General features: G+C 60.8%; 48 protein-coding genes (2 of these 48 cut by a window edge). 26 read left to right on the top strand and 22 right to left on the bottom strand.

Annotated features, from left to right (window positions below; genetic code table 11):
• From ACA047_RS24240 to lpxC, 13 genes are all read left to right on the top strand, one after another.
• A protein-coding gene (locus ACA047_RS24240) for a peptidoglycan D,D-transpeptidase FtsI family protein (RefSeq protein ID WP_497360524.1) crosses the window boundary here: on the top strand, nucleotides 1-302 show its final stretch. It extends 1,438 nt beyond the left edge of the window; only the last 302 of its 1,740 coding nucleotides appear in the window; its start codon lies beyond the left edge, outside the window; it ends in the stop codon at nucleotides 300-302.
• Nucleotides 302-1,765: a UDP-N-acetylmuramoyl-L-alanyl-D-glutamate--2,6-diaminopimelate ligase gene (locus ACA047_RS24235; RefSeq protein ID WP_497353698.1), complete on the top strand. Its 1,464-nt coding sequence runs from the start codon at nucleotides 302-304 to the stop codon at nucleotides 1,763-1,765. Before ACA047_RS24240 ends, ACA047_RS24235 begins: the two co-directional genes overlap by 1 nt.
• Nucleotides 1,758-3,125, top strand: coding sequence for a UDP-N-acetylmuramoyl-tripeptide--D-alanyl-D-alanine ligase (locus ACA047_RS24230; RefSeq protein ID WP_497353696.1), 1,368 nt, complete (start codon nucleotides 1,758-1,760; stop codon nucleotides 3,123-3,125). Before ACA047_RS24235 ends, ACA047_RS24230 begins: the two co-directional genes overlap by 8 nt.
• Nucleotides 3,125-4,207 (top strand): phospho-N-acetylmuramoyl-pentapeptide-transferase, encoded by a 1,083-nt coding sequence (mraY, locus tag ACA047_RS24225; protein WP_497353694.1) that lies wholly within the window; start codon nucleotides 3,125-3,127, stop codon nucleotides 4,205-4,207. Before ACA047_RS24230 ends, mraY begins: the two co-directional genes overlap by 1 nt.
• Nucleotides 4,208-4,212: 5 nt before the next feature.
• Nucleotides 4,213-5,559, top strand: a complete 1,347-nt coding sequence (murD, locus tag ACA047_RS24220) for a UDP-N-acetylmuramoyl-L-alanine--D-glutamate ligase (protein WP_497353692.1) — start codon at nucleotides 4,213-4,215, stop codon at nucleotides 5,557-5,559.
• Nucleotides 5,556-6,773, top strand: a complete 1,218-nt coding sequence (gene ftsW, locus ACA047_RS24215; protein ID WP_497353690.1) for a putative lipid II flippase FtsW — start codon at nucleotides 5,556-5,558, stop codon at nucleotides 6,771-6,773. Before murD ends, ftsW begins: the two co-directional genes overlap by 4 nt.
• On the top strand, nucleotides 6,763-7,833 hold the full coding sequence (gene murG, locus ACA047_RS24210) for an undecaprenyldiphospho-muramoylpentapeptide beta-N-acetylglucosaminyltransferase (RefSeq protein ID WP_497353688.1): 1,071 nt from the start codon (nucleotides 6,763-6,765) through the stop codon (nucleotides 7,831-7,833). The genes ftsW and murG overlap by 11 nt, the downstream gene beginning before the upstream one ends.
• Entirely contained in the window at nucleotides 7,826-9,286 is a 1,461-nt protein-coding gene (gene murC, locus ACA047_RS24205; protein ID WP_497353686.1) for a UDP-N-acetylmuramate--L-alanine ligase, read from the top strand. Before murG ends, murC begins: the two co-directional genes overlap by 8 nt.
• Nucleotides 9,283-10,248 carry a D-alanine--D-alanine ligase gene (locus ACA047_RS24200; protein ID WP_497353684.1) on the top strand — a complete coding sequence of 322 codons (966 nt, stop codon included), beginning with the start codon at nucleotides 9,283-9,285 and terminating at the stop codon, nucleotides 10,246-10,248. The genes murC and ACA047_RS24200 overlap by 4 nt, the downstream gene beginning before the upstream one ends.
• A gap of 3 nt (nucleotides 10,249-10,251) precedes the next feature.
• Nucleotides 10,252-11,118, top strand: coding sequence for a cell division protein FtsQ/DivIB (locus tag ACA047_RS24195; protein ID WP_497353682.1), 867 nt, complete (start codon nucleotides 10,252-10,254; stop codon nucleotides 11,116-11,118).
• Nucleotides 11,119-11,133: 15 nt separating this feature from the next.
• On the top strand, nucleotides 11,134-12,393 hold the full coding sequence (gene ftsA, locus ACA047_RS24190; protein ID WP_186638354.1) for a cell division protein FtsA: 1,260 nt from the start codon (nucleotides 11,134-11,136) through the stop codon (nucleotides 12,391-12,393).
• A 99-nt stretch (nucleotides 12,394-12,492) separates the two neighbouring features.
• Nucleotides 12,493-13,686 (top strand): cell division protein FtsZ, encoded by a 1,194-nt coding sequence (gene ftsZ / locus ACA047_RS24185; protein ID WP_497353679.1) that lies wholly within the window; start codon nucleotides 12,493-12,495, stop codon nucleotides 13,684-13,686.
• A 112-nt stretch (nucleotides 13,687-13,798) separates the two neighbouring features.
• Nucleotides 13,799-14,710 carry a UDP-3-O-acyl-N-acetylglucosamine deacetylase gene (gene lpxC, locus ACA047_RS24180; protein WP_497353677.1) on the top strand — a complete coding sequence of 304 codons (912 nt, stop codon included), beginning with the start codon at nucleotides 13,799-13,801 and terminating at the stop codon, nucleotides 14,708-14,710.
• Between the two features lie 215 nt (nucleotides 14,711-14,925).
• On the opposite strand, the gene ACA047_RS24175 is transcribed toward lpxC, so the two are convergent.
• The 5 genes from ACA047_RS24175 to ACA047_RS24155 form a co-directional block, all read right to left on the bottom strand.
• On the bottom strand, nucleotides 14,926-16,422 hold the full coding sequence (locus ACA047_RS24175; RefSeq protein ID WP_497353675.1) for a sensor domain-containing diguanylate cyclase: 1,497 nt from the start codon (nucleotides 16,420-16,422) through the stop codon (nucleotides 14,926-14,928).
• 282 nt (nucleotides 16,423-16,704) lie between these two features.
• Nucleotides 16,705-18,066, bottom strand: a complete 1,362-nt coding sequence (locus ACA047_RS24170; protein ID WP_497353673.1) for a heavy metal sensor histidine kinase — start codon at nucleotides 18,064-18,066, stop codon at nucleotides 16,705-16,707.
• On the bottom strand, nucleotides 18,059-18,733 hold the full coding sequence (locus tag ACA047_RS24165; RefSeq protein ID WP_497353671.1) for a heavy metal response regulator transcription factor: 675 nt from the start codon (nucleotides 18,731-18,733) through the stop codon (nucleotides 18,059-18,061). The genes ACA047_RS24170 and ACA047_RS24165 overlap by 8 nt, the downstream gene beginning before the upstream one ends.
• 9 nt (nucleotides 18,734-18,742) lie before the next feature.
• A complete protein-coding gene (locus ACA047_RS24160) occupies nucleotides 18,743-21,856 on the bottom strand; it encodes a multidrug efflux RND transporter permease subunit (RefSeq protein ID WP_497353669.1) in 3,114 nt (1,037 codons plus the stop codon).
• Complete coding sequence (locus tag ACA047_RS24155) at nucleotides 21,853-23,010, bottom strand: efflux RND transporter periplasmic adaptor subunit (protein ID WP_497353667.1); 1,158 nt, start codon at nucleotides 23,008-23,010, stop codon at nucleotides 21,853-21,855. Before ACA047_RS24155 ends, ACA047_RS24160 begins: the two co-directional genes overlap by 4 nt.
• A gap of 237 nt (nucleotides 23,011-23,247) precedes the next feature.
• Between ACA047_RS24155 and ACA047_RS24150 the strand changes: the two genes are divergently transcribed.
• Complete coding sequence (locus ACA047_RS24150; RefSeq protein WP_497353665.1) at nucleotides 23,248-23,505, top strand: hypothetical protein; 258 nt, start codon at nucleotides 23,248-23,250, stop codon at nucleotides 23,503-23,505.
• A 27-nt stretch (nucleotides 23,506-23,532) separates the two neighbouring features.
• On the opposite strand, the gene ACA047_RS24145 is transcribed toward ACA047_RS24150, so the two are convergent.
• A complete protein-coding gene (locus tag ACA047_RS24145) occupies nucleotides 23,533-24,501 on the bottom strand; it encodes a LysR family transcriptional regulator (RefSeq protein ID WP_497353663.1) in 969 nt (322 codons plus the stop codon).
• 235 nt (nucleotides 24,502-24,736) lie between these two features.
• On the opposite strand from ACA047_RS24145, the gene ACA047_RS24140 reads away from it, so the two are divergent.
• From ACA047_RS24140 to ACA047_RS24125, 4 genes are read left to right on the top strand one after another with little or no spacing between them, the layout of a single operon-like run.
• Complete coding sequence (locus ACA047_RS24140) at nucleotides 24,737-26,209, top strand: efflux transporter outer membrane subunit (RefSeq protein WP_497353661.1); 1,473 nt, start codon at nucleotides 24,737-24,739, stop codon at nucleotides 26,207-26,209.
• 2 nt (nucleotides 26,210-26,211) lie between these two features.
• Nucleotides 26,212-28,392, top strand: coding sequence for an FUSC family protein (locus ACA047_RS24135; RefSeq protein ID WP_497360522.1), 2,181 nt, complete (start codon nucleotides 26,212-26,214; stop codon nucleotides 28,390-28,392).
• Nucleotides 28,393-28,394: 2 nt separating this feature from the next.
• A complete protein-coding gene (locus ACA047_RS24130) occupies nucleotides 28,395-28,595 on the top strand; it encodes a DUF1656 domain-containing protein (RefSeq protein ID WP_024617598.1) in 201 nt (66 codons plus the stop codon).
• A gap of 10 nt (nucleotides 28,596-28,605) precedes the next feature.
• Nucleotides 28,606-29,469, top strand: coding sequence for an efflux RND transporter periplasmic adaptor subunit (locus ACA047_RS24125; protein WP_497353659.1), 864 nt, complete (start codon nucleotides 28,606-28,608; stop codon nucleotides 29,467-29,469).
• 133 nt (nucleotides 29,470-29,602) lie between these two features.
• Here the strand turns inward: ACA047_RS24125 and ACA047_RS24120 are convergent, their stop codons facing one another.
• Together ACA047_RS24120 and ACA047_RS24115 are read right to left on the bottom strand one after the other, a co-directional pair.
• Complete coding sequence (locus ACA047_RS24120) at nucleotides 29,603-30,427, bottom strand: SDR family oxidoreductase (protein WP_497353657.1); 825 nt, start codon at nucleotides 30,425-30,427, stop codon at nucleotides 29,603-29,605.
• Nucleotides 30,428-30,463: 36 nt separating this feature from the next.
• On the bottom strand, nucleotides 30,464-30,928 hold the full coding sequence (locus tag ACA047_RS24115) for a multidrug transporter (protein WP_497353655.1): 465 nt from the start codon (nucleotides 30,926-30,928) through the stop codon (nucleotides 30,464-30,466).
• A 172-nt stretch (nucleotides 30,929-31,100) separates the two neighbouring features.
• On the opposite strand from ACA047_RS24115, the gene ACA047_RS24110 reads away from it, so the two are divergent.
• Nucleotides 31,101-33,836, top strand: a complete 2,736-nt coding sequence (locus ACA047_RS24110) for an RHS repeat domain-containing protein (protein ID WP_497353653.1) — start codon at nucleotides 31,101-31,103, stop codon at nucleotides 33,834-33,836.
• Between the two features lie 82 nt (nucleotides 33,837-33,918).
• Here the strand turns inward: ACA047_RS24110 and ACA047_RS24105 are convergent, their stop codons facing one another.
• From ACA047_RS24105 to ACA047_RS24050, 12 genes are all read right to left on the bottom strand, one after another.
• Nucleotides 33,919-35,370, bottom strand: coding sequence for a mannose-1-phosphate guanylyltransferase/mannose-6-phosphate isomerase (locus ACA047_RS24105; protein ID WP_497353651.1), 1,452 nt, complete (start codon nucleotides 35,368-35,370; stop codon nucleotides 33,919-33,921).
• Between the two features lie 233 nt (nucleotides 35,371-35,603).
• Nucleotides 35,604-36,269 (bottom strand): alginate O-acetyltransferase AlgF, encoded by a 666-nt coding sequence (locus ACA047_RS24100; RefSeq protein WP_497353649.1) that lies wholly within the window; start codon nucleotides 36,267-36,269, stop codon nucleotides 35,604-35,606.
• Between the two features lie 14 nt (nucleotides 36,270-36,283).
• Nucleotides 36,284-37,459, bottom strand: coding sequence for an alginate O-acetyltransferase (locus ACA047_RS24095; RefSeq protein ID WP_497353647.1), 1,176 nt, complete (start codon nucleotides 37,457-37,459; stop codon nucleotides 36,284-36,286).
• A gap of 11 nt (nucleotides 37,460-37,470) precedes the next feature.
• Nucleotides 37,471-39,036, bottom strand: a complete 1,566-nt coding sequence (locus ACA047_RS24090) for an MBOAT family O-acyltransferase (protein WP_497353645.1) — start codon at nucleotides 39,034-39,036, stop codon at nucleotides 37,471-37,473.
• A gap of 124 nt (nucleotides 39,037-39,160) precedes the next feature.
• On the bottom strand, nucleotides 39,161-40,285 hold the full coding sequence (locus ACA047_RS24085; RefSeq protein ID WP_497360520.1) for a mannuronate-specific alginate lyase: 1,125 nt from the start codon (nucleotides 40,283-40,285) through the stop codon (nucleotides 39,161-39,163).
• A gap of 23 nt (nucleotides 40,286-40,308) precedes the next feature.
• Nucleotides 40,309-41,760 carry an alginate O-acetyltransferase gene (locus tag ACA047_RS24080; RefSeq protein WP_497353643.1) on the bottom strand — a complete coding sequence of 484 codons (1,452 nt, stop codon included), beginning with the start codon at nucleotides 41,758-41,760 and terminating at the stop codon, nucleotides 40,309-40,311.
• An 11-nt stretch (nucleotides 41,761-41,771) separates the two neighbouring features.
• The gene (gene algG, locus ACA047_RS24075) at nucleotides 41,772-43,364 is read right to left on the bottom strand and encodes a mannuronan 5-epimerase AlgG (RefSeq protein WP_497353641.1); all 1,593 of its coding nucleotides are present in this window, start codon (nucleotides 43,362-43,364) and stop codon (nucleotides 41,772-41,774) included.
• A 26-nt stretch (nucleotides 43,365-43,390) separates the two neighbouring features.
• Nucleotides 43,391-44,875, bottom strand: a complete 1,485-nt coding sequence (locus ACA047_RS24070; RefSeq protein WP_497360518.1) for an alginate export family protein — start codon at nucleotides 44,873-44,875, stop codon at nucleotides 43,391-43,393.
• A gap of 5 nt (nucleotides 44,876-44,880) precedes the next feature.
• Entirely contained in the window at nucleotides 44,881-46,383 is a 1,503-nt protein-coding gene (gene algK / locus ACA047_RS24065; RefSeq protein WP_497353639.1) for an alginate biosynthesis TPR repeat lipoprotein AlgK, read from the bottom strand.
• Between the two features lie 9 nt (nucleotides 46,384-46,392).
• The gene (locus tag ACA047_RS24060; protein ID WP_497353637.1) at nucleotides 46,393-47,562 is read right to left on the bottom strand and encodes a PilZ domain-containing protein; all 1,170 of its coding nucleotides are present in this window, start codon (nucleotides 47,560-47,562) and stop codon (nucleotides 46,393-46,395) included.
• A 35-nt stretch (nucleotides 47,563-47,597) separates the two neighbouring features.
• Nucleotides 47,598-49,079 carry a mannuronan synthase gene (alg8, locus tag ACA047_RS24055; protein ID WP_497353635.1) on the bottom strand — a complete coding sequence of 494 codons (1,482 nt, stop codon included), beginning with the start codon at nucleotides 49,077-49,079 and terminating at the stop codon, nucleotides 47,598-47,600.
• Between the two features lie 101 nt (nucleotides 49,080-49,180).
• Nucleotides 49,181-50,497 carry a nucleotide sugar dehydrogenase gene (locus ACA047_RS24050; protein WP_497353633.1) on the bottom strand — a complete coding sequence of 439 codons (1,317 nt, stop codon included), beginning with the start codon at nucleotides 50,495-50,497 and terminating at the stop codon, nucleotides 49,181-49,183.
• A gap of 472 nt (nucleotides 50,498-50,969) precedes the next feature.
• Between ACA047_RS24050 and ACA047_RS24045 the strand changes: the two genes are divergently transcribed.
• Nucleotides 50,970-51,224, top strand: a complete 255-nt coding sequence (locus ACA047_RS24045) for a hypothetical protein (RefSeq protein WP_497353632.1) — start codon at nucleotides 50,970-50,972, stop codon at nucleotides 51,222-51,224.
• An 85-nt stretch (nucleotides 51,225-51,309) separates the two neighbouring features.
• On the opposite strand, the gene yaaA is transcribed toward ACA047_RS24045, so the two are convergent.
• Nucleotides 51,310-52,089 carry a peroxide stress protein YaaA gene (yaaA, locus tag ACA047_RS24040; RefSeq protein WP_497353630.1) on the bottom strand — a complete coding sequence of 260 codons (780 nt, stop codon included), beginning with the start codon at nucleotides 52,087-52,089 and terminating at the stop codon, nucleotides 51,310-51,312.
• A 175-nt stretch (nucleotides 52,090-52,264) separates the two neighbouring features.
• Here yaaA and ACA047_RS24035 point away from each other — a divergent pair, with 175 nt between their 5' ends.
• From ACA047_RS24035 to ACA047_RS24010, 6 genes are all read left to right on the top strand, one after another.
• On the top strand, nucleotides 52,265-53,389 hold the full coding sequence (locus tag ACA047_RS24035; protein WP_497353628.1) for a polysaccharide deacetylase family protein: 1,125 nt from the start codon (nucleotides 52,265-52,267) through the stop codon (nucleotides 53,387-53,389).
• 336 nt (nucleotides 53,390-53,725) lie between these two features.
• Nucleotides 53,726-55,120 carry a PhoH family protein gene (locus tag ACA047_RS24030; RefSeq protein ID WP_497353626.1) on the top strand — a complete coding sequence of 465 codons (1,395 nt, stop codon included), beginning with the start codon at nucleotides 53,726-53,728 and terminating at the stop codon, nucleotides 55,118-55,120.
• Between the two features lie 172 nt (nucleotides 55,121-55,292).
• On the top strand, nucleotides 55,293-55,766 hold the full coding sequence (gene moaC / locus ACA047_RS24025; protein ID WP_030139643.1) for a cyclic pyranopterin monophosphate synthase MoaC: 474 nt from the start codon (nucleotides 55,293-55,295) through the stop codon (nucleotides 55,764-55,766).
• Nucleotides 55,763-56,005 carry a MoaD/ThiS family protein gene (locus tag ACA047_RS24020; protein ID WP_497353624.1) on the top strand — a complete coding sequence of 81 codons (243 nt, stop codon included), beginning with the start codon at nucleotides 55,763-55,765 and terminating at the stop codon, nucleotides 56,003-56,005. Before moaC ends, ACA047_RS24020 begins: the two co-directional genes overlap by 4 nt.
• A gap of 3 nt (nucleotides 56,006-56,008) precedes the next feature.
• Complete coding sequence (gene moaE / locus ACA047_RS24015; RefSeq protein ID WP_497353622.1) at nucleotides 56,009-56,461, top strand: molybdopterin synthase catalytic subunit MoaE; 453 nt, start codon at nucleotides 56,009-56,011, stop codon at nucleotides 56,459-56,461.
• A 274-nt stretch (nucleotides 56,462-56,735) separates the two neighbouring features.
• Complete coding sequence (locus ACA047_RS24010; protein WP_497353620.1) at nucleotides 56,736-57,512, top strand: ABC transporter substrate-binding protein; 777 nt, start codon at nucleotides 56,736-56,738, stop codon at nucleotides 57,510-57,512.
• Between the two features lie 129 nt (nucleotides 57,513-57,641).
• Here ACA047_RS24010 and ACA047_RS24005 read toward each other — a convergent pair whose 3' ends face one another.
• A protein-coding gene (locus tag ACA047_RS24005; protein ID WP_497353618.1) for a helix-turn-helix transcriptional regulator crosses the window boundary here: on the bottom strand, nucleotides 57,642-57,671 show its end. The gene runs 597 nt beyond the window's last position; only the last 30 of its 627 coding nucleotides appear in the window; its start codon lies beyond the right edge, outside the window; its stop codon occupies nucleotides 57,642-57,644.

The raw sequence follows: 57,671 nt of genomic DNA, 5'->3' as shown, positions 1-57,671 counted from the left end.
CAGGCAAATCGGGTACGGCCCGTAAAACCTCCGTGGGCACCAAAGGCTATGCCGAGAATTCCTACCGTTCGCTGTTTGCCGGTTTCGGTCCGATGAGTGATCCGCGCTACGCCATCGTGGTGGTCATCGACGAACCGAGCAAGGCCGGCTATTTCGGTGGCCTGGTTTCGGCGCCGGTGTTCAGCAAAGTGATGTCCGGCACCCTGCGCCTGATGAACGTCACCCCGGATAACCTGCCGCCGACCCAGCAGGCGAGTACCGTGCCGGCCGTTCCCTTGAAAGCCGATGGAGGGCGTGGCTGATGTCCCTGAGCCTGAACAAGATTTTTGCCCACGCCGGTCACGATCTGCTGATTCGCGAATTGGCCCTGGATAGCCGCAATGTGCGTGCCGGAGACCTGTTCCTGGCTGTGCCGGGCGCTCGGTTCGATGGCCGTGCCCACATCGCTGACGCCCTGAAGCGTGGCGCGTCTGCCGTGGCTTATGAAGTGGAAGGCGCGACCGTTCTGCCGCTCACGGACGTTCCACTGATTCCCGTCAAGGGGCTGGTGGCACAGCTGTCGGACATTGCCGGACGTTTTTATGGTGACCCGAGCCGCCACCTGAACCTGGTCGGTGTGACCGGCACCAACGGCAAGACCAGCGTTACCCAACTGGTGGCGCAGGCCTTGGACCTGCTCGGCCAGCATTGTGGCATTGTCGGGACCTTGGGCAACGGTTTTCATGGCGCACTGGAAAGTGGCCTGCACACCACGCCGAACCCGATCGCCGTGCAAGCGACCTTGGCGGACCTGAAGAAGGCCGGTGCCAAGGCCGTTGCCATGGAAGTCTCCTCTCATGGCCTGGATCAGGGGCGTGTGACCGCGCTGGCGTTTGATGTCGCCGTGTTGACCAACCTGTCCCGCGATCACCTGGATTACCACGGCACCATGCAGGCTTACGGTGAAGCCAAGGCCAAGTTGTTTGCCTGGAATGACCTGAAGTGCCGGGTCATTAACATTGACGACGAGTTCGGTCGGCAATTGGCCGTTGATAAGCGCGAGTCCCGGCTGATCACCTACAGCCTGGAAGATGCCAGCGCCTACCTTTATGTACGCCAGGCGCAATTCAATGACGAAGGCGTGCGCGCCACGCTGGTTACGCCCCAAGGCGAACACCATCTGCGCAGCACCTTGCTGGGTCGCTTCAACCTGAGCAACGTATTGGCCGCTATCGGCGCCTTGCTCGGTTTGGATTACGCCCTGGACGAAATCCTCAAGGTTCTGCCGAAACTCGAAGGCCCGGCAGGCCGCATGCAACGACTGGGCGGCGGTACGCAACCGCTGGTGGTGGTCGACTACGCCCACACCCCCGATGCCTTGGAAAAGGTCTTGATGGCCCTGCGGCCCCACGCCAAAGGCAAGTTGCTGTGCCTGTTCGGCTGCGGTGGTGATCGTGATCGCGGCAAGCGTCCGCTGATGGCCGAAGTGGTAGAGCGTCTGGCCGACGGCGTGCTGGTCACCGATGACAACCCGCGCACCGAAGACCCGTTGCAGATTTTCGATGACATCCGGGCCGGCTTCTCGGCGGCGGATAACGTCACGTTCGTGGCCGGTCGTGGCCAGGCGATTGCCCAGTTGATCGCCAGTGCTTCGGCGGACGATGTCATTGTCCTGGCCGGCAAGGGCCACGAGGATTATCAGGAAATCAATGGCGAACGCCATGCTTTCTCCGATCTGGTGGAAGCCGATCACGCCCTGACTGCGTGGGAGGTGGCCCATGCTTAAGGCCTTGAAGCTCAGCGAGCTGACCAACGTCCTGAACGCGCGCCTTATCGCTGCGGACGCCAGTTTCGACGGCGTGAGCATCGACAGCCGGGCCATTGCGCCGGGGCAATTGTTTGTCGCCCTGACCGGGCCACGCTTCGACGGCCACGATTACCTGAACGAGGTTGCGGCCAAAGGTGCGGTCGCTGCACTGGTCGAGCGGGAAGTGACCAACAGCACATTGCCGCAATTGCTGGTCAACGACACGCGCCTGGCGCTGGGCCAGTTCGGTGCGCTGAACCGTGCGGCGTATGGCAACCCTGTCGCGGCCATTACCGGCTCCAGCGGCAAGACCACGGTCAAGGAAATGCTCGCGAGCATCCTGCGCACGCGCGGTACGGTGCTGGCGACCCGCGGCAACCTGAACAACGACCTCGGCGTGCCGCTGACCTTGCTGGAGCTGGCGCCGGAACACAGCGCCGCCGTCATCGAACTCGGTGCTTCGCGGCTCGGCGAGATTGCCTACACCGTTGGCATGACCAAGCCCCATGTGGCTGTGCTCAACAACGCCGGGACCGCCCACGTCGGTGAGTTCGGCGGGCCGGAAAAAATCGTTGAGGCCAAGGGCGAGATTCTCGAAGGGCTGGATGCCGATGGCGTCGCCGTGCTGAATCTCGACGACAAGGCTTTCGAAATCTGGAAGACCCGGGCTGCCGAACGCAAGGTCCTGACCTTTGCCCTGAGCAACCTCGCCGCGAATTTCTATGCCAGCGACCTGGACCGCGATGCCCGTGGGTGCCCGGCCTTCAACCTGCACAGCCCTGACGGCGCGGAACGGGTCCAACTGAACCTGCTCGGCACCCATAACGTTGCCAACGCCCTGGCCGCGGCGGCTGCCGCCCATGCGCTGGGTGTGTCGCTGCCGGGTATCGTCGCCGGGCTGAACGCAGTGCAACCGGTCAAGGGGCGCAGCGTCGCGCAGTTGGCCAGCAATGGCATGCGCGTGATCGATGACACCTACAACGCCAACCCGACCTCCATGTGCGCGGCGGTGGATATCCTGGCCGGTTTCTCCGGCCGTACCGTGCTGGTACTGGGGGATATCGGCGAGCTGGGCGATTGGGCCCAACAGGGGCATCACGACGTCGGTGCCTATGCGCGCGGCAAGGTCGATGCGCTGTACGCCGTCGGCCCGATGATGGCCCATGCGGTCGCCGCGTTTGGCGAACACGCACAGCATTTTGCTACTCAGGCCGAGCTGATCCTGGCCCTCGGCGCTGAGCAGGACCCGAACACCACCTTATTGATCAAGGGCTCACGCAGCGCAGCGATGGAAAACATCGTCGCGGCTTTGTGCGGCACCTGTATGGAGAAACATTAATGCTGCTGCTGCTAGCGGAGTACCTGCAACAGTTCCACAAAGGCTTCGCGGTCTTCCAGTACCTGACCCTGCGCGGGATCCTGGGTGTGCTGACCGCGCTGTCGTTGTCGCTGTTCCTGGGCCCGTGGATGATTCGTACTTTGCAGAACCTGCAAATCGGCCAGTCGGTCCGTAACGACGGCCCGCAATCGCACCTGGCCAAATCCGGCACCCCGACCATGGGTGGCGCGCTGATCCTGTCGTCCATTGGCATCAGCACCTTGCTCTGGGCCGACCTGGCGAACCGTTACGTCTGGGTTGTGCTGCTGGTGACCCTGTTGTTCGGCGCCATCGGCTGGGTCGACGATTACCGCAAAGTCATCGAAAAGAACTCTCGTGGGCTGCCGAGCCGCTGGAAATATTTCTGGCAGTCGGTGTTTGGCCTCGGCGCGGCGATCTTCCTTTATATGACCGCCGCCTCGCCGGTGGAGACCACCCTGATCCTGCCGATGCTCAAGGACTACAGCATCCCGCTGGGCGTAGGTTTCATCGTGCTGACCTACCTGGTGATCGTCGGCTCGAGCAACGCGGTCAACCTCACCGACGGCCTCGACGGCCTGGCGATCATGCCGACGGTCATGGTGGGCGGCGCGCTGGGGATCTTCTGCTACCTGTCGGGTAACGTGAAATTCGCTGAATACCTGCTGATCCCTTATGTGCCAGGCGCGGGCGAGCTGATCGTGTTCTGCGGCGCGCTGATCGGTGCCGGCCTGGGTTTCCTGTGGTTCAACACCTACCCGGCGCAAGTCTTCATGGGCGACGTCGGCGCACTGGCGCTGGGCGCGGCCCTGGGCACCATCGCTGTCATCGTCCGTCAGGAAATCGTCTTGTTCATCATGGGCGGTGTGTTCGTGATGGAGACCCTATCAGTGGTCATTCAGGTTGCTTCCTTTAAATTGACCGGCCGCCGCGTATTCCGCATGGCGCCGATTCACCACCACTTTGAACTCAAGGGCTGGCCCGAGCCGCGTGTGATCGTCCGTTTCTGGATCATCACCGTGATTCTGGTACTGGTCGGCCTTGCCACCCTGAAGCTGAGGTAGAACGAGTGTCCCTGATCGCTTCTGACCACTTCCGCATCGTTGTCGGCCTCGGCAAGAGCGGCATGTCCCTGGTTCGCTTCCTGGCGAACCGGGGCGTGTCGTTTGCCGTCGCCGATACGCGGGAAAATCCGCCTGAGCTGGCCACGCTGCGTCGTGACTATCCGCAGGTGGACGTGCGTTGTGGCGAGCTGGACGTCGAGTTCCTGTGCCGTGCCGATGAGCTCTACGTGAGCCCTGGCCTGGCCCTGGCGACCCCGGCCCTGCAGGCTGCCGCCGCCCGTGGCGTGAAATTGTCCGGTGACATCGAGCTGTTTGCGCGTAACGCCAAGGCGCCGATCATCGCCATCAGCGGCTCCAATGCGAAAAGCACCGTTACCACCCTGGTAGGCGAGATGGCCGCAGCGGCCGGCAAGCGAGTCGCCGTTGGCGGCAACCTCGGTACCCCGGCGCTGGACCTGCTCAGTGATGACGTCGAGCTATACGTGATGGAGCTGTCGAGCTTCCAGCTTGAAACCACCGACCACCTGGGCGCCGAAGTGGCGACCGTGCTCAATGTCAGCGAAGACCACATGGACCGCTACAGCGGCCTGCCGGCGTATCACCTGGCCAAGCACCGGATCTTCCGTGGCGCCCGGCAAGTGGTGTTCAACCGCCAGGACGCCCTGACCCGTCCGTTGCTGGGTGAGGGCCTGCCATGCTGGTCGTTCGGCCTGGGCGTACCCGATTTCAAAGGCTTCGGTTTGCGCGAAGAGAATGGCGAGAAATACCTGGCCTTCGAATTCCAGAACCTGATGCCGGTGCGCGAGCTGAAGATTCGCGGTGCCCACAACCAGGCCAATGCCCTGGCCGCTTTGGCCCTGGGGCATGCAGTCGGCCTGCCGTTCGACGCCATGCTCTGTGCCCTGCGCACCTTCGCCGGCCTCGAACACCGCTGCCAGTGGGTTCGCGACCTTGATGGCGTGGCTTGGTACAACGATTCCAAAGCCACCAACGTGGGCGCCGCATTGGCCGCCATCGAAGGGCTGGGCGCGGACATCGAAGGCAAACTCGTGCTGATCGCCGGCGGCGACGGCAAAGGTGCCGACTTCAAGGACCTGCGCGACCCGGTGGCGGCCAACTGCCGTGCCGTGGTGCTGATGGGCCGCGACCGTGAATTGATCGCCCAGGCCCTCGGCGATGCCGTGCCGCTGATTCGCGTCGGTTCGCTGGACGAAGCGGTGCAGCAATGCCGCACCCTTGCGCAACCGGGCGATGCGGTCCTGTTGTCGCCGGCCTGCGCCAGTTTCGACATGTTCAAGAACTATGAAGAGCGCGGGCAGTTGTTCGCCCGGGCCGCGGAGGACTTGGCATGAGTCTGATGAACATCATCAAGCCGTACCCGTCGCCGCTGATCACCGGGCGCGGCATTGACCTGGACTTCCCGATGCTCGCCGGTTGCCTGGCGCTGCTGGGCCTGGGCCTGGTAATGATCACTTCCGCGTCGTCGGAAGTGGCGGCCGTGCAGTCGGGCAACACGCTTTATCACATGATCCGCCACCTGATTTATCTGGTGATTGGCTTGGGGGTGTGCATCGTTACCATGATGGTGCCGATCGCCACCTGGCAGCGTCTGGGCTGGATGATGCTGCTCGGTGCCTTCGGCCTGTTGGTGATGGTGCTGTTGCCGGGCATTGGCCGCGAGGTCAACGGCTCGATGCGCTGGATCGGTTTCAGCTTCTTCAACGTTCAGCCCTCGGAAATCGCCAAGGTCTTCGTGGTGATCTACCTCGCCGGTTATCTGGTGCGTCGCCAGAAAGAAGTGCGCGAGAGCTGGATGGGCTTTTTCAAACCGTTCATCGTGTTGTTGCCGATGGCGGGCCTGCTGTTGATGGAGCCGGACTTCGGGGCCACGGTCGTGATGATGGGCGCGGCGGCGGCGATGCTGTTCCTTGGCGGTGTCGGGCTGTTTCGCTTCACCCTGATGGTGGTGCTGGCGGTTGCGGCAGTGACGGTGCTGGTACAGGCGCAACCCTACCGGATGGCGCGTCTGATCACCTTTACCGACCCATGGGCCGACCAGTTCGGTTCCGGCTATCAATTGACCCAGGCGCTGATCGCCTTCGGTCGTGGCGAATGGCTCGGCGTGGGCCTGGGCAACAGTGTGCAGAAGCAGTTCTACCTGCCCGAAGCCCACACCGACTTCGTGTTCTCGGTCCTGGCCGAAGAGCTGGGTGTCGTGGGTTCTTTGTGCACCGTCGCCCTGTTCGTTTTCGTCTGCGTACGTGGCATGTACATCGGCTTGTGGGCCGAGAAGGCCAAGCAGTTTTTCGCCGCGTATGTGGCGTATGGCCTGTCGTTCCTGTGGATCGGTCAGTTCCTGATCAACATCGGTGTGAACGTCGGCCTGTTGCCGACCAAGGGCCTGACGCTGCCGTTCCTCAGTTATGGCGGCAGCTCCCTGGTGATCTGCTGTGCCTGTCTCGGCTTGTTGCTGCGCATCGAGTGGGAAAGTCGAACCCACTTGGGCAGCGAAGAGATGGAATTCCAAGAGAGCGACTTCGCCGAGGAGCCGACTCATGGGCGCTAACGTGCTGATCATGGCGGGCGGTACCGGCGGGCACGTGTTCCCGGCGCTGGCCTGCGCGCGGGAATTCCAGGCGCGCGGCTACACGGTGCATTGGCTGGGTACGCCACGGGGCATCGAGAACGAACTGGTGCCCGGCGCCGGCCTTACGCTGCACCGGATCAATGCCAGCGGCCTGCGGGGCAAGGGCAAGTTGTCGTTGCTCAAGGCGCCGCTGATGCTGCTCAAGTCGATCTGGCAGGCACGGGCAATCATCCGCCGGTTGCGGCCGGTGTGCGTGGTGGGGTTCGGAGGTTACGTGACCGGTCCTGGCGGCGTTGCGGCGAAACTGGCCGGTGTGCCGGTGATCGTTCACGAACAGAATGCCGTGGCCGGTACCGCCAATCGGTTACTGGTGCCGTTGGCCGCTCGGGTCTGTGAAGCCTTTCCCGACACCTTTACCCTGTCGGGCAGCCGTCGCACCACCGGTAATCCGGTGCGTACCGAGCTGTTCCTCGATACACCGCGCCCGGCCCTGGCCGGACGCAAGGCGCGTTTGCTGATCCTGGGCGGAAGCCTGGGGGCAGAACCGTTGAACAAATTGCTGCCCGAAGCCTTGTCGCAGGTTGCCCCTGAACTGCGGCCGGAAGTGTTTCACCAGGCCGGCAAAAACCACGATGAAGTGACTGCCGAGCGCTACCGCGCCGCAGGCGTCGAGGCGCAAGTGCAGCCTTTCATCAAAGACATGGCCCAAGCCTATGGCTGGGCCGACCTGGTGGTCTGTCGCGCAGGCGCGCTGACCATCAGTGAACTGGCTGCCGCCGGTCTGCCCTCGATGCTGGTGCCTTTGCCCCACGCCATTGACGATCACCAGACCCGCAACGCCGATTATTTGGCCCGCGAAGGCGCTGCCTTCCTGATGCCGCAAAGAACGACTGGCGCCGCGGATCTCGCCGCCCGCCTGACAGAGGTTTTGATGCAGCCGCAACGACTTGAAGACATGGCCCGCGCCGCTCGCCGCCTGGCCAAACCCAATGCCACGGCCCAAGTGGTCGATACCTGCCTGGAGGTGGCCCATGGTTGAGAATCGCAAAGCCATGCCACAACCGGAAATGCGCCGTATCCGCCGCATCCACTTCGTCGGTATCGGCGGCGTGGGCATGTGCGGGATCGCCGAAGTGCTGCTGAACCTGGGCTATGAAGTGTCCGGTTCCGACCTGAAAGCGTCCCCGGTGACCGAGCGCCTGGAATCCTTCGGTGCTCACATCTTTATCGGCCACCGTGCCGAGAACGCGGCCAACGCCGACGTGCTGGTGGTTTCCAGCGCCGTGAACACGTCCAACCCGGAAGTCGCCACCGCCCTGGAACGCCGCATTCCCGTGGTGCCGCGGGCCGAGATGCTCGCCGAGCTGATGCGCTATCGCCACGGCATCGCCGTCGCCGGTACCCACGGCAAGACCACCACCACCAGCCTGATCGCCTCGGTGTTCGCTGCCGGTGGCTTGGATCCGACCTTCGTGATCGGTGGGCGCCTGAATGCCGCGGGCACCAATGCCCAGCTTGGCACCAGCCGCTACCTGATCGCCGAAGCCGACGAGAGTGATGCGAGCTTCCTGCACCTGCAACCGCTGGTGGCCGTGGTGACCAACATCGACGCCGACCACATGGCGACCTACGACGGTGACTTCAACAAACTGAAGAAAACCTTCGTCGAGTTCCTGCACAACCTGCCGTTCTACGGTTTGGCGGTGGTGTGCCTGGACGACCCGGTGGTGCGCGAGATTCTGCCGCTGATCAAGCGTCCGACCGTGACCTACGGTTTCGGCGAAGAAGCCGACGTGCGCGCCATCAACGTGCGCCAGCAGGGCATGCAGACGTTCTTCACCGTGCTGCGCCCTGATCGCGAGCCACTGGACGTTTCGGTGAACATGCCGGGCAACCACAACGTGCTCAACTCCCTGGCCACCATTTGCATCGCCACCGACGAAGGCGTCAGCGATGAAGCCATCGTCCAGGGCCTGTCCGGGTTCCAGGGCGTGGGTCGACGCTTCCAGGTCTACGGTGAACTGCCGGTGGACGGTGGCAACGTGATGCTGGTGGACGACTACGGCCATCACCCGACCGAAGTCGCGGCGGTGATCAAGGCCGTGCGCGGTGGTTGGCCTGAGCGGCGCCTGGTGATGGTCTACCAGCCGCACCGCTACAGCCGCACCCGCGACCTGTACGACGATTTCGTCCAGGTGCTGGCCGACGCCAACGTGCTGCTGTTGATGGAAGTCTATCCGGCCGGCGAAGAGCCGATCCCGGGTGCCGACAGCCGCCAGCTGTGCCACAGCATTCGTCAGCGCGGTCAGTTGGATCCGATCTACATCGAGCGCGGCGTGGACCTCGCGCCGCTGGTCAAGCCGCTGCTGCGCGCTGGCGACATCCTGCTATGCCAGGGTGCCGGTGACATCGGTGGCCTGGCCCCGAAACTGTTGAAAAGTCCGTTATTCGCCGGGGCAATCGTGGCATCCAGCGAGGGGAAACTGAAATGACTGCTGCCTACGCCAACCTGGTCTCGACCCTTGACCCGAAAGCCTTCGGCCGCGTCGCCGTGCTGTTCGGCGGCAAGAGCGCCGAGCGTGAGGTGTCCCTCAAGTCCGGTAACGCCGTACTGCAAGCCCTGCAAAGTGCCGGTGTCGACGCATTCGGCATCGACGTGGGCGACGACTTCCTGCAGCGTCTGCTGAACGAAAAGATCGACCGCGCGTTCATCATTCTCCACGGCCGTGGCGGTGAAGACGGCAGCATGCAAGGGCTGCTCGAATGCCTGGGCATTCCTTACACCGGCAGTGGCATCCTGGCTTCGGCCCTGGCGATGGACAAACTGCGTACCAAGCAGGTTTGGCACAGCCTCGGCATTCCGACGCCACGTCACGCCGTGCTGGCTTCTGAGGCCGATTGTATTTCGGCGGCCGCGGAACTGGGCTTCCCTTTGATCGTCAAACCGGCCCATGAAGGTTCAAGTATCGGCATGGCGAAAGTGAATTCGCTGCCTGAGTTAACCGCGGCATGGAAAGACGCCAGTTCCTACGATTCGCAAGTGTTGGTCGAGCAGTGGATCACCGGTCCCGAGTTCACCATCGCCACCCTGCGTGACCAGGTGTTGCCCCCGATTGCGCTGGGCACGCCCCACACGTTCTACGACTACGACGCCAAGTACGTGGCCAACGATACCCAGTACCGCATTCCCTGCGGGCTGGACAGCGCCAAGGAAAAAGAACTGATGGACCTCACGGCCAAGGCCTGTGAGGCGCTGGGTATCGCCGGTTGGGGCCGGGCGGACGTGATGCAGGACGCCGACGGGCAATTCTGGTTCCTGGAAGTCAACACCGCCCCAGGCATGACCGATCACAGCCTGGTTCCGATGGCAGCCCGTGCCGCCGGTCTGGATTTCCAGCAACTGGTGGTGTCGATCCTGGCCGCCAGTGTCGGCAACCAAGAGCCAAGAGGTTAAGCCATGCAAGGCGCATCGCTTCGTCATCAGCCATCCGCACCCGGTCGCAAGCCGGTGCCGCGGGGTGCCAGCCGAATGGTGGCCAAAGAGCCGATGTCGGCGCGCCTGCCGAAAGCCAATTTTGGTTTTCTCAAAAGCCTGTTCTGGCCGGTGCTGCTGGTGGTGTTGGGGTTCGGTACGTATGAAGGCGCCCAGCGCTTGCTGCCTTACGCCGACCGGCCGATCGCCCGGATCAACGTCCAGGGCGACTTGAGCTACATCAGCCAGCAAGCGGTGCAGCAGCGGATTGCCCCATTCGTGGGGTCGAGCTTCTTCACCATCGACCTGGCGGGCATGCGCACGGAGCTGGAGCAGATGCCCTGGATCGCCCATGCCGAAGTCCGGCGGGTCTGGCCTGACCAGGTGTCGATCCGCCTGGAAGAGCAACTGCCGGTGGCCCGTTGGGGCGACGAGTCGCTGTTGAACAACCAGGGCCAGGCGTTCACGCCGCGGGAACTGGCCAACTATGAACATTTGCCACAACTGTTCGGTCCTCAGCGGGCCCAGCAGCAAGTGATGCAGCAATACCAGGTGTTGAGTCAGATGTTGCGGCCACTGGGCTTCTCCATCGCGCGCCTGGAATTGCGTGAGCGCGGCAGCTGGTTTCTGACCACTGGCGCGGGTAGCTCGGGCCCGGGCATCGAGCTGTTGCTCGGTCGCGGCAACCTGGTGGAAAAGATGCGCCGTTTCATTGCCATCTATGACAAGACGCTCAAAGAAAAGATTACGAACATTGCGCGCATCGATCTGCGCTACGCCAACGGCCTGGCTGTTGGCTGGCGGGAACCTGTAGCGCCCACGACGGCCGAACCCGCCGTCGCGAAGAATTAAGAAGAGGCAGGACCCATGGCAAACGTGCAAAGCGGAAAAATGATCGTCGGTCTGGATATCGGCACTTCCAAGGTGGTAGCGCTGGTAGGTGAGGTCGCGGACGACGGCACGCTGGTCATCGTCGGGATCGGTACTCATCCGTCCCGTGGCTTGAAAAAAGGCGTGGTGGTGAACATCGAGTCCACCGTGCAATCGATCCAGCGCGCCATCGAAGAAGCGCAGCTGATGGCCGGTTGCCGGATCCACTCGGCGTTCGTTGGTGTGGCGGGCAATCACATCCGCAGCCTGAACTCCCACGGCATCGTGGCGATTCGTGATCGCGAAGTCAGCTCCGCCGACCTCGAGCGCGTGCTCGACGCGGCCCAGGCCGTGGCGATCCCGGCCGACCAACGTGTGCTGCACACCCTGCCGCAGGATTACGTGATTGATAACCAGGAAGGCGTGCGTGAGCCTTTGGGCATGTCCGGCGTGCGTCTGGAAGCCAAGGTCCACGTGGTCACCTGTGCGGTGAACGCCGCTCAGAACATCGAAAAATGCGTGCGCCGCTGTGGCCTGGAAATCGACGACATCATCCTCGAACAACTGGCCTCGGCCTATTCGGTGCTGACCGACGACGAGAAAGAGCTGGGCGTGTGCCTGGTGGACATCGGCGGCGGCACCACCGACATCGCGATCTTCACCGAAGGCGCCATCCGCCATACGGCGGTGATCCCGATTGCCGGTGACCAGGTGACCAACGACATCGCCATGGCGTTGCGTACCCCGACCCAGTACGCCGAGGAAATCAAGATTCGCTACGCCTGTGCCCTGGCCAAACTGGCCGGTGCCGGTGAAACCATCAAGGTGCCAAGCGTCGGCGACCGTCCTCCGCGCGAGCTGTCCCGCCAGGCTTTGGCCGAAGTGGTCGAGCCGCGTTATGACGAGCTGTTCACGCTGATCCAGGCCGAGCTGCGTCGCAGCGGCTACGAAGACCTGATCCCGGCCGGCATCGTGCTGACCGGCGGTACTTCGAAGATGGAAGGCGCGGTCGAACTGGCCGAAGAAATTTTCCACATGCCGGTGCGCCTGGGCGTGCCTCATGGCGTCAAGGGCCTGGATGACGTGGTCCGCAACCCGATTTATTCCACTGGCGTGGGCCTGTTGATGTACGGCCTGCAGAAGCAGTCCGACGGGATCTCGTTCTCAGGGATAGGCAGCCGCGACAGCTACAGCACCGACGAGCCGAAGGCGCCGCTTTTCGAGCGGCTCCAGGCTTGGGTCAAGGGTAATTTTTAGCAGCAAGTTTCAAGCTTCAAGCGGCAAGCTCAGGCTTGGCGCCGGAAGACGCAACAAACGCAGTAGGCGAAAAAACTAGAGAATGAAAGGAGAGGGAAAATGTTCGAACTCGTAGACAACATCCCCGCTAGCCCGGTTATTAAAGTAATCGGTGTCGGCGGTGGCGGCGGCAACGCTGTCAACCACATGGTCAAGAGCAACATCGAAGGCGTCGAATTCATCTGCGCCAACACCGATGCTCAAGCGCTGAAAAACATTGGCGCGCGGACCATTCTTCAACTGGGTACTGGTGTGACCAAGGGTCTGGGTGCCGGCGCGAATCCCGAGGTTGGCCGTCAGGCTGCCCTGGAAGACCGCGAGCGCATTGCTGAAGTCCTGGCCGGCACCAACATGGTGTTCATCACCACTGGCATGGGCGGCGGTACCGGTACCGGTGCTGCGCCGATCATTGCCGAAGTGGCCAAGGAAATGGGCATCCTCACCGTTGCGGTGGTGACCCGTCCGTTCCCGTTCGAAGGCCGCAAGCGCATGCAGATCGCCGATGAAGGCATCCGCGCGCTGAGCGAAAGCGTCGACTCGTTGATCACCATCCCCAACGAGAAGCTGCTGACCATCCTTGGTAAAGACGCCAGCCTCTTGTCGGCTTTCGCCAAGGCCGATGACGTACTGGCCGGTGCCGTTCGCGGTATCTCTGACATCATCAAGCGTCCTGGCATGATCAACGTCGACTTTGCCGACGTACGCACCGTGATGTCCGAAATGGGCATGGCGATGATGGGCACTGGCTGCGCCAGCGGTCCGAACCGTGCTCGCGAAGCCACCGAAGCGGCCATCCGCAACCCGTTGCTCGAAGACGTCAACCTGCAGGGCGCTCGCGGCATCCTGGTGAACATCACCGCCGGTCCCGACCTGTCCCTGGGCGAGTACTCCGACGTGGGTAGCATCATCGAAGCGTTCGCTTCCGACCACGCTATGGTCAAGGTCGGCACCGTGATCGATCCGGACATGCGTGACGAGCTGCACGTGACCGTGGTTGCCACCGGTCTGGGCGCGAAAATCGAGAAGCCGATGAAGGTGATCGATAACACCGTTCAAACCACCATGGCATCGCAGCCACAGCAGCAAGCCTCCGCTCGTCAGGAACAGCCTGCGGTGAACTACCGTGACCTGGACCGTCCGACCGTCATGCGCAACCAGGCTCAGGCCGGTGCTGCGACTGCCGCGAAGATGAATCCGCAAGACGATCTGGATTACCTGGACATCCCGGCATTCCTGCGTCGTCAGGCCGATTGATGAAATGTATCAGGGGGATACGGGTGATTGGTGTTCAGCAAAGGTCTGGTCTGCTATCATCGCCAGCCTTTGTTGATACCAGTTCGCAATTTGCGCTGAAGCGGCCCATGCCATGATTAAACAACGCACCCTGAAGAATATTATCCGTGCCACAGGTGTAGGCTTGCACTCCGGCGAGAAGGTCTACCTGACCCTCAAGCCCGCGCCTATCGATACCGGCATTGTGTTTTGTCGTGCCGACCTCGACCCTGTGGTGCAGATTCCTGCTCGCGCGGAAAACGTTGGTGAAACCACTATGTCGACCACACTGGTCAACGGTGACACCAAAGTGGACACGGTGGAGCATTTGCTCTCGGCCATGGCTGGCCTGGGCATCGATAACGCCTACGTCGAGCTCTCCGCGTCCGAAGTCCCGATCATGGATGGCAGTGCCGGACCCTTCGTATTCCTGATTCAATCGGCTGGCCTGGAAGAGCAGGACGCGGCCAAGAAGTTCATCCGCATCCTGCGGGAAGTGACAGTGGAAGATGGCGACAAGCGCGCCACTTTCGTCCCTTTCGAAGGTTTCAAGGTGAGCTTCGAGATCGATTTCGATCACCCGGTTTTCCGTGACCGTACCCAGAGTGCAAGCGTGGATTTTTCCAGCACTTCGTTCGTTAAAGAAGTCAGCCGCGCCCGTACCTTTGGTTTCATGAGTGACATCGAGTACCTGCGCAAGCACAACCTCGCACTCGGCGGCAGTGTTGAAAACGCGATCGTGGTCGATTCCGATGGTGTATTGAACGAAGACGGCCTTCGTTATGAAGACGAATTCGTCAAGCACAAAATCCTCGATGCAATCGGCGACCTCTACCTGCTGGGCAATAGCCTGATTGGTGAGTTCAGGGGCTTCAAGTCCGGCCACGCACTGAACAACCAGCTGCTGCGCAAGTTGATTGAGCAGAAAGATGCTTGGGAAGTCGTGACGTTCGAAGACGCCAGTACCGCACCAATCTCTTACATGCGCCCTGTTGCGGCGGTGTAAGCAAAAAACCTCTCTAGTTTTTTAAGGGCTGCCTTCGGGTGGCCTTTTTTTATGGCTGCTTCTTGGGAAGTTGGTAGCCACAGGGTTTTTTGGGGCTGGGTTGGGGGACATATCCGTTACCGCAGCAACGGATATACACACCTATACCCTAAGTCGGTCAGCACTGAAGATTCACAGTCTTAAGTGAGCAGCATCAGCCACAGGGGCGGGGAACGTTACATCGCGCAAACCACGCGATTGCGCCCACTGGCCTTGGCCTGGTACAGCGCCTTGTCGGCGGCGAACATGAGTTGTTCGAGTTCGCTATAGGGCCCGTGGGCCCAAGTGGCTATGCCAATACTGACAGTCATGGGTGCATCACCGGGGATGGCGGGCGGCAATTGTTCCACTGCCTCGCGAATATTTTGGGCCATGGTGAATGCTCCGGCGGTGGTGGTCTCTGGCAGCACTACCGAGAACTCCTCACCTCCGTAGCGTGCCGCCAGGTCGGCGGGGCGACGGACATGCCGGCTGATCAACTGCGCCAAGGTTTGCAGGGCCTCGTCACCGCGTTGATGGCCAAGGCGGTCATTGAACGCCTTGAAGTGATCGGCATCGATCATCATGAGTGACAGCGGTTGGCCCGAACGCTGGGCGCGCAGCCATTCCTGTTGCAGCGTTTCGTCCAGGGTTCGTCGGTTGGCCAGGCCCGTCAGCGAGTCAATGGATGCCCGTTGGGCCAGTTCCCGCTCAGCGGCGTGTCGGCGCCTCAGTTCGCTGCGCAGCAGCCAGGTGAGCCAGAGCAAGCCGATGCACAGTGCGCCCGTAGCGCCGCTGACCAGCAGCGCAGTGCGCTGCCACGAAGCAAAAACTTCCTGGGCGGAGAGCGCCACCACGACGATCAACGGCAAGTCGCCCACCTGGGAGAAGGTGTATAGGCGAAGCTTTTGATCCATGCTGGACACGCTGGTGAAACTGCCGTTGCCTTCGCGCAGAATGCGAATGAAGTTTGGCCGGTTACTGAAATCCTTGCCGGTCAGGTCTTCGGCCAGGGGCGGCTCCTGTGCCAACAGAATACCGTCGCTGCTGACCAGGTTGACCGTACCGCCATGGCCGATGTTCAGGCTTTTGAACAGTTGGTTGAAGTAGTTCAAGCGCATCGCTGCTTCAGCTACACCCAAGAATTCGCCCCGTTCGTCGCTTATCCGATAGCTGAAACTAATGCGCCAGTCCTGTGCGACGCTCCTGGATCGGAACGGGCGGCTGATCATCATGCTCAGGCTTGGGTCCTGGACATGGGACTGGAAATATTCACGATCGGCATAATTGCCTTTGCGCGGCTCGATCGAGGCGGAGTCAGCAATCACATCGCCACGGGTGTCGAGCAGCAGTATGTCGCCTTTATAGGGCGCGGCGGTGGCGCGGTCGAACAGGGCCAGATGGCGGATTGGCGGTGAAATATCCTTCAGATCGTCGCGTTTTGCAGCGGCGATCAGGCCTTGCAGCGACAGATCGTAGAGTTCGACGTTGCGCAGTACGTCGGCATCAATCAACTGCACGATATTGGTGGCTGCACGTGTCGCTGCCCGTTGGGCACTGGCGTGTTCACGGATCAGCAGGAAGGTCACGATACTCAGGATGGCAATGACAACCAGCGAGCTGGCAAGTACAAGTACCCGTTCCGAACGTATCGAAGGCGGGGTGTTGCCGGGTGTCGCACTGCTCGCGCTCATGGTTCCGATGTCTGCGTTGTTATGTGGCTGGGATCCGTCCCATAGACGCTGGGCACTGAGAACGAGGCTGCTCGTACCGGTCGCGTATGTTTAATTCCGGACAAGAAAAGATCAGTCCAGATGGTCAGTCTTCATTCCAGTTTAGGAACAATTGGCCAAACGCTCATGGGCGCGGAGCAGGCTCGCTTTCACGGAATTTGTGTCGTGCCCGATCCAAATGCTGGCTTTTTGCTGGATTGTGCTTGGGACACTGAAATTGGGCAATCCACATTGCGGCTTATTTCAAGCCGGCAAGCGGATTCCGAACGTATTCACGCCCCGGTCGCTGCGTACGAACACGTCTCCGCCGTGCATCAGCGCAATCGCCTTGACGATGGCCAGCCCCAACCCGTGATTGGCGCCGCTGTTGCTGCGGGAGGCATCGACCCGATAAAAGCGTTCGAACAGGCGTGGCAGGTGTTCGCCGGCGATGGGCTCACCGGGGTTGGTGACGCCGAGGGTGATCTGGTCGCCAAGGGCTTCGATGCGCACCTCGATCACCTGCCCTGGCGCGGTGTGTTGCACGGCGTTGCTCAGCAGGTTGATCAGCGCCCGGCGCAGGTGGGCGATCTCTATGTTGGCCTGGGCGTCGCCGCTGACCCGGACCTGGACCTGGGCGTCTTCCAGGATGAAGTCCAGGTAGTCGAGGGTGGTTGCCACTTCGGCGGCCAGTGAGGTGCTGGTCAGTTTGGTGGCCTTGCTGCCCTGGTCTGCGCTGGCCAGAAACAGCATGTCGTTGATGATCGAGCGCAACCGCTCCAGCTCTTCGAGGTTCGATTGCAGCACTTCGAAATAATGTTCGGCCGAACGCCCACGGGTCAGCGCCACCTGGGTCTGGCCAATCAGGTTGGTCAGTGGCGAGCGCAGCTCATGGGCGACATCGGCGTTGAACGACTCCAGTCTTGAGTACGCCTGTTCGACCCGGTCGAGGGTGGCGTTGAAGGAACTGACGAATTGACTGAGCTCCGGCGGTAACGGTGACAGCTGCAAGCGCCCGGACAGCCGGGGAGGGGTCAGGCGCCGGGCTTCATCGGACAGTTTGATCAATGGCTTGAGGCCGATGTGCGCGACCCAGTAGCCCAGCAATGAAGCCAGCAGCACACCGACAATCGCCAGGCTCACCAGCGCCACCAGCAGACGATGCTGGGTCTGATAGAAGGTCTGGGTATCGATGCCGATCATGAAGCGTAGCGGCGGGCGTTGGTCCTTGGCCGGGAACTGGCTTACCAGCACTTTCATCGGGTAGTGCCGATGGGGCAAGGTCAGGTCGCGTTTACCCAGCGGCCCTTCGGCAAAGGCGCGGATCTGCGGATCGGGATTGCCATATTCAAAATTCGGATCGCCGCTGACAATCCAGAAGTGGATGCGTTTGTCTTCTTCGCCCAGCAATCGCAATTTGTTGTTGATCTTCACCCAATGCTCGGGCGTGCCGTAACGGCCCACCGTGGATTCGAGCACACTGTAGCGTGCATCGAGTTCGGCCTCTGGCAGCAGGCCCAGGCCTTCTGCGACCTGCTGATACAAGGCACCACCGATCAACAGGAACACCAGCGCCGCCACCAGCGTGAACATGCTGCTCAGGCGCAAGGCGATGCTGTTACTCATGGCGGCTCTCGAGCACATACCCCATCCCACGAATCGTGTGCAGCAGCTTTTGTTCGAACGGCCCGTCAAGCTTGGCCCGCAGGCGTTTGATCGCGACTTCCACCACGTTGGCGTCGCTGTCGAAGTTGATGTCCCAGACCATTTCGGCGATGGCGGTTTTCGAGAGGATTTCGCCCTGGCGACGGGCCAGGACGCTGAGCAGTGAGAACTCCTTGGCCGTCAGGTCCAGGCGTTGGCCGGCGCGGGTGGCCTTGCGGCTGATCAGGTCGATCCACAGGTCGGCGATGCTCACTTGCACCGGTTCATGGCCGCCGCTGCGGCGGGTCAGGGCTTGCAGGCGGGCCACCAGTTCGAGGAATGAGAATGGCTTGCCCAGGTAATCGTCGGCGCCGTCGCGCAGGCCCTTGATGCGGTCTTCGACCCGCTCACGGGCGGTGAGCATGATCACCGGTGTCTGCTTGCGGGCCCGCAAGGCCCGCAGCACGCCGAAGCCGTCCAGGCCCGGCAGCATCACGTCGAGCACGATCACCGCGTAATCGCTTTCCAGGGCCAGGTGCAGCCCCTCGACGCCGTCTGGCGCCACATCCACGGTGTAACCCTGTTCGGTCAGGCCGCGATGCAGGTAGTCCGCGGTTTTTTCTTCGTCTTCGATGATCAGAACGCGCATGGCCCCGCCTCAGTGGTCTGTGCTTGCTGTGCTCGCCAGCGCCGTCGTCGGCGCTGGCCGAGGCCGATGGAACAGTCGCTCGAGCCACAAGTATATGACCGGTGTGGTGAACAGCGTCAGCGCCTGGCTCACCAGCAGGCCGCCGACCACCGCAATGCCTAACGGCTGGCGCAACTCCGCGCCGGGGCCATAGCCGAGCATCAGCGGCAGGGCACCGAGCAGGGCGGCCAGGGTGGTCATCATGATCGGACGGAATCGGGTCAGGCACGCCTGGAAAATCGCTTCCTGCGGCGCCAGTCCACCCTTGCGCTGGGCGTCGAGGGCGAAGTCGATCATCAGGATGCCGTTCTTCTTGACGATCCCGATCAGCAGTACCAGCCCGATCAACGCCATGATCGAAAAGTCCTGGCCCAACAGCCAGAGCATGATCAGCGCGCCAAGGCCGGCCGAGGGCAGGGTGGAAATGATGGTCAACGGATGCACGAAGCTCTCGTAGAGCACGCCGAGGATGATGTACACGGCCACCAGCGCGGCGAGGATCAGCCATGGCTGGCTGGCCAGTGAACTCTGGAACGCCTGGGCTGCGCCCTGGAAGTTACCGGTGATGGCGGTCGGCATGCCGATCTCGTTCTTTGTCTGGTCGAGCATGCGCACCGCATCCCCCAGTGCCACGCCGGGCGCCAGGTTGAACGACAGGTTGGCGGCCGGGAACATGCCGTCGTGGGCAATGGACAACGGGCCGTTGCTTGGGGCGTCGAAGCGGGCGAGGGCCGAGAGCGGCACCATCTCCCCGCTCAGTGGCGAGCGCAGGTAGAAATACGCCAGGCTCTCGGCCTTGCCGCGTTGTTGCGTGTCGAGTTCCAGAATCACGTTGTACTGGTTGGTCTCGGTCTGGAATTCGTTGATCTGCCGCTGGCCGAAGGCGTCGTACAAGGCTTGGTCCACATCACTGGCGGTAAGGCCAAAACGCCCCGCCGCGCTGCGGTCGATGTTGATGTGGGTGATGCTGCCGCCCAGTTGCAGGTCGTTGGAGATGTCGCGGAATGCCGGGTTGGTGCGCAGTTTGTCGGTGAGTTTTTGCGTCCAGATGTTGAGGGTCGGCCCGTCGTTGCTCTTGAGCACGTACTGGTACTGGGCGCGGCTGGGGCCGGAGCTGAGGTTGATGTCCTGTCCGGCCCTCAAGTACAGCATCACTCCGGGGATTTTCAGCAGTTTGGGGCGAATACGGTCGATGAAGCCGCTGGCCGACACATCACGCTCGCCTCGGGGTTTGAGGGCGATCCAGAAGCGGCCGTTGGCGATGGTCTGGTTGCTGCCCGAGACGCCGACGAAGTGGGCGAAGGTCTGTACCGCCGGGTCGGCGGCGACGATTTCGGCCAGGGCCTTGTGTTTGGCCACCATGTCCGGGAATGACACGTCGGCGGCGGCTTCGCTGGTGCCCAGCACCAGGCCGGTGTCCTGTACCGGGAAGAACCCCTTGGGGATGAACACGTAGCCCACCACTGCCAGCGCCAGGGTCAGGCCGAACACGCCGATCATCAGCTTCTGATGGGCCAGGGCCCGACGCAGGCCCCGTTCATACCAGCCCAGCAGGCGTTCGCCGAAACCTGGCTGGCTGTGGGCATGATGTACCGGGGCACGCATGAACAACGCGGCCAGGGTCGGCGCCAGGGTCAGGGACACCACCACCGAAATCAGGATGGTCGAGGTGGCGGTCAGGGCAAATTCCTTGAACAGACGCCCAACCACGCCGCCCATGAACAGCAACGGAATAAACGCCGCCACCAGCGAGAAGCTGATGGAGACCACGGTAAAACCGATTTCGCCGGCGCCCTTGATCGCCGCCTCACGCATGCTGTCACCGGCCTCCAGGTGCCGGTGGATGTTTTCCACCACCACAATCGCATCGTCCACCACGAACCCCACCGAGATGACGATGGCCACCAGGGTCAGGTTGTTCAGGCTAAAGCCCATCACGTACATCAGCGCACAACTGGCGGTCAGCGACACCCCCAGCACTGCCGAGACAATCAGCGTCGCCGAGAGCTGGCGCAGGAACAGCGCCATCACCGCCACCACCAGCAGCACCGCGATCAGCAAGGTGATTTCCACCTCATGCAGCGAGGCGCGGATGGTCTGGGTGCGGTCGATCAGCACTTTGACCTGTACCGAGGCGGGCAGCATGGCTTGCAGGGTGGGCAAGGCTGCCTGGATACGGTCAACGGTTTCGACGATGTTCGCCCCCGGTTGACGGAAGATCACCAGGTTGACCCCCGGCTCGTCGTCGGACCAGGCCTGGACGTAGGCGTTTTCCGAACCGTTGACGACTTTGGCGACGTCTTTGAGATGAACCGGTGCCCCGTCCTTGTAGGACACGATCAGCTCACGGTAATCCTCAGGCCGGAACAGTTGGTCGTTGGTGGACAGGGTGGAAATACTCGACTCGCCGTACAGTGCACCTTTGGCCAGATTGAGGCTGGCGTCCTGAAGCGTCCCGCGAAGGTCAGCCAGGGTCAGTCCGATGGCGGCGAGCCGGTCAGCCGAGGCCTGGACCCGGATCGCCGGCCGCTGCTGGCCGGTAATGTTGACCTGGCCTACGCCGTCGATCTGGCTGATCTGACGGGACAACAGGGTTTCAACGTAGTCGCTCAGTTCGGTACCCGGCATCAGCGTGGAGCTGATGCTGAGGATCAGCACCGGGCTGTCGGCCGGGTTGACCTTGCGCCAGGTGGGCAGGTTCGGCATGTCATCGGGTAGTTTGCCGGAGGCGGTGTTGATAGCCGCCTGTACTTCCTGGGCGGCGGTGTCGATGCTTTTGTCGAGGCTGAACTGCAGGGTCAGGTTGGTCGAGCCCAAGGCGCTGCTGGAGGTCATTTGGGTGACGCCGGGGATGGCGCTGAATTGCACCTCCAGCGGGGTCGCCACCGACGAAGCCATGGTCTCGGGGCTGGCGCCGGGAAGTTGGGCGTTGACCTGGATCGTCGGGAACTCCGCCTCCGGCAACGGCGCGATGGGAAGGCGAGGAAAGGCGATCACCCCCAGCAGCACCAAGGCAAACGTCAACAGTATCGTGGCGATGGGATGGTCGATGCACCACGCCGAAACCGAGCCGTGGCCCTTCATGGCTGTGGTTCCGTGGTCTTGGCCATGGCCGGTGGATCACTGAGCACCTGGACGGTAGCCCCCGGCTTGAGCCGTGACTGGCCGTCGCTCACCAGTTGATCACCGGCGTTCACACCCTTGATGATGTGCATGTCGCTGTCCTGATAAACCATTTCCACTGGCACGCTTTCTACCTTGTCGCCCTTGACCCGGTACACGAAGTGTTGCTCCAGCCCGCGCTGGACCACGGTCGGCGGAACCACCAGCGCGTCCTTGTCGATGGCAGTCTGGATTTTCAGCGTCACCAACTGCCCTGGCCACAGCCGTTGCGCGGCATTGCTGAATTCAGCCTTGGCCCGCAGGGTTCCGGTGTTGGTGTTGATCTGGTTGTCGATGAGGCTCAACCGCCCCTCGCCGAGCAATTGCCCCGTGGTGCCATCGGTGCCGATGTAGGCCTTGACCAAGGCTTGCTCGGGTGCGGCGATCAACCGTTGCAAGGTAGGCAGCATTTGCTGGGGCAGGGAAAATTCCACCGCGATCGGGTCGATCTGGGTCACGGTGAACAGGCCATCGGTGTCGCTGGTTCGCAGTAAATTGCCTTCATCCACATTGCGTATGCCGACGCGACCGGTCACCGGAGAGCGGATCTGGGTGTAGGACAACTGCACTTGGGACGAGTCGATAGACGCCTGATTGCCCTCGGCTGTTGCCTTGAGTTCATTGACCTGTGCCTGTTGCTGGTCATAGGTCTGCTTCGACACGCCGTCGTCGACACTCAGCAATTTGTAGCGCTTGAGATCGACCTGGGCCCCCGCCAGTTTTGCCCGGCTCTCGCCGAGACTGGCGCGGGCCTCGTCGAGACTGGCGCGGATCGAACGGTCGTCGATGGTCGCCAGCAGGTCGCCCTTTTTGACCCGTTGCCCTTCCTTGACCAGCAGCTTGGTGAGAATGCCGTCGACTTGCGTGCGAATCACCACGCTGTGCAGTGACAGCACCGTGCCGATGCCGCTGGCAAAGCGCGGCACATCCTTTTGCACCACGCTGACGACTCGTACCGGAACGGCGGCGGGGGCACTGGATTTGGCGGTGACAGGCTTCATGACATACCAGAGGGCAAGGGCCGCCAGGGTGACCAGGAGCGCGACGAGCAGGACGGTTTTTTTCTGGATGTGCATGGATGTGGAAAGCCGGTTCAGGACAGAGGGATTTCTAGCTTTCTTATATAGCGTTGCGAGGCGGTCAGGAAGGTGACGCCTAACTGACAGGCTTGTCAGTTTTGTCCCGATTTACGGTCAGACGAGCGGTGACGCTCAGCGAATCTGCCCCGTGCACCCCGGCATCGGGCAGGTATACTGCCGCCTTTCGCGGCTCGCTCACCGGGCCCGACGTGCAAGCATTACCCGGAGCTTTACATGACTTCCCCGACACCTTCGCCCGTGGACGAACGCCCGAACGGCGAACAGGCCGACCTGCCCGACAGCGATGTTTCCAGCGACGAGAACATCAACGCGGCGATCCCGGCCTTCAAATTCCCGTTCAAACCCGGTGAATTGGCCACGGCCAAAGGTGCCGGGCAACAGCCGTGGTACAAGAACGGCGCGAAGAACGGTCATACCAAGACCCCGGGTGCAGCGCCTCCCGGCACGCGTCGTTCGATGGGCAAGCGCTGAAAATCATTTTTGGAGCACGGGACGACTTCAGCTCGCGGCCCGTGCGCCCGTCAGACTGCCACTCAATTCATAAGCCGTCAGCTCGGCCTGGTGCGCCGCCAGGATTTCCGGCAACGAGCCTCGCAGGTACTCGACCCAGGTCTTGATCTTGGCATCCAGGTATTGGCGCGACGGGTAGATGGCATAGAGGTTCAGCTCTTGGGAACGGTAGTTGGGCATGACCCGTACCAGCGTGCCGTTGCGCAGGCCTTCAATGGCGGCGTATACCGGTAATACACCCACCCCCATGCCGCTGGTGATTGCGGTTTTCATGGCATCGGCGGAATTCACCAGAAATGGTGAGTGGCTGACGGTGACCATTTCCTGGCCTTCCGGGCCGTCAAATACCCACTTCTCCAGCGGAATCACCGGGCTGACCAGGCGCAGGCAGGCGTGGTTGAGCAGGTCGCTGGGTTTTTGCGGGCAGCCGCTGGCTTTCACGTAGGCAGGTGACGCGCAGACGATGCTGTAGGTGATCCCCAGGCGTTGGGAGACGAAACCCGAATCCGGCAATTCGCTGGCCAGCACGATGGAGACATCGTAACCCTCGTCCAGGATGTCCGGCACACGGTTGGCCAAGGTCAGGTCGAAGGTGACGTCCGGATGGGTCTTGCGATAACGCGCGATGGCGTCGATCACGAAATGCTGGCCGATGCCGGTCATGGTATGGACCTTCAACTGCCCGGCAGGGCGTGCATGGGCGTCACTGGCCTCGGCTTCGGCCTCTTCGACGTAAGCCAGGATCTGCTCGCAGCGCAGCAGATAGCGTTTGCCGGCTTCGGTCAGGGCAATGCGGCGGGTGGTGCGGTTGAGCAGGCGGGTTTGCAGATGGGCTTCCAGGTTGGAAACCGCACGCGAAACGTTGGCTGTCGTAGTGTCCAGTTGCACGGCGGCGGCGGTGAAACTGCCAGCTTCGGCAACACAGCTGAACGCGCGCATGTTTTGCAAAGTGTCCATGGGGGGCTCTCTTGGGAGGTGGCAAATTGTGACACGAAGTTACGACGCTACGGGACCCCGACTAATGGATTATCGCGTTAACGGTAACAAAGATTCACAGAAAGCCCGGCTTATCGCCGTTCTGTGCGGTGCCTAGAATTGCCGCCAATGTGGCCCCAGTTTGCCCGGCTGTCTGGCGCAGAACCTGTGGGAGCGTCCACAGGATTCGTTTTTCTCTCCTAGGAATTTTGCGCAAGTGCCGCGTTGCATCAGCAGAGAGCTGAAGACTCTCAGTGTTTGGGTTTTAACGTTAACCATCAGCGGTTGCATCGGGACGGGAGGGATTGCGCCACAAGGCGAGGCATTGTCGGCCAATCAACTGGCCACCGATGAAGCGATCCGTGAAGCCGCTCGCGACGCCCACTGGCCCGCCCGCCAATGGTGGAGCGACTATGGCGACCCGCAGCTGGATCGCTGGATCGACCTGGCCGTGCAAGGCAGCCCGAGCCTGGCCATGGCCGCCGCCCGGGTGCGGCAGGCCAAGGCTATGGCCGGTGTTGCCGAGGCCGCCGAATCACTGCAGATCAACGGCCAGGCGACCCTCAAGCGCCACCACTGGCCCACCGATCAGTTTTACGGCCCCGGCGAGCTGGCCGACACCACCACCTGGGACAACAATGCCGCTTTGGGCTTGAGCTATGCCTTGGACTTGTGGGGGCGTGAGCGAAACGCCAGCGAGCAGGCGGTCGATCTGGCGCACGTCAGCGTGGCTGAAGCGCGACAGGCGCAACTGGAGTTGCAGAACAACATCGTGCGCGCCTACATACAGTTTTCGTTGCACTACGCCCAGCGCGACATCGTTGTGGCAACCCTCCAGCAACAAGAGCAGATTCTCGACCTGGCGCAAAAACGCCTGGATGGCGGCATCGGCACCCATTTCGAAGTCAGCCAGGCCCAGGCGCCGCTGCCCGAGACCCATCGTCAACTTGACGCCCTCGACGAAGCCATTGCCTTGAGCCGCAATCAGTTGGCGGCACTGGCGGGCAAGGGGCCAGGAGAGGGGGCGGGTTTGCAACGGCCAACGCTGACGCTTGGCGCACCCTTGAAATTGCCGTCGACGTTGCCCGCCGAACTGCTGGGCCAGCGTCCGGATGTGGTTGCCGGTCGCTGGCAAGTGGCGGCCCAGGCCCGGGGCATTGATGTGGCTCGGGCCGGTTTTTATCCCAACGTCGATCTGGTGGGCAGTCTGGGCTACATGGCCACTGGCGGCGGGGCGCTGTCGTTTTTGACCGGCAAAAAACTCACCTACAACGTTGGGCCGGCGATCTCGCTGCCGATTTTCGACGGTGGGCGCCTGCGCTCGCAGTTGGGGGAGGCGGCAGCCGGTTATGACATCGCCGTGGCGCGCTACAACCAGACACTGGTGAACGCTCTCAAGAGCATTTCCGATCAGTTGATCCGCCGCGAATCGATGGACAAGCAACAGGCGTTCGCCGCCGAGTCGGTGGCCGCCGCGCAGCGCACTTACGACATTGCGATGGTGGCGTTCCAGCGTGGGCTTACCGACTACCTCAATGTGCTCAACGCCCAAAGCCTGTTGTTCAAGCAGCAACAGGTGCAGCAGCAGATCGAGGCTGCACGCCTGAGCGCCCATGCCGACCTGGTGACGGCGTTGGGCGGTGGGTTGGAGGCCGGCAGCGACACCGCTGACTTGGGTCATACACCGTGACGATGACGTCTTTACTCGCCCCGGTACGCTGGCTGTACCGCCTCGAATGGCGCCGTGGTTTTTTCGATTGGGCCCGCAGCGATGGGGTGACCTGGGTCTATATCTTCAAAGTCCTGTTCGCCGCGTTCCTGACGTTGTGGCTGGCGATGCGCCTGGAACTGCCGCAACCGCGCACGGCCATGATCACTGTGTTCATCGTCATGCAGCCCCAGAGCGGCCAGGTGTTCGCCAAGAGTTTCTATCGCTTCCTCGGCACCCTGGCCGGCTCGGCGGTGATGGTGGCGCTCATCGCCTTATTCGCTCAGAACACCGAACTGTTTCTCGGTTGCCTGGCAATCTGGGTCGGCATCTGTTCGGCGGGAGCCGCGCGTAATCGCAACTTCCGGGCCTATGGTTTCGTGCTGGCCGGCTACACCGCGGCGATGATCGGCCTGCCGGCCCTGGCCCATCCGGAAGGGGCGTTCATGGCGGCAGTCTGGCGGGTGTTGGAAATTTCCCTGGGGATTGTTTGCGCCACCCTGGTCAGCGCCGCGATCCTGCCGCAAACCGCTAGCGCCGCCATGCGCAACGCCTTGTATCAGCGCTTTGGGGTGTTTGCCCTGTTCGTCACCGATGGTTTGCGTGGGCGCAGCAAACGGGAGGCGTTCGAGGCCGGCAACGTGCGTTTCATCGCCGAAGCGGTGGGCCTGGAAAGCCTGCGCAGCGTGACCGTGTTCGAAGACCCGCACATGCGTCGGCGCAACGGCCGGCTCAGTCGCTTGAACAGCGAGTTCATGGGCATCACCACGCGCTTCAACGCCTTGCACCAGTTGCTCGAGCGCTTGCGCAGCGGCGCGGCAGATCACGTGGTGAATGCCATCAAACCGGGCTTGCAAACGTTGGCCGAATTGCTCGACGGTTTCAGCGCACGGGCCCTGACCGATGCCGATGCGGCGCGTCTGGCGGCGGCGCTGGCTGGCTACAAGGCTGATTTGCCGGCACAGGTGCGGCGGCTGCGGGCGCTGTTCCAGGACACCCATCCGAGTGATGCGCAGCAGTTGGATTTCCACACCGCCTACGAGCTGCTTTATCGCTTCGTTGACGACCTGCACGGTTATGCCCTGACCCACGCGTCCCTGGCCGATCATCGCCACGAACGGGAGCGCTGGGACGAGCCATTCGTGCCACAGACCAATGGGTTGGCGGCCGCCGCTTCGGGGTTTCGCGCGGCCTTCATCCTGTTGGTGCTGGGCAGCTACTGGGTCGCCACGGCGTGGCCGAGCGGTGCGACCATGACGATGATCGCCGCCGCCACGGTGGGTTTGTCAGCCGCCACGCCGAACCCCAAGCGCATGGCGTTCCAGATGGCGTGCGGCACGCTGTTCGGGGCGTTGATCGGCTTCGTCGAGATGTTTTTCATCTTCCCGCTGATCGACGGTTTTCCTTTGCTCTGCGTGATGCTGGCGCCGGTGATTATGCTGGGCTCATTTCTGAGTTCGCGGCCGCAATACGCCGGAGTCGGGTTGGGGTTGTTGATCTTTTTCTGCACGGGCTCGGTGCCGGATAACCTCACGGTCTACAACCCTTACGCGTTCATCAACGATTACATTGCGATGATCCTCGGCATGCTGGTGTGCGCCGCCGCCGGGGCGATCATCCTGCCGCCCAACAGCCGCTGGTTATGGCGCCGGCTCGAACAGGATCTGCGCGAGCAAGTGGTGTTTGCCATCAGCGGCAGGCTCAAGGGTTTGGCATCAGGCTTCGAGAGTCGTACTCGTGACCTGCTGCATCAGGCCTATGGGCTGGCGGCGGGGCAGCCCCGGGTGCAACGGGATCTGCTGCGCTGGATGTTCGTGGTGCTGGAGGTCGGCCACGCGATTATCGAGTTGCGCAAGGAACAGGCGATCTTGCCGGTGCATCCGGCCTATGCCCAAAGCCAGCCGTGGCGCCAGGCGATCCGCGTGATGGGGCGGGCGCTGGTGCGGCTGTTCCGCCAGCCTGGCCAGAGCAATCTGGAACGCGCCCTGGTGGCGGTGGACCACGCGATCAGCCGCGTGCAAGCCACCGACGAACCCTTCGCCCCGCATTTCGACACTTCGGCCCTGCGTCGGGTGAAAAGCTATCTGCATTTCATCCGCACTTCGCTGCTGGACCCGCAATCGCCATTGGCGGCCTACGCCACACCGTTGTCCCAGGAACCCTGAACATGCCCCGTGAGATCGCCTTTCATGGCGTGTACATGCCCACCATGACTTTGATGTTTTTCATCGCCGCCGCCTTGGCCTGGGCCCTGGACCGTTTTCTGTCGGGGTTGGACCTGTACCGCTTCTTCTGGCACCCCGCGCTGCTGCGCCTGAGTCTGTTTACTTGCCTGTTCGGCGCGCTGGCGCTGACGGTTTACCGTTGAGATCGATGCGATGAAAAAGTTTTTCAGCCTGCTTGCAACACTGTTGGTGCTGGCCCTTGCGCTGTGGATCGGCCGTACGCTGTGGGTTCATTACATGAACACCCCCTGGACCCGCGATGGCCGGGTGCGGGCCGACATCATCAACGTCGCTGCCGATGTCAGCGGTGAGGTGGTGGAGGTGCCGGTGCGCGACAACCAGTTGGTGAAAAAGGGCGACCTGCTGATGCGCATCGACCCCGAGCATTACCGCATCGCGGTCAAACAGGCACGCTCCCTGGTGGCGTCGCGCAAGGCCACCTGGGAAATGCGCAAGGTCAACGCCCATCGACGCGCCGACCTGGACAGCCTGGTGATCTCGCGGGAAAACCGCGACGACGCCAGCAACATCGCCGACTCGGCCCTGGCTGATTACCAGCACGCCCAAGGGCAATTGGAGGCGGCCGAGCTAAACCTTTCGCGCACCGAAGTCCGCGCGGCGGTGGACGGCTACGTCACCAACCTCAACGTGCACCGTGGTGACTATGCGCGAATCGGCGAAGCGAAAATGGCCGTGGTGGACATGAATTCGTTCTGGGTCTATGGCTTCTTCGAAGAGACGAAATTGCCCAAGGTCCGGGTCGGCGATTCGGCACAGTTGCAACTGATGAGTGGTGAGGTGCTCAAGGGGCACGTGGAAAGCATCTCTCGCGGCATCTACGACCGCGACAACCCCGAAAGCCGTGAATTGATCGCCGACGTGAACCCGACCTTCAACTGGGTTCGCCTGGCCCAGCGGGTGCCGGTACGGATCCACATCGACGAAGTGCCGGACGACGTGCTGCTGGCGGCGGGGATGACTTGCACGGTAGTGGTCGAGCCCCAAGGCGAACGCTGAAGCCTCCCACATTTTTGTCGGGGTGGCCGCAGGATTCATGTTCACCGCCAATCCCCTGTGGCGAGGGAGCTTGCTCCCGCTGGGTGGCGAAGCCGCCCCTGAAATCAGGCACTGCGATGCATCAGGGCCGGGTTTAAAGCGGCCGACCCAGCCCGAACCGTCTCATCAATACCTTCTCCAGCAACCCTTTGGGCAGCCACCCGGCCATCAACGGCAGTGCCCGGCTGCCGTTGCCCAGGCGCAGCAGGCGGGGCGGTCTGGGTTGTTGCACGGCTTTGAGCAACCCGACGGCCAATTCGCTGGCCGGGGTCGGGTTGTCCTGGGACGCCTTGGCCCGTGCGCGTATGCCGTCGCGCAAGGGCCACCAGGGCGATTGTTCGTTGAGCAACTGTTCAGCTTCCTGGCCAGCATTGCTGGCGAAGCTGGAGGCAATGGCGCCGGGCTGGACCTCCATCACCCGGATGCCGAACGGTGCCAGTTCCATGCGCAGCGCATCGCTCAAGGCATGCACCGCCGCCTTCGACGCGCAATAGGCGCCGGCAAACGGCGTGACCAGCACACCGGAGACGCTGCCGATGTTCACCACAATCCCCCTGGCCCGGCGCAGAACCGGGAACAGCGCGCGGGTCACACCGACGACGGCGAATACGTTGGTTTCGAACTGGCGCTGCATGGCCGGCACGCCGCCGTCCAGCAGCGGGCCCATGGCGCCATAACCGGCATTGTTGATCAGCACATCGAGGCCACCGTGCTGCTGGTTGATGCGTTCGCTCAACTGTTCCAGGGCCTGGCCGTCGTTCACGTCCAGTTGCACAGCGGTGAACCCGGCAGCGCTGAGCACGGCTACATCCTCAACTTTGCGCGCACTGGCCCAGACCTGATAACCAGCGACCTTGAAGGCATCGGCGAGGGCGCGGCCGATGCCGCTTGAACATCCGGTAATCAACGCAACGGGCATGGTTGCATTCCTTATGCATAAAGGTGGGGAAGGGGATCAGTCGGAGAAACTACCCTGCAATCGCTCGGCACGAAACTCCAGGGTTTGCGCACGGTAGCCGGGACGCAGTGGCGGCAGGGGCAGACAGTCTTGCCAGCCGGCGCCTGCCTGTAATTCGCCAGGGCCACGGTAGCGCGGTGCGTCGTAGGGGGTGTCGGCCAGGTTGATGGTATCGCCGGGCGCATAAGCCGCGATCCGCCAGCGCAGCTCGGTCAGCGGCACGTCGTTGCCGTTGTTCATGTTCAGCAACAGCGGGCGGTCGGCGGGGCAGTGTGCGGGGGCGTAGGTGAGGCGCAGTTCCAGACGCGCCAATTGCCGGGCTTCGCGGTTGTCCTGCCAGATCACCCACGCGGCCACCAGCCCTAGCCCGACGAAGGCTGCCAGGGACACCGGTAACGCTTTCGCCGGGTAGCGCAGCAGCAGGATGAGCCAGGTGATGACCAGCAAGACGCCGATAAGCATGTTTGAAGCCTCCGTTACCGTGATTACATCCTACCGAAGGGGGCGAGCCATGGATATTCGCCCAGCGTGCTCCGTCGGTCGCCACTGTCATGTCTGACAGTAGGTAACGGTGTTTTCCCTTGGTTAGATATCCAGTGAACGGAAATGGCGCTACGACTAAGAGGTCTGATCGATGGGCATGGATCACAAAACCCCGAGGCTCATGGCTTTCGACTCGCGCAGCCTGGCGGTCCGTTCAGTCGACTATTGCCGCAGTATCGAGCATGGACCCGCTCAACGGCGCATCAACCGCAACCTCTTTGATGCGGCGGGACGTTTGGCAAAACAATGGGATCCGCGCTTGTGGGCCTTGCAGCAAGAGGATGTTTTGGCCCCTGCCAACCTCACGACGGTCTATTCGCTGTCTGATGCCGTGCTGTGTTCGGCCAGTGTCGACGCGGGCCTGCAGATCGATCTTCCAGGGTTCGCCAGCGAAAGCTTGCGGGGTTGGGACGGGCGGGGGACGCAACGCGATCTGCTCTTCGACGCCTTGCTCCGTCCCGTGGCGGTGTTCGAGCAGGGCGGCGCGCAGCCGCGCCGGTGTGTCGAGCGTATGACGTATGGCTATCCGGGCCAGGGAAATCGCGACCACAACCAATACGGGCAGTTGATCCGTCACGATGACCCGGCGGGAAGCGTGTGGTTCGAGTCGTTTTCCCTCAGCGGGCAGGGCCTTGTCCAGAACCGTCGCTTCACCCATGACGCGACCTCACCTGACTGGCCCGAAAACGAAGAGGATCGCGAAGCATGGCTTGAGCCTGGTGACGGTGCCCAGTCCACGTGGAGTGTTGGCGCGCGGGGCGATGTGCTGGAGCAGACCGATGCCAGGGGCAATCGACAGCGCCAGACCCTGACGGTCGATGGCCGCATGGCCGACAGTCATTTGAGGTTGCAGGGGCAGAGCCATTGGCAGCCTCTGGTGAGTGATATCGGCTACAACGCCGAGGGCCAGATCGAACAGGAAACGGCCGGCAACGGTGTGCGGACCACGCTCATGTACAGCCCTGAAGACGGCCGGCTGCTGGAGCGCCCCGCGCGGCGCGGCGATGGCGAGGTGTTGCAACATTTGTTCTACGCCTATGACCACATGGGCAATGTGCTGAGCATCGAGGACAAGGCCCAGTCGGCGCGCTATTTCGCCAACCAGCGTATCGACCCGATCAGTCGATTTATCTATGACAGCCTTTATCAATTGATTGAGGCCACCGGCTGGGAAGCGGGCGGCCCCAAGCAGGGCCCCGATTCTATCGGTCGCGTTGATCCGGCAGCGGTCAGCAACTACCGGCAGACCTACCACTATGACGAAGGGGGCAATCTGCTGGAACTGATTCACGTCGGTGCTCAAAATCATGGTCGCCAGATCAAGGTGGCTCGCTACAGCAATCGTTGCCTGCCATACGACAATGATGTGCCACCCACGGAGGATGAAATCGCCGCCGCGTTCGACGCGCGGGGCAATTGCCTGGCGTTGGACGCGGGACGGTTCCTGGCCTGGGACCTGCGCAACCAGTTGAGTTCGGTCACCCCCATCGAACGGGCCTCGGGGCTCAATGACAGTGAGGCTTATGCCTACGACGGTAACGGTCTGCGCGTGCGCAAACGCCGCAGGCTTCACACTGGTGCCCGCACGCTGGCCGCCGAAGTGCGCTATTTACCGGGCCTGGAACTGCGCACCGACAGCGGCACAAGGGAGTCGCTACAGGTCATCACCGCCCAGGGCGCACTCAACAGTGTTCGGGTATTGCATTGGGAAAGCACACCGCCTTCAGGGGAAAACGACCTCTATCGATACAGTTTTACCGACCACTTGGGCTCGATCAATCTGGAGCTTGCCCAGGACGGGCGAATCATCAGCCGGGAGAATTTTTACCCCTTCGGCGAGACCGCTTATCTGGAGGAGACCGAAGTCAGTTACAAGACGGTCCGTTACTCGGGCAAGGAACGGGATGCGACGGGGCTTTATTACTACGGCTTCAGGTATTACGCACCGTGGCTGCAGCGCTGGGTTAACCCGGATCCGGCTGGTGATGTGGATGGGCTCAATCTCTATCGAATGGTACGTAACAATCCGTTGACGTTTTTTGACGAGCAGGGCGAAGCGCCTAATTCAAAAACTTCACTTACCTCGACGGGAACCACTGCGAGCGATATTTATGAAAGGTACAAACAGGGCTTCAGCGAAACGGACAGGCAGTTGCCCTTCCAGATGATGGGCGATATCACCGGCAACAAGCTGAAATTCAAAACAGATAAAGCAACAGACTCGATGCTCGCGAAGGTCGAAACCAAGCGCTTTACATTGAGACACTACTCAGAGGGAAGCACAGGTGGGGCTCCACCGTTTATGGAAATTGCCTCAAATTTTTCGCTCGTTCATAAAGGATTGAAGGCGTTGGGGGGCAAAGGCGGAAATACCAACGAAAAGGACTGGACCAAAGCAGGTAACATCGCTTTTACCTTCTTTCTTCTGGCAGTGGATGGTGAGGTGAATGAACGCAAATTTCTTGGGTCAATGACCCATTACGCCGAGTACGACCTTGAGGACGACAGGGCGCTGGAGGCTGCGCTGGGAGCGGGCTTTGATAAGGTGGAGTTTTTTGCGTCCCCCGATGTACTCCATCCCACACACTCTTCGAATCTGGGGGGCGTCCGGATGGTGAAAGGTCATTTGAAAGATTTGAAAACACTGCTATTGCGTGGCTCGGAAATCAGTCCCATGCAAGTAGGAAGAATGGATTCGCGCACGCTGCTCAATACTATCGATAAGGCATTTGGCGAGACTCTGGAGATCAAGATTCCAGGCTCGATAAAAGTCAAAACCTGGCATAAAAAAACAACAGTATCGGCGCCTGGAAGAATGGCCGCATGATCGTATAAAAAAAGCCCCCACCCAACCCACTGCGGATAGGGGACGCAGTGGGCTGGACGGGGGCTTCTTGTTCTGCTGATCGTTACTGCGCGATGGTCTTCACCGACACGCCGCGCTCGACCGGGGTGGAGCGACCGTAGATGTCTTCGAAGCGCTCGATGTCGTCTTCGCCCAGGTAGCTACCGGACTGCACTTCGATGATTTCCAGCGGGATCTTGCCCGGGTTGCGCAGACGGTGAACCGACGCGATCGGGATGTAGGTCGACTGGTTTTCGCAGAGCAGGAACACGTTCTCGTCGCAGGTCACTTCGGCGGTGCCGCTGACCACGATCCAGTGCTCGGCGCGGTGGTGGTGCATCTGCAGCGACAGGCACGCGCCTGGCTTGACCGAGATGTGCTTGACTTGGAAGCGGCCGCCCATGTCCACCGAGTCATAGGAGCCCCACGGACGATAGACTTCGCAGTGGTTCTGGGTCTCGGTACGGCCCTGTGCGTTGAGGGTGTTGACCATCTGTTTCACGCCTTGGACCTTGTCCTTGTGGGCGATCATCATGGCGTCCTTGGTTTCGACTACCACGATGTTTTCCAGGCCGATCACCGACACCAATTTGCCGTTGCCGTGGATCATGCAGTTGCGGCTGTCCTGGATCACCACGTCGCCCTTGGTGACGTTGCCGTTGGTGTCTTTTTCATTGACTTCCCACAGCGACGCCCAGCAGCCGACATCGCTCCAGCCGGCCGACAGCGGTACCACGCAAGCGCGCTGGGTTTTTTCCATCACGGCGTAGTCGATGGAGTTGTCCGGGCAGCAGGCGAAGGTGGCTTCGTCGAAAGTGATGGTGTCTGCCGTCTGCTCACTGCGCTCCAGGGTCAGCAGGCAGGTGTCGTAGATGTCCGGATCGTGCTTTTTCAGCTCTTCGAGGAAGCGGCTGGCGCGGAACAGGAACATGCCGCTGTTCCAGAAATAACCGCCGGCGTCGACGAACTCGGTGGCCCGCTTGACGTCTGGTTTTTCAACGAAGTGCGAGACGCGGCTCACGCCTTCAGGCAGCAGCGCATCGTTGGTCGACTTGATGTAGCCGTAGCCGGTTTCCGGTTTGGTGGCCGGTACGCCGAACAGCACCATTTCGCCACGCTCGGCGGCCACGGTGGCCAGGGCCAGGGCGCGTTGCAGGGCTTTCTGGTCTTCGATCACGTGGTCGGCCGGCAGTACCAGCATCAACTCGTCGCGGCCTTCATTGACCAGCATCATCGCTGTCAGCGCCACGGCCGGTGCGGTGTTGCGCCCGAACGGTTCCATCAGGATGCGCTGGACTTCCAGCTTGCGGTTGGCCAACTGCTCGTTGACGATGAAGCGGTGGTCTTTGTTGCAGACCACGATCGGTGTGTCCATGCCTTCGAACACCAAGCGTTCGAGGGTCTGCTGGAACAAGGTGTGTTCGCCGGTCAGAGCCAGGAACTGTTTAGGGAATTGCTTACGCGAAAGCGGCCAAAGACGTGAGCCGCTACCACCTGACAAGATCACCGGAATCATGTTTTGTTACTCCTACAAATCGAAATGGTTTTAGAGCTACTGCGTTCTGTCGTTTCACTCTCTTGTTATTGTTCCGTGCCCGAATGACTGACCTTTCCTGTAGGAGCTGACGAGTGCAGCGAGGCTGCGATCTTTCCCCTGACACTTGAATCTCAAGCGAAGGATCAAGATCAAAAGATCGCAGCCTGCGGCAGCTCCTACACAAATAGGCGTTCAGCCTTTGGGCGAATTCATCAGCGGGTCGACACTGGGCGTTTCACCCATACTGGCGACAGGCTGTTGCCGTTGCCTGTGACGTACAGCACGGCCGCTTCGCCGCGCTCCAGGGCCACTGGCTTGAGGTCGCCGACTTTCTTGTCGCCGTCGAACAGCGCCAGGGTCACTTTCACCGGGTTGATTTCACGTTCGCCCCGGCTTTTGGCCGCCACGTTCGGAACCACTTCGGTCTTGCCGTCGGCGGTCTTGAGGGTCAGTGCCTTGTCGGTGAGGTTCTGCACGCGTACCAAGGACTTCTGCTTGTTCTTGAACGGCGGCTCCTCGATCAGTTGAGGCTGGCCGCTGGCGTTGTTGACCAGGGTGTAATAGTGATCGGGGGCCAGTTTCACCGGTACGGTCTGGCTGCCGACCTTGGCGCTGTAGTCGCCGCCGGGCATGAAGCTGAAGTCGCTGCTGGCCAGGGGTGCTACGTCACTGAGGTTAGTGCTGCCGACGGTGGCGCTGACTTCGGCGTTGCTGGCGTTGTAGATGCGCACGAAGCTTGAACCTTTTGGCGCAACCGGGCCGTACAGGGCCGAGTCACCGGCGAAGGCAGACAGTGAAAGGGCGCTCATGCTGGCGACGAGGGCAATGGCCTTGAAGGAGCGAGCGGCGAGACGGCGAGGAGTAGTGGTGAAAGTCATGGTGGACCTCTCTTTCAGTTTTGCGCCCGGTCGGGCGTCTCGGATTGAGTGTTAGCAGCTACGTTCTGTTGGTGGGCGCCAGCTTGTTTGAGCTCGGCGACCCACTGCGGGTCGGCGTCGCCAATTTCGTTGTTCACGGGCAAATAACGTTCAGGAAACTCCCAGATCAGCACCTGTGGCGGGCTGTTCTTGAAGGCGTCGCTCTTGAGGTAACTGAGCATCGGCAGAATCGGGCCATGGCCGTCTTCGGCGTAGTTCACGACATCGCTGTGCAAGGCTTGCTTGAGTGCACCGACGAAATTCCAGGTGGGGTTGGCGCTGTAGCTGGTGCCGATCAGGGCCACGGGCACCTGGGCGTCGGCAAACAGCGCGTCGTCGCTGGCCGGCTGGTCGTCGGCTTCGCGGGTGTTGCGTGTGACCAGCGGCTCCTGGGCTGGCATCAGGTTTTCGAACAGTGGGTCCAGGGGCAGGAACTGACGCAGGTCGCCCTTGTGGGTGATTTTTTCTCCAGTCTCAGTGACGAAGCGTTGTGGCTCGCCGTTGAGCGGGGTCTGCTCTGCTATGGCCTTGGCCAGGTTCTCGGCGGCGATTTGCGCGCCTTCCGGAGTCCAGTGGGTGTCGGTGCGCAGGAACACTTGCTGGCCGTTTTGTTTGGCCTGTTCCAGTGGGCCTAGCAGGTCGGGGGCCAGGATTTTGTCTGCCTCCACGCGAGCGTGGAAATTCTGGTAGAGGTTGGCGTGAATGCTGGACGGCTTTGTCTCACCCAGGTGTTCCGGATACAGGCGCGCCTTGGCTGGCAGGATCGCCATCACCAGGGTTACGCCTTGTTCCTTGAGCTTCTGGCGCACGCCTTCGACCAGCGCGTAGTTGCCTTGCAGGTTCTGCTCTTCATTGACGATCGGGTTGAACTCTTCGTCGCTGTACAGCCACTGATCGCGGCCCAGGACCACGCCTTTGCGGCCCTCGTTGAACAGCTTGTAGTCCAGTGCCGCCCAGATGTTGGTGCCCAGGCGTTTGATGGGGAACTGGTCGTCGTAGTGAGTCTCCACGGCTTTGGCCCATCGACCGTTGAGCACGGTCGCATCAGGGTTGGTGTTGAAACCGAAGAAGCTGCGCATCGACCACAGGCCCAGTGCTGTCAGGATCAGCAGAAACAGTGCGATGTAAACGATGCGTAATGAGCGGGTCATAGTCAGATCCCTCAGAACTGGAAGTAAAGGAACGGCGAGAAGCTTTGCGCCGAGAGTTTGAGAATCGAGGCGATGAACAACAGCAGCACCAGGGCGCGCATCGCGTAGCGGGACCAGTCCGCGGTCCAGTAGGCCGGTTGCACTTGGGCTTCGACGCCCACGGTGTAGCCCGGTTCGTGAATCTGCGACGGGTTGTCGCCCGGCACGGCTTTGATCAACCCTGGTTGTGCGGTGGCCGGGCCGTTGGCCTCGGTGTTCACCTCAGGTTTGGTCTTGACCGGCGGACGGTTGGTGTAGAAGTCCCGCAGGCCGAAGAAGGCGAGGGTGATGTAGGCCACCACCAGCGTGGCGATCTGCAGGCCGGTGAGGTTGGCGCGGGTCAGTTCCGACAGCGACCAGTCGCCGAAGCTGAACATGGCGCCGTACATGCGACCGGCCACGTGCAGGTTCTCGGAGCGGAAAATCACCCAGCCCATGACCACCAGCAGGAAGGTCAGCGCCCAGCGGATCGGGTTGATGCTGCGTGGCGTGGTGTTGATGCCCACGGCCTTTTCGATGGCCAGCCAGATACCGTGCCAGGCACCCCAGATCACGTAGGTGATGTTCGCGCCGTGCCACAGACCACCCAGCAGCATGGTCAGGAACAGGTTGCGATAGGTCATCAGCGTGCCTTTGCGGTTACCGCCCAGGGTGATGTAGAGGTAGTCGCGCAGCCAGGTGGACAGGCTGATGTGCCAGCGCCGCCAGAACTCGGTGATCGACTGGCTGATGTAAGGCTGCTTGAAGTTTTCCATGAAGCGGAAACCCATCATCAGGCCCAGGCCGATGGCCATGTCGCTGTAGCCGGAGAAATCGAAGTACAGCTGCGCGGTGTAAGCCAGGGCGCCGAGCCAGGCATCCCCCGTGGTGGGGTTCTGCAGGGCGAAGCAATGGTCGGCGACCACCGCCAGGGTGTCGGCGATGAACACTTTCTTGATGAAACCCTGCATGAAACGCGTGCAGCCTTCAGAGAACTTGTCCAGCGTGTGGGTGCGGTTGTTGAACTGATCGGCCAGGTCGCGAAAGCGCAACACGGGGCCGGCGATCAGGTGCGGGAAGATGGCCACGAACGCTGCGAAGTCGATCAGGTTGTGGGTCGCCGGGGTGTCACCGCGATAGACGTCGATGATGTAGCTGATGGACTCGAAGATGTAGAACGAGATCCCGATCGGCAACAGTACATGGGTCAGGATGAACGGCTCCAGGCCGAAGCTGGTCATGATCGCGTTGAGGCTGTCCACGCCGAAGTTGGCGTACTTGAAGTAGCCCAGGATGCACAGGTCCACCACCACGCCAAGCAACAGCCAGCGTTGGGCCGGTTTTGTGCGCACGCCAGCGGCGCCGACTTTCAGGCCGATCCAGTAGTTCCACAGGGTCACGCCGGCGAACAGCAACAGGAAGTCCACCCGCCACCAGGCATAGAACACATAGCTGGCGGCCAGCAGCAGCAGGTTGCGATAGCGTTGCCCGCTCAAGTAGTACAAGCCGAGAAAGATCGGCAAGAACAGAAACAGGAACACATTGGATGAAAATACCATCCCGATCTCTCCATGTTGAATCAACAGTCAAGGGCCAGAGCCCCCCCAAACCCCCCCCATGAAAGCCGGGGGGTTTTATTGCATTCGAAACAGACCACATTCCCTGCCAGGCAGGGAGGGCAGGTCAGCCGCCTTTCTCACCCTTCTCCCGCGAAGGGTCATACACCCGGGTCAAGTCTCCGCCGAGGCGGAAAGTCTTGAAGGGCTGCATTTCGTGTTTACGTTCCAGCACATCTTCGGAGCAGGTGTAGAGGCTGCAGAACGGTTCAAGCCAAGCGAATTTCGAGTCGATCTTCAGGTCCTTCATGTCCTGCTCGTCGCCGTTCTTCTCTTCGAAGATGTCCGGGTCTTTCACCCCGGCCAGCACCCGGTCACCCAGTCGCTTGAGCGCGCCGTTGTTTTCCTGGCGCAGGTCCACGCCGTTGACCTGGGCGAAACTGGCGATCATCGCCAGCGGCGGCAGGGCATAGTTGTGATAGGACAGGGCCCGTTGCTTGCGCTTGAGCTCGTTGGGCAAGAAACCCTCGGAGTCGACCTGATTGACGCCGACCTTGTATTCCTTGACGGCCCAATCGAACAGGTCGCGGCGGTTGGTCGCCACCGACGTGGCCATCACCGACCAGGCTGCCCAGTAGGAGTGGTTGTTGGTCTGGGCCAGTGGGAGGTTGTCCCAGTCGCTGACCACCTGATCGGCCATCTTGCTGAACCAGCTTTCGATCAGTTGTGCCTGCTCCTGGTGGTTCGCCAGCGGTTGGGAGTCAGAGAACTTCAGGCGCACATAGGCCGAAGACATGCTGCCCAAGGCCCATTTGCGCATGGACTTGCCGGTGTGGTTGAAGTCCTTGGACATCAGCGCATCGGCCTTGGCCCAGGCGGTCAGCCAGTTAAGGGTGCAATCGAGTTGCTCGGGACGGCCGTCGCGCATGAATTGCATCACTTGCTTGCTGACGCCACGCTCGATCTTGGTGATGTCGGCGGTGCTGTCACGGAAGGCTTTTTCCGATTGCACGTTCAGCGTCGAACGGGCCTTGTCGGAACCCTCGTACTTGCTGCGAAACTGCAGCGACCCGGTGTAGGGCGTCGGTGGGGTGTCGCAGCTTTCGGCAGGACCGCCAACCTTGAGTTTTTCGATGGGTGCAAAGTAACCCTGGGGCGGGCGCAGCGGGGCCGCGGCCTGCGTGGCGCCGGCGAACATCGCCAGGCTCAGCAGGGATGGAGCCAACAGTGTTTTCAACGTTCGGGTGCGCATGATTCTAGTCATGAGACGAGACCTCATTGTCCGATTTGAGCCGTGCTTTGCGCGGCTTGCGGAGATGCGTTGCGTTTGCAGATTTTCGCTTCTATTTGCTGTGGCTCTGCACCGGCTTCGGGGCCCTGGACTTCAACAGCCAGCAGGTTCTGGGAAGCCCAGTCCTCATCGGTGCGCAATTGGAAGGCGAAACGTCCGTCGGTTTCGGAGGTATCCGGTTTTTCAATCTTGATGTCCTCGTGGCGCCCATTCATGTACCAGAGGGTGGCTTGCAAAACTTTCACCGACGTATCGGCGAATTGGATGTCGATCTGGTGACTGCCGTTACGCAGGTCCATATTCTTGCTATTGACCATCAATTCGTTCTTGCCAGGCTTGAGGGCAGCCTTGCTGCTCATCAGGGCCGGCTTGCCTTCGCAAGCGTTGTTGTCCAGCAACGCCATCATCTGGCGGTAGATGGTTTCCTGGTCCAGGCGATACAGCGGCGAGAATTCCCAGATCAGAATCTTCGGTGGGTTCTTCTGGAATTCTTCGCTGCCCAGGTACTGGATCATCGCGCCTTCCAGACCCCCGCCGGGGAAGGCGACGTTGAGGATGTCGGCGCCGATGGCTTCTTCCAGGAAGCCGGCGAAGTTGTAGTTCTTGCCGCTGTGGCTGGTACCCACGAGGGTGATCTGTGGGTTGCCGGAATCGCCGAACAGGTCACTGTCGCCGGCCTCGCCTTTAGGCTCGGTGGTGAACTGGTCCATGTACTGGATCGCGTAGCTGGTACCGCACAGCTGCCCGGCCATGTTGTGCAGGGTGCCGGTCTTGCCCATGCGGCCAGACTTCTTGGTCTCGAACTCACGCTTGGGAATGTCGGCGAAAGCCGGGATCTGCTTGACCTTCTCAGCGACGATTTTCGCCGTGCGCTGGGCGCCGTATGGCGTCCAGTGTTGGTCGCCACGGAAGTAAAAATCGTGGGCCGGCAGGGTCTCGGGCAGGTTTTCATTGGTCAGCGGCGACAGGTCTGGCACCACATAGCCCATCTGGGCGAAGCGACCGAGCATGGTTTTGTAATTGCCCAGGGCTTTTTCGTAGTCGAAGCCGGCCTTTTCCTGCGGGTTGAGCTTGTTGCGGTTCACCAGGCCTCGGGTCGGCTGGTAGACAATCACCAGCTCAACGCCTTTGCGCTTGAACGCGTCGTGCAACTGCTGCATACGCTGGTAGCCGGCCGGGGTGGTATTGAATTCGGTACGCAGGTCTTCCTGGGTACGGAACAGCCAGTCGCCCTGGGCCTGGACCAGCGTGGTGAAGTTTTGCTGATAACGCGTGGTGTAGTTTTTCGCATCATAGGCGGCAGGGCACAGGCTGCAGCAGGGTTCGGCCGTGAAGGTCGGTGCTTTGATTTCTTCGGCGCGCACGCCGCTGGTGGCGGCGAGGATGCCGGCAGCCAGGGCGGACAGGCCCAGGAGTTTGATCATCTGTGGCTTCATAAAGGTCATCCTCATTCCCGCAATTCGGTCTGGCGTTCGACAGGGTCGATCAGCACGGCTTTCTGCTGGCGTACCAGCAGGTCGAGAATTTCATCCTGGCGCTCGCCCAGGATTCCCGAGAAGCTGATACCGCTGGATTTGGTCGGCGCGAGCATGGACACGCGGTACAGTTCAACGCTCAGGGGCGAGTCGATGGACAGCGGGCCGCTGCCGTTGGCAGCCAGTTCGCCGCCGACCACGATCAGCGAGACCTGGGCGTCGAACGGGTCGAGCTTGATGTCCCGGTCGGTGTTGGACAGGTCCTTGATGTGACCGTAGATACCGGTCAGGCCATTGGCCATGGATACGTTTTCGTAGAGGCGGATATTCACGCTGTTACGAATCCGGATGCCGTGGCGCCGGTTGCTGATCACTTTGTTGTCCCACAACAGATTGTCGGCACTTTCATAAAGCGTGATGCCGTCGGTGTGGTTCTTGTAGATCTCGTTGTAGGCGATCAGGTTGTTCACGCTGTTACGGTCGATCACCAGGCCCGAGAGTTTGTTGTCGTAGCTGCGGTTGTTGAAAATGAAGCTGTCGTTGACCTCACGGGAAATAATGATCCCGTGCTTCTTCTTGGTCCCGTAGACGGTGTTGTCGGCGATGATCAGCCGATGGGAACGGTCGTGGGGGTCGATGCCGTAGACGATGTTGTCTTTGTAGGTGTTGCCCTTGAGCACAAAGTCGCGGGTCTCGTAGCAGTAGAAGCCGTACCACATGTCCGAGAACTCGGAACCGATAATCCAGCCGGTCGGCTCCGAACGCTTGAGGACCTTGGCCATGTTCGGCGTGTACTGGGAAATACTCACCCCATACGACTTACTGTTGGAGTAGCCAAAGCTGGCCATCTTGCTGTTGACGATGTAAGTCTCGGTGCCGCCCCATGCCAGCAGGAAAGGACGGAATTCCTTGGGCGAACGGAACGTGGCGGGGCCGTTATCCTTTTCGCGCCAGCCGGTGACCTTGGTGTCGCGGATGAACATCTGGCCATCGTTGACCAGGAACGCGCCGCCCTCCTGGGACAGGCGCAGTTCTTGAGTCTGTTTGTCGATTTCCAGGATGCCTTTGCGGCCCACCACGATCGGAATCTTGGCCAGGTAGACACCCGGCGAGGTTTCGTTGAGGTACTGCTTGGGCACCTTTTTGACCAGGTCCTTGAGGTTCATGTAGCCATCGTCGATGAAGATGGCCTGCGGGATGCCGTGCTGACGCACCACCCACTCGGCCATCTTGTTGTCACCGCCGATGAAGTCCTTCAAGGCGTCTTCCTGCATCATCCGGCGCACGCTGATCTTGCCGGGCTTGGTACGCACGATTTTTGCCGCGACCGCCTGGGCAGTGAAGCCGGAGATGTCGGGCAGGGTCGGCTTGGCCAGCTCCAGCGGTCCGGTCGGCGCGCTGCTAACGGTGTAGGTCTTGGCCTGTTGCAGTTCTTTGGCCACGTTGCCCGGCTTGACCACCGGTTCAACGTTGGCGAACGCCGGCGTGCCAGCCAGCAGCATCGCTGCGACCAACAGGCTGATCGAACCTTTCATCGCCTGGCTGTTCCTGAGGTAGCGGTTCATATCGGGCACTCCTATGGCCGTTCGCATCAGAAGCGCCAGATCACGTCGACAAAGGCGCGATGCATGTACGAATCGACCTCTTTGCCGTAGGCGTCGCCTGGCTTGAACACACCGCCACGAAAGCGCACCAGCGCCGACGGTTCATCAATGGACTGGCTCAGCGCAGCGGGCAGCAGACCTTGTTTGAAGTACTTGGTGACCACCAGGTCGACTTCCTGGCCCAGGTCCTTGTTGCCGTCGTTCAACGGCAGGGACGAAGAGGACAGAACCGCGCCGGTCACGTCGTCGTAGTTGTTTTCCACGGCATTGATGCCGCTGCCGCCAATGGGTTTGTTGCCGTCCACGCGCCAGAACTTGTGGTACACCAGGCTGGCGTCGTATTCGTCGCGCAACTGCCAGGAACCGAACAGGGTCGCGGTCTGGGTGTTGGCCATTTCGCTGCGAAAGGCTTCGCCAAAACGGTGGACGCGCGAACGGGTGCCGGTGAAGTTCGAGCGGTTGCTTTGCAGGCCGTTCTGCTCATAGTCCTCGCTGGCGCGGGCATAGGCGGCACCGACTTGCCATTGCGGGTCCAGACGCAGGCGGATACCCAGGTCAGTGGCCCAGCCATTCAAGTCTTCGTTGCGCTTGGCTTGCGCCGGGCGAGTGCCGTCGGCGTTGAGCGCGTTGACGGTGTCACGATCGCCCGTCATGCCGGTGAGGCTCGCCCAGTAATTGACGGTGTTGGTGTTGCGCCAGTTGTAGGCGTCGCTGTTGGCTTCCAGGCCCAGCCAGGTCAAGTCGCCGTTCTCGGTCTTGTCCTGGGTGTCGGTGGCTTCGCCCGGGGTCGGGTAATCGAGGCTGCCGTTGTCATGGGTATGGTGCGCACGGATACCGGCCCATTGACCGGGCATCCACTGGTAACTCACGTCGCCGTAGAGGTGCAGGCGATCCTTGTCCTTGGGGGACAACTCCTTGAGGTCGGTGCGGTATTCGCTGAACCGTTCGGCAGTACCGAGGTTGGCCCGCAGCAACGTGGTGTCGAAGGTCCAGTTCAGGGCTTCGATGTTGGTGTCGCGCCATTGGCCGTCGTCGTTGCGCAGGCGCTGGCGACCGAACTTCAACAGCTCACCCGGGTAAGGGGTCAAGCCGCGGTAGCCAATCCAGAATTCGCGCATCGCCAGGTAGTTTTTCTTGGTTTGGCGATCACCGCTGTCGGTTTGCTGAGTACCGTCATCAGACTGTTGCAGCGTGTCGGTCTCGATCACGTCGGTAGACGTCACGGCCTGTGCCATGGCGTAGGCGCTCCAGGCACCGCGTTCGCCATAGATCCAGGGACGCAGATCCAGGCCGATACCGTTGACATCGCCTCCGCCCTGGGTGCCGAGGTCGCTGTCGTCTTCGGACTGGGCGGTGGCCTTCACTTCAAGGCCGAAGTTCTGGCTATCGGTCAGGGCCGCCAGGGTCGGGCACGACCACAGCAGAGCAAACGACAGGCCAATACCGGCCTGCACAAAAGGATTGAGCTTCAAAGGCTTCATAGAGGTTCCTCGCCGTCATCTTCTTTTAGGGCTTGCAGTTCCAGCGTATCGGGGCTCATGGCGCCGCGAATGGCCTGCTCCTGTTTGAGCAGGCGCTGGGCTTGTGCAAGCTGCTGCGGCGGCAGTTGGGCTTCGAGGGTCTGGGCAAGCTCATTGGCCTGCGGCGTGTTCTGCGCCTTGGCCAACTGGCTGAACACATAAGCGTTAAGCGGGTCGGGCTTGGTGCCCTTGCCCTGGGAGAACAGCTGGGCAATGGCAAAATCGGCACTGTTCTGACCGTTGCGGGCGGCCTTGAGCAAGTGGTCCAAGGCTTTTTGCGAGTACACCTGGCCCAGGTAACCGCGGCGATAGATCTGGCCGAGGTAGTAATCGGCGGCCACTTCGCGGCCGACGGCTTTCTGGAAATGCTCCTCGGCAGCCTTTGCATCGGCCGGTACCCACTTGCCTTCGTAATAGAGCTTGCCCAACAGCAGCTCGGCACGAGGCTGGTCGGCGGCGCGGCCGTTCTCCAGGTACTGCATCATTTTGTCGACGTCACCCAGTTCGGGGAAGTCGTAGAGCAGTTGCGCCAGGCTGACCCAGGCAGCGGGGTAGGCTGGGGCAATCCCTTCGAGCAATGACTGAGCGGTGCCTTCGTCGGTCTTGCCGAGGCTGGAATCGGCCAGTACCCGGGCGACGCTGTCGACGCGCTGGGCGGATACCACGCCACGGCTTTGACCGGCCTGCATCTGCTTGAGCAACTCGGCCTGCTGATCTGGTTGGCCGCGTTTCTGATAGACCGTGGCCAGTTCGACGTAGCAGATGTCAGTGGTGGCCAACGCGGCCTTGCAGACCTTCTCAACTTCGTCCAGGTGCTGGTCGTAGGTGCCCTGGGTGCGATAGAGCAGGATCTGCGCCAGGCCCGCTTCCGGGTAACCGGCGCTGCGCCATTGGCTGATCTGCTGCTGAGGGTTGACGTTCGGGAAGCTGTGGGGATATTGCAGGTACAGCATCGCCAGCGGAATGAGGGTGTTGCCTTCACCGTTGGCGAAGGCTTTCTTCAACAGGCCTTCGGCTTCGTGTTTTTCGGCTTCGGTGGAACCGGGCTTGGCCACCAGCAAGCGACCCAGGCGAGCCTGGGCCCGTGGCGAGACATCGACCGCGGCGCGATAAGTCGCCTCGGCTTTTTTCATCTGCTCGGGATCATGGCTGTCCACCTGAATATCGGCCAGGCCCACCTGGGCTTCGCTGTAGCCCAGGTCTGCCAGTTGCTGATAGTTCTGCTGCGCCAGCGCTGTGTCGCCGCGCTTGAGGGCTTCGTTGGCCAGGCGCTGGTCGGGCAGGCCGGCGCAGCCGGCCAGGCTTACAGCCAACGCCAAGGCGCAGAATGCACCTGTGTGAGCGCGAGCAGGTTCACGACGGCTCGTTGCATCAGACACACCGCGCAGGTCCCATTGGGAGCAGGCTCGCTCCCACAGGGTGTGCGGTGTCTTGTTGTTTTGTAGAGTCGTCACGGGCATGTCCTCCGCTTAAAGACCGACGGCCATGGCTTTGTCGATCAGCCAGTTCAGGTTCGGACCACGGTCGCTGTTGACTTCTACCGGCCGGCCAGCCAGCGAGCTGTCCAGCGGTTCATCGGGCTTGATCAGCACACGGATATCGGAAGACAGGTCTTCGCTTTTCAGGCTGGTGCTGTTGACGACCTTGCCGGTACGGATGGTGTCTTCGCCGGCGACCTGGAAGCTGACCGGGGTGCCTGGACGCACGTCGCTGAACTGGCGATAGGAGAAGCGTGCCTCGACGTTGGCTTCGGTGCCCCGTGGAACCAGTTGGAAGATCACGTCGCCCTTGCTGGCGTACTGACCGTTGGATACCAGTTGCTGGGCCACGATGCAGTCGCACGGAGACGTCAGGGTGCCGGTCATTTGCTTGCCGAACAGTTCCTCAACCTTGGCCGGCTGCAGCTGGTTGTCGTCCAGGTGACCCTTGAGAACGTCGAGCATGCTCGTGCTGAACGTCGCCAGCGGGGCGCCTTTGGCGGCCACGCCGTCAGCCTTGACCAGGCTTTGCACGGTGCCGTCGCGCGGCATGGTGATGGACATGCCCTGTACGTTCACCAGACCCGCCTGGGCGTGGCTGACGAAATACATGCCGTACACCGATTTGAAGATGAAGCCGAACGCCGCCAGACCGACGATGAAGATCGCCAGGCTGAAGGTCACGGCCCGCAGGCGACCCAGGGCGGTCATGCCACCGTTGTCATTCTTTTGCTTGCGCGCCTTGGTGAAGTTGTCGCGCTGCAAGGTCGCCAGCACATCGCCGACGCCGACGATGTCGCCGGCCAGGTGCGAGGTGATGATGTGACGCAGGGTCGAGATATCCTGAGGTTCCAGGTTCTGGAACTGGCAACCGGTACGGCCGGTCTGGCGGTCGTGGGAGCGGATCTGCAATTCAACGTCCATGGCCAGGCCAAGGTTGTCGATCACGAACTGCAGGCGACCCTTGTAGGATTCGCCGATCTTCAGCTGCATTTCACCGGCATTGAAGCACAGGCCACCGGCGGACAGGTCCAGGACCTTGACTTCCATTGGCGTACGGTCGGGGCCGAAGAAGCGCAACTTGGCCGGGATTTTTACTCGGGCGTGTTGGCGCTGGGCTTCGGATTCATGCACTACATTGACATTCACGGCGGTGTTCATAAGGGCGATTTCCTAGTTAATTCAGGCGAGTCCGGTCAGACCATCAACAGCAGCACGGCAACAAAAATGCTGCCGGCGGAGAAGGTCATGGTCCGAGACGACCAAGTGTTGAACCAACGTTGAAAGCTGGCGAGATCACGGGTCAGTTTGGTGTCCTGGCGGGTCCAGGACTGTTGGTCGAGGCGGAAAAACACGTAAATTTTCACCAGTGCGCCGACGATCTGGTTGTAGTAGAGAATCACCGGGTAGGCAGGGCCGATCCGGTGTCCGGAGCACGACAGCAAGAGGGTCAGAATCAACCGGGTGATACCAATCCACAGCAGATAAACCAGGATGAACGCGGTGCCGTATTTGAAGCTGGCGATCAGTGCTACGGTCAGGCCCAACAGCGAGGTCCACATCGATACGCGCTGGTCAAACAGCACCACCGAGGTGAACAGGCCCAGACGTTTCATACCCAGGCCCAGTGCCCGGGAGTTTTGCCGCAGGTTGTTGCCGTACCAACGGAACATCAACTTGCGACTGGCCTTGATAAAGCTCTTTTCCGGCGGGTGCTCGACGGTGTTGATCGCTGCATCGGGCACGTAGAAAGTGTCGTAGCCCAGGCGCATCAGGCTGAACCAGCTCGACTTGTCGTCACCGGTGAGAAACTTGAAGCGACCCAGGCGCCAGTGTTGCAGCGAGTCGCTTTCCACGTCGGCGATGAAGTCCGGGTCGGTGACCACCGTGGCGCGAAACACCGACATGCGTCCGGTCATGGTCAGCACGCGCTTGGACAGGGCCATGGAGCACATGTTGATGTGGCGCTGAGCGAAGCGCAGTTTGTGCCATTCGCTCATGATGTAGCCGCCACGCACTTCGCAGAACTCGTTGGTGGTCAGGCCGCCGACGTTGCCGAACAGTTGGAACCACGGCACGGTCTTGCGCACGACGCCTTCGCCGAGCACGGTGTCGCCATCGATCACGGCGACCACGGCGCGTTCGTCCGGCAAGTGACGGGAAATCGCGCGGAAACCGAAGGCCAGGCCGTCACGCTTGCCGGTGCCAGGGATGCGTACGAAATCCAGCTTGACCCGCTCTGGCGGGTTCATGCGGCTCCAGAGACTCTTGATCAGCAGTTCGTCGGACATTTCCACGATGGAGCAGACCAAGGTGGCGGGCAGTTCGCATTCGATGGCTTCGCGAATCACCGAGCTGTAGACCTGGGCGGTGGTCAGCGCGTCGATCCGGAAGCTGGTGACCATCAGGAACACGTGGGACGGATCCGCAGCCTTGCCCAGCTTGCGTACCTTGCGGCGCAGGTGCGGGTAGACGATGTACAGGAAGATCATGCCGCGCACGAAATGCGTCGCGCCCATGGAGTAACGCCAGATGCCTACGGCGCCGATCAGGAAGATGAAGTCCTTGGATTCGGAGTCGAACGTAGACGTGGGCAGCGCCATGGCGATGCCCATCAATAAACTCAAGTAAAACAGCCAACCGGCGGCCTGAAGCAGGCCGTGCTTTAGCCTGTGCATAATCTGCATCCGTCTCTATCTCGGGCGGGCCTTGTGGGCGGCCCGATGGGTTAAGGCAGGCGAAAGGCCGGCCGGGGCCAAGCCCCGGCCGGCAAACAGACTTACCAGCAGATGCCTTCGGTCCGGCCACTTGGGTTCGTGGCCTTGGACATGAAGCCAACCAGGTCGATGACCTGTTTGCCTTCGGGTACATTCTCGGTCAGCGCGCGGAACTTCTCGTCGCGGTTGCCGAGGATGATGATGTCGGCGTTGTCGATCACGGCGTCGAAATCAGAGTTGAGCAAGGACGAGACGTGAGGGATCTTCGACTCGATGTAATCCTTGTTCGCACCATGGACGCGGGCGTATTCGACGTTGCTGTCGTAGATGTTCAGGTCGTAGCCCTTGCCGATCAGCATTTCCGCCAGTTCTACCAGTGGGCTTTCACGCAGATCGTCGGTACCGGCCTTGAAGCTCAAGCCCAGCAGGGCGACTTTGCGCTTGTCGTGGCTGGAAACGATGTCAAAGGCGTTCTGCACCTGGGATTCGTTGCTGCGCATCAGCGAGTTGAGCAATGGCGCTGCCACGTCCAGGGAACCGGCGCGGTAGGTCAGGGCGCGAACATCCTTAGGCAGGCACGAGCCGCCGAAGGCGAAGCCAGGGCGCATGTAGTACTGGGACAGGTTCAGCGTCTTGTCCTGGCAGACCACATCCATCACTTCACGGCCATCGACGCCGACGGCTTTGGCGATGTTGCCGATCTCGTTGGCGAAGGTCACCTTGGTGGCGTGCCAGACGTTGCAGGTGTACTTGATCATCTCGGCGACGGCGATGTCCTTGCGGATGATCGGCGCATCGAGTTCTTCGTACAGCGATTGCAGGACGTCACCAGAGGCTTTGTCGAACTCACCGATAACGGTCATCGGAGGCTGGTCGTAGTCTTTGATCGCGGTGCTTTCACGCAGGAACTCAGGGTTGACCGCGACGCCGAAATCGACACCGGCTTTTTTGCCGGAGCAGTCTTCCAGGATCGGGATGACCACGTTTGCCACGGTACCTGGCAGTACGGTGCTGCGAACCACGATGGTGTGGCGGGTGGTTTTGTCGCGCAGGACAAAACCAATCTCGCGGCACACGGCTTCGATGTAGTTGAGTTCCAGATCGCCGTTCTTTTTGCTAGGAGTACCGACGCAAATCATCGACAGGTCAGTATCGCGAATGGCCTCGGCGAAGTTGGTGGTGCCGCGCAGACGGCCTGTTTCAATGCCTTGTGCCAACAGCTCGCCAAGACCAGGTTCAACGATCGGTGACTTACCGGCGTTGATCATGTCGATTTTGTCTTTGGCGACATCCACGCCAACTACGTCATGGCCCCGTGCAGACAGGCAACCGGCACATACTGCACCGACGTAACCCAAACCAAATATGCTAATGCGCATCGCATTTACCTCTGTTTTTCACGCCAATCAATGGCCGGAGTTAATAGTGTTCAGCGGTCATAGCGCACTCGGAAGTGTGGCATGCAGGCGCCACAATACCGTGTGCAGGCATACTTAAGTTCCGAGTGTCTAAATAATTGCACTCAAGTTGTGCGCAAAGCGGCCTAGTTGTTATGACCTGCCCTGTTATGCAGCCAGTCCTCGTTATCGGGAACGTTCGTGCAAAGGTCTTTCACTTCCGACTTCTGGCAAAAAGCCCACAAAATCAGAAGTTTGTGTGCTCGGGTGAGCACGTAATAGGGGCGCAGCCTTGGCCTTGTAGGGGATACTAATGGTTCTTTATCTCCCGTCCATTAAGGGTGAGTCAAGTGAGGCGACCGTTTCGCTAAGTTGTCGTGACAACTTGGTTACTGTGATCGACGTCCAATGTAAGTCATCTCTTACACGCTCGGCGAGAATCGTTACGGGTGGTATGAGCCGTGCATTTGGACATAGTTCCGATCCGCTCATCGTCATTTTCGAAATTTTTCGAAATATTATGAAAGATGGCACTGGTCTCACGATGATGGCACTTGCGGTTTCGGCCTTTAATAACGGGGAGTTAAAGCGGGTAGATATTTATATGCCACTACCAATAAAAATTTTTGGTGCCACTACGCAAAAAACTCACGCATGTCGAGTGAAAGAAAAGTTAGCCGAAGGGCGGGATAATTTATTGGCGCCATAGAACTGGCGAAGTGGGGCGGAAAGTTGGATGACAGATTCTAGTTTTATAGAGGCCCCCGATCAGGGGGCTATATTAAAGTTGTGCTTTATTCAGGGGCGTGGTCACGCAGGAAAACCAGTTTGTCCGGGCTCGACTGTTGTGCGTTGAAGCGGTAACCCTGTGCGTCGAACTGTTTGAGTGCCGCAGGATCGTTAATGCGCTCTTGAATGACAAACCGGCTCATCAGCCCTCGGGCCTTTTTAGCGTAGAAGCTGATGATTTTATGCTGGCCGTTTTTCAGGTCCTTGAATTCGGTGTCAATGACACGCGCGTTCAGTGCGCTGCGCTTGACTGCCGAGAAGTATTCGTTGGAGGCCAGGTTCAGCAGCACGTTATCGCCTTGCTCGGCCAGGGCTTCGTTCAGCCATTCGCTGATGCGGGTTCCCCAGAACGCGTAAAGGTCCTTGCCCCGGGCATTGGCCAGTTTCGTGCCCATTTCCAGGCGATAGGGTTGCATCAGATCCAGTGGGCGCAACAGGCCATAGAGGCCCGAGAGCATGCGCAGGTGTTGTTGCGCGTAATCGAAATCGGCTTCGCCAAAGCTTTGCGCGTCCAGGCCGGTGTAGACATCGCCCTTGAAGGCCAGCAGTGCCTGTTTGGCATTGACCGGAGTGAATGCCGGGGTCCAATTGCCGAACCGAGCGGCATTGAGGCCGCCGATCTTGTCGGAGACGTGCATCAGTTCACTGATCTGTGCCGGCGAAAGTTCACGCAATTGCTCGACCAGCTCCTGGGAATGGTCCAGGTATTGCGGCTGGGTAAAACGCTCGATGATCGGCGGTGTCTCGTAATCGAGGGTCTTGGCGGGGGAAATCACCATCAGCATGCAATTCGTCTCCTTCAAAGGTGCGTCGATTCTAGGGGGTTGTCCGGGTGTACTCCAGCTATCGAGGCAATAGGTGATCGGTGGCGGGTGGGGACTGCCACAGAAGCTCCCTTGTCACAAAAGGTCCGTAGCTCAGCTATGATGCCGCGCGGGTTTCGTTATGGAGACATCCCTTTTGCGCATCGTCCTTTTATTATCGGCCTGGTTCCTGAGCCTCGGCGCCATTGCCGCTCCCAACGACGTCGCCACTCTGGACCGCAGCACCTGGCCGGAACAACTCACCAGCCCGACCCTGTTCGACGTGGCCTCGCGGGCCGAGATCCTGATGTTCGCCCGGGTCCTGCTGGACACCGATGCCATGGACGAAATCGCGCTCAAGCAGTACCTGGGCCTGCGCACGATCAATATGGCGGCGATCAACACCCTTCGCGCACGGCTGTGGCAGCGGTTGCTGAGCAACTACAACTTCGCCCAGCAGAGCTGCGATCAGGATGCTTCCTTCTGTTACCTGGTCGAGGACATGGCGACCCTGCGCGAAGAGGCTCGCCGATTCCAGCTCGATGAAAATTCCTATTACATCAGATGGGCCGAGCCGAGCCGGATCTTCCATACCCAATACCGGGACGAATTGCTGCGCAAAGCCGCGCTGTTCCCCCAGGCCAGTAGTGAAATCGAACGTTTCGGCGATTACGAGCGCAACGGCGATGACATGAACGACCGGCTGTTTCTGCTGACCTTCGACAGCGGTGCCAACGTTGCGCCGGACAATACCCCGTGGCTGGCCGAGTACCTGCGCAAGTCGAACATGAGCGGCACGTTCTTTGTGCTGGGCAAGGACATCCAGGCGCGTCTCGCGGACCGCTCCGTCAACAGCCTCCAGGTTTTATATTCGCGACAATGCGTGGGTGTACAGGGCTGGGAGTTCCGCTCCCACAGTTATTGGCAGGATTGGCAGGATTCGGTCCGACGCAGTGTCGAGTTGGTCAAGGGCAAGTTGCCCGAGAATTACGTCCCGCTGTTCCGACCGCCCCAAGGCCAGCGTCGTGGCGATGCCGAAGCTTTTTTCAGGACCCAGGGGCTGCAAGTGGCGCTGTGGGATATCGACCCTCAGGACAGCAGCAACCGACTCAAGCCCGAGCAAAGCGCCCAGCGTGCGCTAACCCTGATGCTGCTGTGGCGCCACGGGGTGATCAACTTCAATGCCAAGCAGGATGCGGTGAAAACGGCGATGCCCTGGCTCATTACGCAAACGGCGCAAAGCGGGATCGGTTGGGAAGATTGTCAGGACGCGTTTCGCTGATACCGCAAAAGGCCCGGAAACACTGGGGGAGGAGGGGAATTCGGCGCACATTCATGGCGACCGGACTTCCGACTTTAACGGCGCGACGGCGGTACGCCAAGCGTTATTCGTCACTCTGAAAAATAAACTTCAAAAAAGCGTCAAAGTGCTTTTTCCTGTCATGGTTTTTGGAGTATCAAGAAGACAGACCGCCGAAACCTGCAACACAGGTGGCGTCTTCCAAGACCCAGTTTGTGTGCAGTTCACCTGAATCGTCGCGGGTGAATTCGGTGGCTACTTCGAGGCGCAGCACTGTCAAGGTATTGCGTCGAATGGCCCCCACAAAGGTGACCGAGTATGGATGACCACGGACGTAGCTATTCCTCCCACCAGCCTATCCTTTATGTACTCGATACCAACGTATTGATCCACGATCCAAACGCCCTGCTGAACTTCGAAGAACACCACGTCGCCATCCCGATGACCGTGCTTGAGGAACTGGACAAACTCAAGGGCGGACACCATAGCGTTGCCGCTGAATGCCGGCAGGCGATCCGCCTGATCGACAAGACCCTGGCGGACGCCTCCCCTGAAGACGTTGAACTCGGGGTGCCGATCCAGCGTGGCAAAAGCGGCCCCAAGGGCCTGCTCTCGATCCTGATGAGCAAACGCACCGAACCCAACCTGGTGCTGCCTGAACACCTGAACGACAACATCATCATCAACCAGTTGATCGACCTGCACGCGCGCAACAAGGATCAAGCCGTGGTGCTGGTGACCAAAGACATCAACATGCGCCTCAAGGCCCGCGCCTGTGGTATCGCGGCGGAGGACTACAGCACCGACCAGCTGGTCGACGACGTATCGCTGCTGCCCAATGGCTATCACAACATGACCGGCTCCTTCTGGGACCGTGTGAGCAAGGTCGAGACCCGCCAGGACCACGGCCGCACCTGGCACCAGGTGCAACTGATCGACAACTTGCCGGCGGTGCACATCAATGAGTTCATCATCGACGAACAAGGCTTCGTCGGTTGGATCAAGGAAATCCAGGTCGACAAGCTACTGATTCTCGACCTCCACCAGGAGCCGCTGCTGCATCAGGAGGCCTGGGGCCTCAAACCTCGTGACATTTACCAGAGCCTGGCCCTGTTCGCCTTGCTCGACCCGGATATCCACCTGGTCAACCTGTCTGGCGCCGCCGGTTCCGGCAAGACGATCCTGGCCCTGGCCGCCGCCATCGAGCAGACCATGGTCAGCAAGCGCTATCGGCGCATCATTGCCACCCGCAGCGTGCAGGGCCTGGACCAGGAAATAGGCTTCCTGCCCGGCACCGAAGCGGAAAAAATGGAGCCTTGGCTGGGGGCCATTACCGACAACCTCGAAGCCTTGCACATGGATGACGAAAGCACCCATGGCAGCGTCGATTACATCCTCAGCAAAGTGCCGTTGCAGTTCAAATCCCTCAACTACATTCGAGGCCGCAGCTTCCAGCAGAGCCTGATTCTGATCGACGAATGCCAGAACCTCACCCCGCACCAGATGAAAACCATCATCACCCGTGCCGGCGCCGGTTCCAAAGTGGTGTGCCTGGGTAACCTGGCGCAGATCGACACCCCTTACCTGTCCGCGACCAGCTCCGGGCTGACCTACCTGACTGAACGCTTCAAGGATTTCCCCAACGGGGTCCACATCACCCTGCAGGGCGTACCGCGCTCGATCCTGGCCGAATACGCCGAGTCGCACCTGTAACTTCACCCAAACCGGGCGGCTCTCAAGCCGCCCGGTTTTTTTATGGATGTACGAAAACCCTGTGGGATTTGCAGTGACTGGGAAATTGCCGGCCATCCCGGGTGCGACAATCAGGTGTGCCGCAATTTGACCCACAGGTTTACAATCGATGCTCCCGATCAGGAGTATCCCTGTGCTGACCCATCTCGATTCCCAAGGTCGCGCCAACATGGTCGACGTGACCGACAAGGCCGTGACGTTCCGTGAAGCCACGGCCGAAGCCTTTGTGCGCATGCTGCCCGATACGCTGCAGATGATCGTCAGCGGCGGCCACCCCAAGGGCGATGTGTTCGCCGTTGCGCGCATTGCCGGTATTCAAGCGGCGAAAAAAACCAGCGATCTGATTCCGCTCTGCCATCCGCTGATGCTCACCAGCGTCAAGGTCGAGCTCAATGCTGAAGGCGAGGACCGGGTGCGCATCGTTGCCCGTTGCAAACTGTCGGGGCAGACCGGGGTGGAGATGGAAGCACTCACTGCCGCCAGCGTCGCCGCGCTGACCATCTACGACATGTGCAAGGCCGTGGATCGGGGCATGACCATCGAAGGCGTGCGGGTGCTGGAGAAGCTCGGCGGCAAGAGCGGCCACTTCCAGGCGGATGCGTCATGAACATCACCGTGAAATTCTTCGCTCGTTATCGCGAAGCTGTGGGCGTGGATTCGGAGAAGGTCGCGGGGGATTTCTCCACGGTGGACGACGTTCGGGCGCTGTTGGCTGCTCGCGAGGGGTTCGACGTATTGAATGAACAGAACCTGATGTGCGCCCGTAATGAAGACCTGTGCCAGCTCGATGAGCCACTGGCGGACGGTGACGAAGTCGCGTTCTTTCCCACCGTAACCGGAGGCTGAGCCATGGCCATTTGTGTGCAGGCCGATCCGTTCGACCCAGGGGCTGAAGTCAACGCGATGCACGCAGCCAATGTCGGCGTGGGCGCAGTGGTGAGTTTTGTCGGCTACGTGCGTGATTTCAACGACGGCCTCGATGTGTCGGGGATGTTCCTGGAACACTATCCGGGCATGACCGAAAAAGCCCTGGGCAAGATCGCCGTCGAGGCCGAGCAACGCTGGCCGTTGCTCAAGCTGCAAGTGCTGCACCGCATTGGCGCCCTGGAACCGGGCGAGCCGATCGTCTTCGTGGCGGCTGCCAGTGCTCATCGCCAGGCGGCGTTCGACGCCTGCGCCTTTGTCATGGACTACCTCAAGACCCGCGCTCCGTTCTGGAAAAAGGAAAACACCGTCGACGGTCCGCGTTGGGTGGAAGGGCGCGACAGTGATCATGCGGCGGCGGATCGCTGGAAGCAGTAAATACCCTCCGGATTTTCATTCGTCGTTAGTCCGCCATCGCGAGCAGGCTCGCTCCCACAAGGGATCTGGGTTGTACACAGTATTTGTGTTCGACGCAGGCCCCCTAATGTGGGAGCGAGCCTGCTCGCGATGAGGCCATCAGCCTCCCGTCAAAATCCCCTGCCTGACTGATTGACGATTTGTACATTAAAGTCCAGTATGGATTTATAAGTACATAAATCGGTTGCGCCCACTTTTCTCTGCCAAACCAACAACAATCCGCGAGAGAACGCTCATGAAGAAACTCCCCCTCATCACCGGCCTGGCCTTGAGTCTGCTGGCCTCCAGCAGCCTGTTCGCCGCTGAGAAAACCTTGCGCATCGGCATTGAAGCCGCTTATCCGCCGTTTGCTTCGAAGACCTCCGAGGGGAAAATCGAGGGGTTCGACTACGACATCGGCAATGCGCTGTGCGCGCAGATGAAGGTCAAGTGCGAGTGGATCGAGGGTGAATTCGACGGGCTGATTCCGTCGCTGAAGGTGAAGAAAATCGACATGGCGCTGTCATCCATGACCATCACTGAAGAGCGCAAGAAATCGGTGGATTTCACCCACAAGTACTACTTCACCTCATCGCGGCTGGTCATGAAGGAAGGCGCAGTGGTCGACGACCAGTACGCCAGCCTCAAGGGCAAGACCGTGGGTGTGCAACGGGCCACCACCACCGACCGCTATGCCACTGATGTCCTCGAACCCAAGGGCGTGACGGTCAAGCGCTACAGCAACAACGAAGAAATCTACATGGACCTGGCGTCGGGTCGCCTGGACGCGATTTTCGCCGACACCATCCCGCTGGAAGACTTCCTGTCGATGCCCCGTGGCAAGGGGTACGCGTTTGTCGGGCCGGAGCTCAAGGACCCGAAATACGTGGGTGAGGGCGCCGGTATCGCGGTGCGCAAGGGCAATACCCAACTGGTGGCGGATTTGAACAAGGCCATCGACGGGATTCGGGCCAATGGCGAGTATCAGAAGATCCAGGCCAAGTATTTCAAGTCGGATATCTATGGTGACTGATCTATTGCTATCGCGAGCAGGCTCGCTCCCACAAAAGATTTGCGTCGGACACAGGATTTGTGTCGGATGGAGATCCAAATGTGGGGAGCGAGCCTGCTCGCGATGAGGCCAGACCAGGCAACAAAAAACTCAGCCCTTCAATTCCTTTAGATGTTTGTA

This window comes from Pseudomonas sp. LBUM1664 (genome assembly GCF_059695895.1).
Note: the sequence above shows the minus strand (reverse complement) of the source record. Positions and strands in the feature narration are given on the sequence as shown.

Bases quoted from the DNA above. Each gene is read 5' to 3' on its own strand.
- ACA047_RS24060 (WP_497353637.1), bottom strand. From the start codon at position 47,562: ATGAACACCGCCGTGAATGTCAATGTAGTGCATGAATCCGAAGCCCAG.
- ftsA (WP_186638354.1), top strand. From the start codon at position 11,134: ATGGCAAACGTGCAAAGCGGAAAAATGATCGTCGGTCTGGATATCGGC.
- ACA047_RS24195 (WP_497353682.1), top strand. From the start codon at position 10,252: ATGCAAGGCGCATCGCTTCGTCATCAGCCATCCGCACCCGGTCGCAAG.
- mraY (WP_497353694.1), top strand. From the start codon at position 3,125: ATGCTGCTGCTGCTAGCGGAGTACCTGCAACAGTTCCACAAAGGCTTC.
- algG (WP_497353641.1), bottom strand. From the start codon at position 43,364: ATGAACCGCTACCTCAGGAACAGCCAGGCGATGAAAGGTTCGATCAGC.
- murG (WP_497353688.1), top strand. From the start codon at position 6,763: ATGGGCGCTAACGTGCTGATCATGGCGGGCGGTACCGGCGGGCACGTG.
- algK (WP_497353639.1), bottom strand. From the start codon at position 46,383: ATGCCCGTGACGACTCTACAAAACAACAAGACACCGCACACCCTGTGG.
- ACA047_RS24120 (WP_497353657.1), bottom strand. From the start codon at position 30,427: ATGCCCGTTGCGTTGATTACCGGATGTTCAAGCGGCATCGGCCGCGCC.
- ACA047_RS24105 (WP_497353651.1), bottom strand. From the start codon at position 35,370: ATGATTCCGGTGATCTTGTCAGGTGGTAGCGGCTCACGTCTTTGGCCG.
- ACA047_RS24155 (WP_497353667.1), bottom strand. From the start codon at position 23,010: ATGCACATCCAGAAAAAAACCGTCCTGCTCGTCGCGCTCCTGGTCACC.
- ACA047_RS24175 (WP_497353675.1), bottom strand. From the start codon at position 16,422: ATGAGCGCGAGCAGTGCGACACCCGGCAACACCCCGCCTTCGATACGT.
- ACA047_RS24010 (WP_497353620.1), top strand. From the start codon at position 56,736: ATGAAGAAACTCCCCCTCATCACCGGCCTGGCCTTGAGTCTGCTGGCC.
- ACA047_RS24030 (WP_497353626.1), top strand. From the start codon at position 53,726: ATGGATGACCACGGACGTAGCTATTCCTCCCACCAGCCTATCCTTTAT.
- ftsZ (WP_497353679.1), top strand. From the start codon at position 12,493: ATGTTCGAACTCGTAGACAACATCCCCGCTAGCCCGGTTATTAAAGTA.
- lpxC (WP_497353677.1), top strand. From the start codon at position 13,799: ATGATTAAACAACGCACCCTGAAGAATATTATCCGTGCCACAGGTGTA.
- ACA047_RS24145 (WP_497353663.1), bottom strand. From the start codon at position 24,501: ATGGACACTTTGCAAAACATGCGCGCGTTCAGCTGTGTTGCCGAAGCT.
- ACA047_RS24165 (WP_497353671.1), bottom strand. From the start codon at position 18,733: ATGCGCGTTCTGATCATCGAAGACGAAGAAAAAACCGCGGACTACCTG.
- ACA047_RS24050 (WP_497353633.1), bottom strand. From the start codon at position 50,497: ATGCGCATTAGCATATTTGGTTTGGGTTACGTCGGTGCAGTATGTGCC.
- ACA047_RS24100 (WP_497353649.1), bottom strand. From the start codon at position 36,269: ATGACTTTCACCACTACTCCTCGCCGTCTCGCCGCTCGCTCCTTCAAG.
- ACA047_RS24085 (WP_497360520.1), bottom strand. From the start codon at position 40,285: ATGCGCACCCGAACGTTGAAAACACTGTTGGCTCCATCCCTGCTGAGC.
- moaE (WP_497353622.1), top strand. From the start codon at position 56,009: ATGGCCATTTGTGTGCAGGCCGATCCGTTCGACCCAGGGGCTGAAGTC.
- ACA047_RS24090 (WP_497353645.1), bottom strand. From the start codon at position 39,036: ATGGTATTTTCATCCAATGTGTTCCTGTTTCTGTTCTTGCCGATCTTT.
- ACA047_RS24045 (WP_497353632.1), top strand. From the start codon at position 50,970: ATGAGCCGTGCATTTGGACATAGTTCCGATCCGCTCATCGTCATTTTC.
- ACA047_RS24230 (WP_497353696.1), top strand. From the start codon at position 1,758: ATGCTTAAGGCCTTGAAGCTCAGCGAGCTGACCAACGTCCTGAACGCG.
- ACA047_RS24160 (WP_497353669.1), bottom strand. From the start codon at position 21,856: ATGAAGGGCCACGGCTCGGTTTCGGCGTGGTGCATCGACCATCCCATC.
- ftsW (WP_497353690.1), top strand. From the start codon at position 5,556: ATGAGTCTGATGAACATCATCAAGCCGTACCCGTCGCCGCTGATCACC.
- ACA047_RS24235 (WP_497353698.1), top strand. From the start codon at position 302: ATGTCCCTGAGCCTGAACAAGATTTTTGCCCACGCCGGTCACGATCTG.
- ACA047_RS24150 (WP_497353665.1), top strand. From the start codon at position 23,248: ATGACTTCCCCGACACCTTCGCCCGTGGACGAACGCCCGAACGGCGAA.
- alg8 (WP_497353635.1), bottom strand. From the start codon at position 49,079: ATGCACAGGCTAAAGCACGGCCTGCTTCAGGCCGCCGGTTGGCTGTTT.
- ACA047_RS24130 (WP_024617598.1), top strand. From the start codon at position 28,395: ATGCCCCGTGAGATCGCCTTTCATGGCGTGTACATGCCCACCATGACT.
- ACA047_RS24125 (WP_497353659.1), top strand. From the start codon at position 28,606: ATGAAAAAGTTTTTCAGCCTGCTTGCAACACTGTTGGTGCTGGCCCTT.
- ACA047_RS24135 (WP_497360522.1), top strand. From the start codon at position 26,212: ATGACGTCTTTACTCGCCCCGGTACGCTGGCTGTACCGCCTCGAATGG.
- ACA047_RS24095 (WP_497353647.1), bottom strand. From the start codon at position 37,459: ATGACCCGCTCATTACGCATCGTTTACATCGCACTGTTTCTGCTGATC.
- ACA047_RS24170 (WP_497353673.1), bottom strand. From the start codon at position 18,066: ATGAGTAACAGCATCGCCTTGCGCCTGAGCAGCATGTTCACGCTGGTG.
- ACA047_RS24080 (WP_497353643.1), bottom strand. From the start codon at position 41,760: ATGAAGCCACAGATGATCAAACTCCTGGGCCTGTCCGCCCTGGCTGCC.
- murC (WP_497353686.1), top strand. From the start codon at position 7,826: ATGGTTGAGAATCGCAAAGCCATGCCACAACCGGAAATGCGCCGTATC.
- ACA047_RS24115 (WP_497353655.1), bottom strand. From the start codon at position 30,928: ATGCTTATCGGCGTCTTGCTGGTCATCACCTGGCTCATCCTGCTGCTG.
- ACA047_RS24200 (WP_497353684.1), top strand. From the start codon at position 9,283: ATGACTGCTGCCTACGCCAACCTGGTCTCGACCCTTGACCCGAAAGCC.
- ACA047_RS24020 (WP_497353624.1), top strand. From the start codon at position 55,763: ATGAACATCACCGTGAAATTCTTCGCTCGTTATCGCGAAGCTGTGGGC.
- yaaA (WP_497353630.1), bottom strand. From the start codon at position 52,089: ATGCTGATGGTGATTTCCCCCGCCAAGACCCTCGATTACGAGACACCG.
- ACA047_RS24110 (WP_497353653.1), top strand. From the start codon at position 31,101: ATGGGCATGGATCACAAAACCCCGAGGCTCATGGCTTTCGACTCGCGC.